This window comes from Massilibacillus massiliensis (genome assembly GCF_900086705.1).
Classification (GTDB): domain Bacteria; phylum Bacillota; class Negativicutes; order FLKF01; family FLKF01; genus Massilibacillus; species Massilibacillus massiliensis.
This window is the reverse complement of sequence record NZ_LT575483.1, coordinates 3,673,373-3,731,043: the sequence shown is the minus strand read 5'-3', so window position 1 is coordinate 3,731,043 and position 57,671 is coordinate 3,673,373. Positions and strand designations below refer to the sequence as shown.

General features: G+C 37.8%; 51 protein-coding genes (2 of these 51 running past the window's edge). 5 read left to right on the top strand and 46 right to left on the bottom strand.

The window, feature by feature from the left end; translation table 11 throughout:
• From hisZ to purE, 19 genes are all read right to left on the bottom strand, one after another.
• Positions 1 to 452 carry the 5' portion of an ATP phosphoribosyltransferase regulatory subunit gene (gene hisZ / locus BN6559_RS17890; RefSeq protein ID WP_110956001.1) on the bottom strand. It extends 733 nt beyond the left edge of the window, so 452 of the gene's 1,185 nt are visible here — the first part of the coding sequence; it begins with the start codon at positions 450 to 452; its stop codon lies beyond the left edge, outside the window.
• A gap of 10 nt (positions 453 to 462) precedes the next feature.
• Positions 463 to 768 carry a YerC/YecD family TrpR-related protein gene (locus tag BN6559_RS17885; RefSeq protein WP_110956000.1) on the bottom strand — a complete coding sequence of 102 codons (306 nt, stop codon included), beginning with the start codon at positions 766 to 768 and terminating at the stop codon, positions 463 to 465.
• A 144-nt stretch (positions 769 to 912) separates the two neighbouring features.
• On the bottom strand, positions 913 to 1,941 hold the full coding sequence (locus tag BN6559_RS17880) for an HlyD family secretion protein (RefSeq protein ID WP_110955999.1): 1,029 nt from the start codon (positions 1,939 to 1,941) through the stop codon (positions 913 to 915).
• A gap of 38 nt (positions 1,942 to 1,979) precedes the next feature.
• Positions 1,980 to 2,621: a TetR/AcrR family transcriptional regulator gene (locus BN6559_RS17875; protein WP_199884128.1), complete on the bottom strand. Its 642-nt coding sequence runs from the start codon at positions 2,619 to 2,621 to the stop codon at positions 1,980 to 1,982.
• 75 nt (positions 2,622 to 2,696) lie between these two features.
• Positions 2,697 to 3,632, bottom strand: a complete 936-nt coding sequence (locus tag BN6559_RS17870; protein ID WP_110955998.1) for a dipeptidase — start codon at positions 3,630 to 3,632, stop codon at positions 2,697 to 2,699.
• 252 nt (positions 3,633 to 3,884) lie between these two features.
• Positions 3,885 to 6,809, bottom strand: a complete 2,925-nt coding sequence (locus BN6559_RS17865; protein WP_110955997.1) for an insulinase family protein — start codon at positions 6,807 to 6,809, stop codon at positions 3,885 to 3,887.
• Positions 6,810 to 7,026: 217 nt separating this feature from the next.
• The gene (locus BN6559_RS17860; protein ID WP_199884127.1) at positions 7,027 to 7,977 is read right to left on the bottom strand and encodes a siderophore ABC transporter substrate-binding protein; all 951 of its coding nucleotides are present in this window, start codon (positions 7,975 to 7,977) and stop codon (positions 7,027 to 7,029) included.
• Between the two features lie 50 nt (positions 7,978 to 8,027).
• Entirely contained in the window at positions 8,028 to 8,786 is a 759-nt protein-coding gene (locus BN6559_RS17855) for an iron ABC transporter ATP-binding protein (protein WP_110955995.1), read from the bottom strand.
• The gene (locus BN6559_RS17850) at positions 8,779 to 9,789 is read right to left on the bottom strand and encodes an iron chelate uptake ABC transporter family permease subunit (protein WP_199884126.1); all 1,011 of its coding nucleotides are present in this window, start codon (positions 9,787 to 9,789) and stop codon (positions 8,779 to 8,781) included. Before BN6559_RS17850 ends, BN6559_RS17855 begins: the two co-directional genes overlap by 8 nt.
• Complete coding sequence (locus tag BN6559_RS17845; protein WP_324609425.1) at positions 9,776 to 10,756, bottom strand: ABC transporter permease; 981 nt, start codon at positions 10,754 to 10,756, stop codon at positions 9,776 to 9,778. Before BN6559_RS17845 ends, BN6559_RS17850 begins: the two co-directional genes overlap by 14 nt.
• Before the next feature lie 561 nt (positions 10,757 to 11,317).
• Positions 11,318 to 11,584, bottom strand: a complete 267-nt coding sequence (locus BN6559_RS17840) for a hypothetical protein (RefSeq protein ID WP_110955994.1) — start codon at positions 11,582 to 11,584, stop codon at positions 11,318 to 11,320.
• 345 nt (positions 11,585 to 11,929) lie between these two features.
• The gene (locus tag BN6559_RS17835; RefSeq protein WP_110955993.1) at positions 11,930 to 12,439 is read right to left on the bottom strand and encodes a DUF456 domain-containing protein; all 510 of its coding nucleotides are present in this window, start codon (positions 12,437 to 12,439) and stop codon (positions 11,930 to 11,932) included.
• 101 nt (positions 12,440 to 12,540) lie between these two features.
• Positions 12,541 to 13,818, bottom strand: a complete 1,278-nt coding sequence (gene purD, locus BN6559_RS17830) for a phosphoribosylamine--glycine ligase (RefSeq protein ID WP_110955992.1) — start codon at positions 13,816 to 13,818, stop codon at positions 12,541 to 12,543.
• A gap of 66 nt (positions 13,819 to 13,884) precedes the next feature.
• Positions 13,885 to 15,423, bottom strand: coding sequence for a bifunctional phosphoribosylaminoimidazolecarboxamide formyltransferase/IMP cyclohydrolase (gene purH, locus BN6559_RS17825; protein ID WP_110955991.1), 1,539 nt, complete (start codon positions 15,421 to 15,423; stop codon positions 13,885 to 13,887).
• Positions 15,424 to 15,445: 22 nt separating this feature from the next.
• Positions 15,446 to 16,060, bottom strand: coding sequence for a phosphoribosylglycinamide formyltransferase (gene purN / locus BN6559_RS17820; protein ID WP_110955990.1), 615 nt, complete (start codon positions 16,058 to 16,060; stop codon positions 15,446 to 15,448).
• Complete coding sequence (gene purM, locus BN6559_RS17815; RefSeq protein ID WP_110955989.1) at positions 16,053 to 17,123, bottom strand: phosphoribosylformylglycinamidine cyclo-ligase; 1,071 nt, start codon at positions 17,121 to 17,123, stop codon at positions 16,053 to 16,055. Before purM ends, purN begins: the two co-directional genes overlap by 8 nt.
• 92 nt (positions 17,124 to 17,215) lie before the next feature.
• On the bottom strand, positions 17,216 to 18,646 hold the full coding sequence (gene purF, locus BN6559_RS17810; protein WP_110955988.1) for an amidophosphoribosyltransferase: 1,431 nt from the start codon (positions 18,644 to 18,646) through the stop codon (positions 17,216 to 17,218).
• On the bottom strand, positions 18,643 to 19,353 hold the full coding sequence (gene purC / locus BN6559_RS17805; protein WP_110955987.1) for a phosphoribosylaminoimidazolesuccinocarboxamide synthase: 711 nt from the start codon (positions 19,351 to 19,353) through the stop codon (positions 18,643 to 18,645). The genes purF and purC overlap by 4 nt, the downstream gene beginning before the upstream one ends.
• Positions 19,354 to 19,413: 60 nt before the next feature.
• Positions 19,414 to 19,899 (bottom strand): 5-(carboxyamino)imidazole ribonucleotide mutase, encoded by a 486-nt coding sequence (gene purE / locus BN6559_RS17800; RefSeq protein WP_110955986.1) that lies wholly within the window; start codon positions 19,897 to 19,899, stop codon positions 19,414 to 19,416.
• A 470-nt stretch (positions 19,900 to 20,369) separates the two neighbouring features.
• Between purE and uvsE the strand changes: the two genes are divergently transcribed.
• Positions 20,370 to 21,323 (top strand): UV DNA damage repair endonuclease UvsE, encoded by a 954-nt coding sequence (gene uvsE / locus BN6559_RS17795; protein WP_110955985.1) that lies wholly within the window; start codon positions 20,370 to 20,372, stop codon positions 21,321 to 21,323.
• A 123-nt stretch (positions 21,324 to 21,446) separates the two neighbouring features.
• On the opposite strand, the gene BN6559_RS17790 is transcribed toward uvsE, so the two are convergent.
• The 11 genes from BN6559_RS17790 to fdrA all read right to left on the bottom strand — a co-directional run bounded on the left by BN6559_RS17790 (position 21,447) and on the right by fdrA (position 35,022).
• Positions 21,447 to 22,544 carry a M48 family metallopeptidase gene (locus BN6559_RS17790; RefSeq protein WP_110955984.1) on the bottom strand — a complete coding sequence of 366 codons (1,098 nt, stop codon included), beginning with the start codon at positions 22,542 to 22,544 and terminating at the stop codon, positions 21,447 to 21,449.
• A 255-nt stretch (positions 22,545 to 22,799) separates the two neighbouring features.
• Positions 22,800 to 23,036, bottom strand: coding sequence for a hypothetical protein (locus BN6559_RS17785; protein ID WP_110955983.1), 237 nt, complete (start codon positions 23,034 to 23,036; stop codon positions 22,800 to 22,802).
• A gap of 466 nt (positions 23,037 to 23,502) precedes the next feature.
• Positions 23,503 to 23,697, bottom strand: coding sequence for a 4-fold beta flower protein (locus tag BN6559_RS17780; protein WP_110955982.1), 195 nt, complete (start codon positions 23,695 to 23,697; stop codon positions 23,503 to 23,505).
• Between the two features lie 239 nt (positions 23,698 to 23,936).
• Positions 23,937 to 25,205, bottom strand: a complete 1,269-nt coding sequence (locus BN6559_RS17775; RefSeq protein ID WP_110955981.1) for an MFS transporter — start codon at positions 25,203 to 25,205, stop codon at positions 23,937 to 23,939.
• 67 nt (positions 25,206 to 25,272) lie between these two features.
• Positions 25,273 to 26,502, bottom strand: coding sequence for a pyridoxal-phosphate-dependent aminotransferase family protein (locus BN6559_RS17770; protein WP_110955980.1), 1,230 nt, complete (start codon positions 26,500 to 26,502; stop codon positions 25,273 to 25,275).
• A 390-nt stretch (positions 26,503 to 26,892) separates the two neighbouring features.
• A complete protein-coding gene (gene arcC, locus BN6559_RS17765; protein ID WP_110955979.1) occupies positions 26,893 to 27,831 on the bottom strand; it encodes a carbamate kinase in 939 nt (312 codons plus the stop codon).
• A 42-nt stretch (positions 27,832 to 27,873) separates the two neighbouring features.
• Entirely contained in the window at positions 27,874 to 28,656 is a 783-nt protein-coding gene (gene allE, locus BN6559_RS17760; RefSeq protein WP_110955978.1) for a (S)-ureidoglycine aminohydrolase, read from the bottom strand.
• Entirely contained in the window at positions 28,653 to 29,921 is a 1,269-nt protein-coding gene (locus BN6559_RS17755; protein ID WP_110955977.1) for an MFS transporter, read from the bottom strand. The genes allE and BN6559_RS17755 overlap by 4 nt, the downstream gene beginning before the upstream one ends.
• 24 nt (positions 29,922 to 29,945) lie before the next feature.
• The gene (allC, locus tag BN6559_RS17750) at positions 29,946 to 31,169 is read right to left on the bottom strand and encodes an allantoate deiminase (RefSeq protein WP_110955976.1); all 1,224 of its coding nucleotides are present in this window, start codon (positions 31,167 to 31,169) and stop codon (positions 29,946 to 29,948) included.
• A gap of 3 nt (positions 31,170 to 31,172) precedes the next feature.
• Positions 31,173 to 32,033 (bottom strand): DUF2877 domain-containing protein, encoded by an 861-nt coding sequence (locus BN6559_RS17745; protein ID WP_110955975.1) that lies wholly within the window; start codon positions 32,031 to 32,033, stop codon positions 31,173 to 31,175.
• Positions 32,017 to 35,022 (bottom strand): bifunctional FdrA/YlbE family protein, encoded by a 3,006-nt coding sequence (gene fdrA / locus BN6559_RS17740; protein WP_110955974.1) that lies wholly within the window; start codon positions 35,020 to 35,022, stop codon positions 32,017 to 32,019. Before fdrA ends, BN6559_RS17745 begins: the two co-directional genes overlap by 17 nt.
• 135 nt (positions 35,023 to 35,157) lie before the next feature.
• Between fdrA and BN6559_RS17735 the strand changes: the two genes are divergently transcribed.
• Together BN6559_RS17735 and BN6559_RS17730 are read left to right on the top strand one after the other, a co-directional pair.
• A complete protein-coding gene (locus BN6559_RS17735) occupies positions 35,158 to 36,792 on the top strand; it encodes a PucR family transcriptional regulator (RefSeq protein WP_199884125.1) in 1,635 nt (544 codons plus the stop codon).
• Positions 36,785 to 37,648: an alpha/beta hydrolase gene (locus BN6559_RS17730; RefSeq protein WP_110955972.1), complete on the top strand. Its 864-nt coding sequence runs from the start codon at positions 36,785 to 36,787 to the stop codon at positions 37,646 to 37,648. The genes BN6559_RS17735 and BN6559_RS17730 overlap by 8 nt, the downstream gene beginning before the upstream one ends.
• A 65-nt stretch (positions 37,649 to 37,713) precedes the next feature.
• On the opposite strand, the gene BN6559_RS17725 is transcribed toward BN6559_RS17730, so the two are convergent.
• The 3 genes from BN6559_RS17725 to BN6559_RS17715 form a co-directional block, all read right to left on the bottom strand.
• Positions 37,714 to 39,702 (bottom strand): methyl-accepting chemotaxis protein, encoded by a 1,989-nt coding sequence (locus tag BN6559_RS17725; protein ID WP_199884124.1) that lies wholly within the window; start codon positions 39,700 to 39,702, stop codon positions 37,714 to 37,716.
• 101 nt (positions 39,703 to 39,803) lie between these two features.
• The gene (gene allD, locus BN6559_RS17720; protein ID WP_110955970.1) at positions 39,804 to 40,877 is read right to left on the bottom strand and encodes an ureidoglycolate dehydrogenase; all 1,074 of its coding nucleotides are present in this window, start codon (positions 40,875 to 40,877) and stop codon (positions 39,804 to 39,806) included.
• Positions 40,878 to 41,221: 344 nt separating this feature from the next.
• A complete protein-coding gene (locus BN6559_RS17715) occupies positions 41,222 to 42,121 on the bottom strand; it encodes a DMT family transporter (protein WP_110955969.1) in 900 nt (299 codons plus the stop codon).
• Positions 42,122 to 42,636: 515 nt separating this feature from the next.
• Here BN6559_RS17715 and BN6559_RS17710 point away from each other — a divergent pair.
• The gene (locus tag BN6559_RS17710) at positions 42,637 to 43,029 is read left to right on the top strand and encodes a helix-turn-helix domain-containing protein (RefSeq protein ID WP_110955968.1); all 393 of its coding nucleotides are present in this window, start codon (positions 42,637 to 42,639) and stop codon (positions 43,027 to 43,029) included.
• 12 nt (positions 43,030 to 43,041) lie between these two features.
• On the opposite strand, the gene BN6559_RS17705 is transcribed toward BN6559_RS17710, so the two are convergent.
• From BN6559_RS17705 to BN6559_RS17650, 12 genes are all read right to left on the bottom strand, one after another.
• Positions 43,042 to 44,393, bottom strand: a protein-coding gene (locus tag BN6559_RS17705) for an IS3 family transposase (protein WP_110955967.1) whose coding sequence is annotated in 2 segments (ribosomal slippage) — positions 43,042 to 43,937 and positions 43,937 to 44,393 — 1,353 coding nt in all. Because the reading frame shifts where the segments join, the coding sequence is not laid out codon by codon here.
• Positions 44,394 to 44,636: 243 nt separating this feature from the next.
• Positions 44,637 to 44,789, bottom strand: a complete 153-nt coding sequence (locus tag BN6559_RS19430; protein WP_199884123.1) for a hypothetical protein — start codon at positions 44,787 to 44,789, stop codon at positions 44,637 to 44,639.
• Positions 44,790 to 44,836: 47 nt separating this feature from the next.
• Entirely contained in the window at positions 44,837 to 45,508 is a 672-nt protein-coding gene (locus tag BN6559_RS17700) for a DUF5710 domain-containing protein (RefSeq protein WP_110955966.1), read from the bottom strand.
• Between the two features lie 107 nt (positions 45,509 to 45,615).
• The gene (locus tag BN6559_RS17695; RefSeq protein WP_110955965.1) at positions 45,616 to 45,933 is read right to left on the bottom strand and encodes a hypothetical protein; all 318 of its coding nucleotides are present in this window, start codon (positions 45,931 to 45,933) and stop codon (positions 45,616 to 45,618) included.
• Between the two features lie 178 nt (positions 45,934 to 46,111).
• Positions 46,112 to 46,864 carry a hypothetical protein gene (locus BN6559_RS17690; protein WP_110955964.1) on the bottom strand — a complete coding sequence of 251 codons (753 nt, stop codon included), beginning with the start codon at positions 46,862 to 46,864 and terminating at the stop codon, positions 46,112 to 46,114.
• 762 nt (positions 46,865 to 47,626) lie between these two features.
• Positions 47,627 to 49,147, bottom strand: coding sequence for a glutamine-hydrolyzing GMP synthase (guaA, locus tag BN6559_RS17680; RefSeq protein ID WP_110956458.1), 1,521 nt, complete (start codon positions 49,145 to 49,147; stop codon positions 47,627 to 47,629).
• 71 nt (positions 49,148 to 49,218) lie between these two features.
• Positions 49,219 to 50,046 (bottom strand): phosphorylase family protein, encoded by an 828-nt coding sequence (locus BN6559_RS17675; protein WP_110955962.1) that lies wholly within the window; start codon positions 50,044 to 50,046, stop codon positions 49,219 to 49,221.
• Positions 50,047 to 50,060: 14 nt separating this feature from the next.
• Positions 50,061 to 51,086 (bottom strand): cyclic dehypoxanthinyl futalosine synthase, encoded by a 1,026-nt coding sequence (gene mqnC, locus BN6559_RS17670; RefSeq protein ID WP_110955961.1) that lies wholly within the window; start codon positions 51,084 to 51,086, stop codon positions 50,061 to 50,063.
• A complete protein-coding gene (locus BN6559_RS17665; RefSeq protein ID WP_110955960.1) occupies positions 51,083 to 51,922 on the bottom strand; it encodes a menaquinone biosynthetic enzyme MqnA/MqnD family protein in 840 nt (279 codons plus the stop codon). Before BN6559_RS17665 ends, mqnC begins: the two co-directional genes overlap by 4 nt.
• Before the next feature lies 1 nt (position 51,923).
• A complete protein-coding gene (gene mqnE, locus BN6559_RS17660) occupies positions 51,924 to 53,021 on the bottom strand; it encodes an aminofutalosine synthase MqnE (RefSeq protein ID WP_110955959.1) in 1,098 nt (365 codons plus the stop codon).
• Between the two features lie 178 nt (positions 53,022 to 53,199).
• Positions 53,200 to 53,940, bottom strand: coding sequence for a polysaccharide deacetylase family sporulation protein PdaB (gene pdaB / locus BN6559_RS17655; RefSeq protein WP_110955958.1), 741 nt, complete (start codon positions 53,938 to 53,940; stop codon positions 53,200 to 53,202).
• A 52-nt stretch (positions 53,941 to 53,992) separates the two neighbouring features.
• Entirely contained in the window at positions 53,993 to 54,877 is an 885-nt protein-coding gene (locus tag BN6559_RS17650) for a LysR family transcriptional regulator (RefSeq protein ID WP_110955957.1), read from the bottom strand.
• A gap of 107 nt (positions 54,878 to 54,984) precedes the next feature.
• Between BN6559_RS17650 and BN6559_RS17645 the strand changes: the two genes are divergently transcribed.
• Entirely contained in the window at positions 54,985 to 55,965 is a 981-nt protein-coding gene (locus tag BN6559_RS17645) for a YeiH family protein (RefSeq protein WP_110955956.1), read from the top strand.
• A 77-nt stretch (positions 55,966 to 56,042) separates the two neighbouring features.
• Here BN6559_RS17645 and groL read toward each other — a convergent pair whose 3' ends face one another.
• Positions 56,043 to 57,671 carry the 3' portion of a chaperonin GroEL gene (gene groL / locus BN6559_RS17640; protein WP_110955955.1) on the bottom strand. Its footprint extends 15 nt past the window's final position, so only the last 1,629 of its 1,644 coding nucleotides appear in the window; the start codon falls outside the window, past its right edge; the stop codon is at positions 56,043 to 56,045.

The window sequence follows — 57,671 nt, the reverse complement described above, 5'->3', positions numbered from 1 at the left end:
AGTTCAATAGACAATGCTATCACTTCAGCATCGGCACTTGCATTCTCTGCACCCATTAATTCGACACCAGCTTGATAGAACTCACATTGGCGTCCCGTTTGTGCTTGTTCATAACGGTAGACATTTGTAATATAGGATAATTTAAGTGGGAATTTTTCCTCGTGCAACCGACTTGCCGCGACTCTGGCAATCGGCGTAGTCATATCATGCCGAAGTGCCAATGTGCGATTATTTTTATCAAAAAATTTAAACATTTGTGGTTCCACATCTCGCCCATTGCCAATCGTAAGCACATCTAGATATTCAATCGTTGGGGTAACCACTTCATCATAACCCCATTTTACAAAAGTTTCTGCGATTTTCGCTTCAATTGCCCGCTTACAAGCTGCTTCATGCGGTAAAAAATCTCTTGTTCCATAGGGAATCTGCAATACAAATTCATTGCTGCTCATTTTAAAACTCCTATCCTTTTTCAGCTTCGCTTAACCGTTCTAATATGACTTTGTATCCATCCGCACCATAATGCAGGCAACGTTTTACACGGCTAATTGTTGCCGTACTCGCACCAGTACGTGCAACAATATCATCATAAGTGTGACCGTCACGCAGCATTTTTGCCACTTCCAGCCGTTGCGCTAACGATTTAATTTCACTAATTGTACATATATCTTCAAAAAATTGATAGCATTCTTCTGTATCTTTCAATAATAATACTGCCTGAAATAGTTGATCGGTTAATTCATCTTTTAATTTTGGATTTGAAGACAATTCAAACACTCCTAACAATTTGATTTATTATATAAGGTATTCTGCTTATTTCATTATTTTCCTTCTTTATTTCTTTTATTCTTTAACTTGTGAAAATACGAAAATAAAAATAATCTGCCTCTATAAAAAAGAGACAGATTATTTTTATTTTGTTCTAATTTTTATATTGACTTTCATCCCCGATTTAAAAGTATGATCCGTATCAGCCGGTAATGAAATTTTAACTGGCAGGCCTTGCATAGATTCTTCGTCTTGTGGCATTTCAGATGCAATTTCAAAAATTGTTCCTTTAAAACTTTCACCTGGATATGCTTCAATATCATAATCAACATATTGGCCAAGTTTTATTTTTTCTATTTGCTTCTCGTCCACTTGTACTTCAACCCATACATTATTTGTTTCCCCAATCGTAAAAATTGGCTGTCCTGCTTCTATGTCTTCTCCAGCGTTCACGTTGGTAAAATTCACCGTGCCAGCCACAGGTGCTAGGACAGGTGTAATTTGTTCGCCTTCTTTCGAAGCCTTTAATGCAGACTCTGCCTGCTCCAATTGGAACTGTGCCAATTTTAATAATTGTGCATGATCTTGACTTCTGTTGGTCTGCGCAAAATTTTCCTGTGGCATGCTCTGGGTCTGTTGCGCCGCATTGAGTGCCTCTTGGGCAGCTTGATAAGCACGGTCTGCATTATTTCGCTGCACTGCACTAATCGCACCAATCGCAAATAATTTATCCATTCGTTCTTTATTAGAAGCCGCCTTGTCTAAGGCAGCCTGTGCTGCATCTGTATCGCCTCGATTACTCGCGGCTGGTGCAGCTGAAGCTGTCGTTTGGCCTGGTCTGGTTAGCAGTTCATTATACCGCAGTTTTGCTGTTTCGACTGCAGTCTCCAATTGTTTTATTTGTTCTGGGGATGTCTTTATTTTTATCTTAGCTAAAGTTTGCCCCGCTTCTACCATATCGCCGTCGTTTACAACGATTTCCGTGACTTGTCCGGCTACTTTCACGCTTGCGTTCACACCGACGCCTTTAACAATGGCATTATGAATTAATAAATACCCATGACTCTGCTGCCACCACCAAACTGTTCCACTGCATACAATCGTAAGTAGCAATACAGTTAAAAATCCGTATCTAACCATCTTATTGACTTTATCGCTAATATCAATTTCCACTTAAAATTTTGCCCCCTGTAACTCTATACTATTACACCTTATGTTTTTTTTGGCGATTGTATAGCTATCCCAAATAAAAATGTATTCGCTATCTTTTGCGCTGTTACCTCCATATCATCCCCAACTAAATCTTGAAATACAATCGCAATAATAGCACTAAACAAACCATATGCAGCCAATTTCGTATTGCATTCATGAATTGAATTTTGTTCTATGCCCTGTGTTAGTACGACTTCCAGTAAATTTATCGTATCTTCAAAATTTTTCTTATATTTTTCATGCTGGTCTTTATCAAGTTCCGAACAGCCAGCTTCTCCAAAAGCACGCATTTCATGCAATAACACGCGCCATAGATCAGCATTTTTTGAATAGAATTCCAAAAATACTTTCGTCATAATCGCTATCTTTTCAATCGCCAACAGATCACTGGCAACAATCTCTTCAATTTTTTTATGAAATGGGTCACTATGTTCTTTAACCAGAGTATAAAAAAGCTGTTCTTTATTCACAAAATAATTATATACAGTTCCTTTTCCTGTATCAGCTAAAGCAATAATTTCATCAACAGTTGCCCGATGGAATCCCTTCCTAGAGAAAACGATATAGGCAGCATCTAAAATATGTTGTCTTTTATTACGTGGATCACTCATATGTCTCTTATTCGGATTCGACTTTTTCATTACTAAAACTCCTTGTATTATGTATCCTTTTCATTATAGGAATTCCCCTATATACTGTCAATCTTATTTCTGTTTTTAGCAAACCTCTCGAATGACCCGTTCACTATTTTTGTGCCAAATCTTATCTAATTCAGCTGCGGTAAAACCATTTTCTTGCAAAGCATCTCGTAATTTATCCATATGTCCAATATGTACGATATCAAAATTCGGTGCTGTTCCATCAAAATCCGTACCAATTGCCAAGACATCAATTCCGCCCACTTTATAGATTTGTTTTACATGCCGAATCATATCTTCGATGCGACTCGTCGGGCTTTCTCCTAGAAAGGCTGCTGCAAAGTTTAACCCTATGACACCACCATGTTCGGCAATCTTTCGTATCATATCATCTGTTAAATTACGCGGATGATTGGTGATCGCCCGACTATTAGAATGCGATGCAATAAAAGGTGCTTTTGAAAGGATTGCTACGTCATAGAAGCCTTGATCGGAAAGATGCGATACATCAATTAACATCCCCAAACGATTCATCTCTGCAACTACGCATTTACCGAATTCAGTCAAGCCTTGCTTTTGATACTGCCATTCAAAATTCGGATAACCAATTTCATTCGGATAATTCCAGGTTAACGTCATTAAGCGCACACCTAAACGATAGAAATTACGCAAATTCGCAAGCTCGCCTTTGATGACGCCACCTTCTTCGATGGTTAAAAAAGCTGAAATTTTCCCATTCGCTTTGTTGGTCATCATCTCATTGTAATTTTTGGCTACTGCGATATCTGCCGAATTTAAATCAAGCTCAGAATAAAATTTATCTAGCATACGCATTGCCGTTTCAAATGGATTCACCACTGCATTTTTATCAATATATAAAGCAAAAAATTGTGCCAAAGAGCCACTCTGCTTCAATTTTTCTATATCTACACATAAATGATTTCTCTTCAAGCTTTCAGTTTTGTCTTTATTTAGCAAAACTGAGATCGTATCACAATGTAAGTCAATGAGCATTACAATCCCTCCATCCAGATAAAATCATTATATCACTCTACCATGTAAATATAATACCTTATTTTATCATTATAAAATATTACCATTTTTATATTCAAAATGAAGTGCTTGCAATTTCCAACTTTACTACATTGTATCTATTTCGTTTCTTTACTGTCAAAATACACAACAAAAGAGGTTACGAAGTATTCTTATATAGATACTTCGTAACCTCTTTTAGAAAGAACAACGCTTTAATAAATGTCGAACCGTTTAAGCAAATACGCTTTTCAATTTGCCAAAGACTTCTTTATGGGCACCAATTTTTTCTTCACTACCCAACACACAAAGGTAATTTTCTTTCATACAGGCTTCAATTAGATCGGCTAAATTTACGATATCTTTTTGTCGTGTTGCCAAAATTTGATCCCGCTCTTTTTGAATATCTTCCTGTGTAATGCTTCGAATAAAGCATTCCGCAGCAATTTCACCTTTCATTTGCGCAGTCAATGGTGCATCTAAATTACTCATTGTTCCAATAATATACTTCGTCATTTCTCGTTCACTGACCTCAAAATTACGCAAATAATCAGCAGTTTTATTGTACACATCAATGGTTTCTACTAGGTTTGGATCACGATAGGAACCAAACACCATATTCCCATTGCGTCTAAATTGGGTGAAGGCTCCATAAGCCCCGCCCTGAACACGAATTTTATTCCACATATAGTCGTAACGCAGAATCGTCTCTAATACTTTTAAACTGCCAGTATATTTAAATCCAAGTTTACCAAAATTCGCGCCTTTCGCAACATATTGAATTTTACTGGAAGTCATCAATCCTTCATTTAGCTTATTTACTTCAAATTGATAGCTTTGCTTTGCTGCTTCGTTTACCGCCAACACATTTAAAAGCCCCGTGAAAGCAGATTCAAACGCTTGATAATTTTCCTCTTCCAAAGTAACACTTGTCAGTATCGTATTCTTATTGAAGATCAGCGTTGTCAATTGCGCAAATTTTTCTTTCATTTCTGCGAATTTTGTTTCATAGTTTTTATCTAAATCTACGATAAATTCATAGAAAGAAAGAAGTCCTTGTTCATTGTATTTTCCCGCTGGTGAAAAATAAGATAATATACGACTGGCTACCACTTGTTGGGCATTTCGGAGCAAATACATTTCAAGCGCTGATTTCGTTTGCTCAATCAATTCTTTTATCCGTTTTTTATCATCAAATTTACTCTTGCTGATAATTTCTGCAATTAAATTACACAGCTCTGGTAGCTTTTGTACTAAAGCTTTTGCTTTGATTTTAAATTTAGGATAATATGCATCCATATCATCACTCGTCGTATAAGCGATCACATCAAATCCAATTCCACCGGTGCTAATATTGATCTCGTTGGCAAGCTCGCCATACGTATATTTAGCAGTATCGACCTTGCCAAGTAATTCAGCAAATAGATAAGCATATGGTAATAGAGCCTGCGGCACAACTGCAGCATCAAAATACAAATTCAAATAAGCAATTTGATTTGTCACAATTGGATGCAATAAGACTTTACAATCTTGGATTGTTTTTTCCGTCAAAATCAATTGCTCTGATTTTTTTTCAATATCCTTTAACTCCAATAATGGAATAGATGCAAGTACCTCCGGAGAATCCGGTGTTTCTTGGCGTTTACGCAGTTTTCTTGTCATTTCTATCAGTTCTTCCATCTGCTTTTCTGATAAATCCGCTTTATACGCTGCGAGCCGTGTACGAACTTCTTTTGCTTTTTCTTCCCCTAGGCCTTGTTTCGGTTTTAAGGTCACCAAAGTCACGTGCTGATTCCCCAACAAACGCTCTTGAATCACTTTTTCAAAATAATTTGTAGTCAATGCCGCTTTAATATGATTTAAAGCTTCTTCATAGGCTAAATAAAGCAATGGACTTTCATCGTACAACCAGCTGTGCATCAATTTAATATTATAAATTAAACCTTTTGGACTTTGACCGAAATCAGCTTCCCGCAGTCTAAATTCCAATAAATTAATCGATGCTTCAATCAATTTTTTATCAATGCCATCTCGTACTAGATCTTCTAGCGTCTGACGGATGATCTGCTCAAATTTCTCTTTATTTTTTTCATCTGCGCCACTCGCTATAATACTGAATGTTGGCTGTAAAACACCATCGCCAAAAGAGCTTAATACATCTTTTCCAATACCGGCATCGACTAAAGCTTTCTTCAATGGCGCAGCCTGTGTACGCAGCAAAAAGTGCTCTAAAATTTGCATAGCAAGCATAATTTCACTTTCATTTGCCTTACCCACAATACAATTCCAACTTAAGAAAGTTTTATCGGCGGTCTGTTCATTTGGCGAAATCGGATAATACTCTGTTACATCTTTTTTATCCTGAAATAAAGCTTGTTCCTGAATGCTGGAATCTATAGAAATTTTATCAAAATCTTTTAAATACGCATCATTAAGGAATGCCAATTTTTCTAAAATATCAAGATCACCATATAAGTAAATATAACTATTGGATGGATGATAGTATTTTTTATGAAACGCTAAAAACATTTCCTGTGTGAGATCCGGAATTACTTCTGGATCTCCGCCAGATTCAAACCCATACGTTGTATCTGGAAACAACGAAGTAATGATCTCTTTATCTAAGATTGCCTCTGGGGAAGAAAACGCGCCTTTCATTTCATTATATACAACGCCTTTATACTTTAACTCAGCATCACGCTCTTCTGCTTCATAATGCCAGCCTTCCTGCATCAAGATTTCAGGACATTCATACATGCATGGATAAAAGACTGCATCCAAGTAAACATCCATTAGATTTTGAAAATCTTTGTCATTCCGGCTTGCAACAGGATACATGGTTTTATCGGAAAATGTCATTGCATTTAAATACGTATTTAACGATCCTTTTACGAGTTCGACAAACGGCTCGCGCATTGGAAACTTTCTCGAACCACATAATACGGAATGTTCAACTATATGTGCTACTCCTGTACTATCAGTAGGGGGTGTACGGAACGTAATTGAAAAAACTTTATTATCATCCTCATTTTTCATAAACAGTAGCCGCGCACCACTTTTCTCATGGTAAAACATATTGACTACTGCATTTATTTCTTTTACTTCTTTTGTTTCAAGTAACTTAAATCCATGATAAACATGACCAATTTCTAACGACATTGTGGTCCTCCTCTACGATATCCATCTTTTTTCTCTAAAGTTAATATATACGATACGATATATACTTATCCCAATTATACTATAATTTCATTGTGCTGACGAATTCTTCCTAAATTTTTTGTCTACAAGAAGTTGTTGCCTACACGAGCACTACTTCGAGCTACAAAGGAATTTGTTAAATTTCGAATCTAAATAGCCCCCTTTTTTCCACACAATCCTATTGGAGGGCTATAGAAACCTCGTCTAACATCATAGGAATAGATTCCAATCCATAACCGGATAAATACCATGTCCCTGGATCAAGATAAATGATTTTACCATTTTTGCCGGCCTTTGTTCCCTTCACTAGATCGTTATCAAGTGTTTTTGAAGCTAGATTCGTGCCACCAATTACAACCGTACGATCAACGACAAACAGACTATCTGGATTCTTTTCAGCAATATATTCAAATCCTATCTCCATACCATGTTTACTTACTGCAATCGCAGAATCGACAGGCTTTATTTCAAGCAAATCATGAATTAACCCAAAACGAGAACCGGGCCCGTAAGCGCTTAATCTGCCATCATTTGTCATAACAATCAAACTGTTGCTGTTTCCTTTTTCTGCGATCGACCTCACCTCAGAAACCTTTGTTTTAATTTCCGCTAATTTTTTCTCAACCTCTGCTTTCTTGCCAAACATTTCGCCAATCAACAGATTTTGTTTTTCAACCTCATCCCAATATTTCGTGTAATCTACATCCACATAAATTGTAGGTGCAATTGCGGAGAACTCTTTATATAAATCCGCTTGACGCCCACTGATGATGATAAGATCCGGCTTAAATTCATTTACAGCCTCGACATTTGGTTCCTTTACATCCCCTGCATCCTTATAAGAAGAAGCTTTATACTTCTTGAGATAAGGAGGAAGATCCTTTTGTGGTATCATAAGCTCAGGTTGTACCCCTAAAAAATCCAGCGAATCCAGTACACTATAATCCAATACAACTACGCGCTTTGGATTGAGCGGAACTTCTGCAGCACCCAATTTATGTGTCACAGATATCGTCGGACCTTTTTTAGCGACATTCGAAGACTCTGTTGCACTTGCACCTGTGCACCCCGTTAATAAAGCTCCCATCATGCAGATAGACAAAATAAATACAGCTACTTTTTTCATCATAACCTCCTCAGAATCTTTTATTTTTTTGCAAATTTGTTTTAAATAAAACATTAAGTATAGTAAACACAAATATCATTTCCCTTTACCTTGCTGATATCGATCTGCATATCATAAATCTCTGCCAGTACTTGAGAATTGATAATTTCATGCACACTCCCGTTTTTGATTAATTTTCCCTTACGCAAAGCTAGAATATCATCTGCATAGCAGGAAACAAAATTGATATCATGAATCACAATAATAATCGTCTTGCCAAGTTCATCTACTAATTTTCGCAAGATCTTCATCAATTGTACCGAGTGCTTCATATCCAAATTATTCAACGGTTCATCGAGAAAAATATACTTTGTATCCTGTGCAATTACCATTGAAATATAGGCCATCTGCCGCTGCCCGCCGCTTAGCTGGTCCAAATATCTGTCCTGCATATCCAAAATACCAGTATATTCCAGCGCTTCATCAATTTTTAAGCGATCTTGCGCATTAAGATTCCCCTTCGAGTAAGGATACCGACCAAAACTTACAAGTTCACGAATAGTAAGCCGCAAATTAATATGGTTCGTCTGCCGAAGGACAGAGATTTTTTTTGCCAATGCCTCTTGATCCCATTGTCGCAGTTCTATATCATCGATTTTAATCGTACCGTCATCCATCTTTAAAAGTCGGCTTATCATAGAAAGCAAGGTACTCTTTCCTGCACCATTACTTCCAATAAATGCGGTAAGGTGTCCCTCTTGCAATTTAGCAGAAACAGCATCTACCACCGCCTTACCACCATATAATTTCGTAGCCTCTTTTATCTCAATCATTTTTACTCTCCTTCAACAAAATAAAGACAAAATAGATGCCTCCGATAAAGTTAAGAATAACACTAAGCGTCGTCTTACCATTAAACACATGTTCTACCATAACCTGACCTACAGGAAGCGCAATAACTCCCATCAACACAGCCCCTAAAATGATATAGCAATGCCGATACGTCTTTAATAATTCTCGAGACAGACTCACGAGCAAAATGCCTAGAAAAGTAATCGGCCCAACAAGTACCGTGGACACAGACACCATTGCAGCAATAATCAACATCGTACGCCGCACAAAGCGATGATAATCAATACCAAGACTAATACCAGTCTCTCGTCCAAGACCAAGCACATCAAACGCTGAAATATCTTTTCTTGAAATGATAAAAAGCATAGCCACAATCACGAAAGAAATCACCAAAAGATTTTCATCTACATTTTTAAAATTAGCAAATAATTTTCCTTGGAGAATCGCAAACTCATTTGGATCAATCATTAACTGCAGAAAAGAAGCAATCCCCGAGAAAAACGTCCCCATAATCATTCCAACCAATACCAATGTATAAACATTGCGGCTCTCTTCCTTAAACACGATCTTGTAAATTATCAAAGAAGCAATCATCATCGCAACTACAGACAAAATAAATTGCAGAGAATTATCCAGCAACACAAGTTTTTTTGCTCCAAATAAAAAAACAATACAAGACTGAATAAACACATATAAAGAATCCAGCCCCATAACACTCGGTGTTAAAATTTTATTTTCTGTAATTGTTTGAAACACAACAGAAGAATATCCAACACATACACTGACCAATGCCATAGCTGCAATCTTTCGCAAACGACGTGGAAAATTAAAATCAAAATTACCTGCATTCAATCCTTGAAAAAGGAAAAAAGCCACTGCACACAAAGCAAAAATCGCCAGGACGATCAAAATTTTCATCGCCCGTTTATCTGTTTTCGTGACATCCAAATGACCTTCACTCATACGTCCTTTACAAAGCTCCATTTTTCTGCCCCCTCAGCACCATCCAAAGAAAAATCGCACTGCCAATGACACTGATCATCATACCAATTGAGATTTCGTAAGGATAAATGATAATCCTTCCCATAATATCGCATAAAAGCACAAAATTCGCGCCCAATAAAGCTGTATCCAACAAACTATTTTTTAAGTTATCGCCCCGAATCATACTTACAAGATTCGGTACAATTAAATCCAAAAATGGCAGCGCACCAACGGTAACGGTTACTACAGAAGTAATCATCGCGACCACAATAAGACCAAAATTGACAACTTTATCATGATTTAGACCAAGATTTTGTGAAAATGATTTTCCCATGCCTGCAATTGTAAATTGATCGGCAAACAGATATCCGAGAATTAAAAATGGAATACCGATATACAGAAGCTCATATCGCCCTTTAAGAATCAACGCAAAGTTTCCCTGCAGCCAAGAGGCCATATTTTGTACCAAATCATAACGATATGCAAAATAGGTGGCGATTGCATACACTACATTACCAAACATCAAACCAATCAATGGCGTTAAAATTTGATTTTTGACCTTAATTTTTTCCAATAGTTTTATGAATAAGAACGAACCAACTAAACAACATAAAAAAGCTACGATCATTTTTACCAAAGGGCTTGCATTACTAAAAAACAACATTGCAATTAAAATTCCCAGCCGCGCCCAATCAATCGTTCCCACAGTAGTCGGTGAAACAAACTTATTTTTCATGATCGTTTGCAGAATTAAACCAGTAATACTCACACTACACCCCACGACAATAATACTAACGAGCCTTGGCAATCTACTAATGAGCAGTACCTGTACATCCTCAAAATTTAGACGTAAAAAATCAATATTCTTAACACCAACAAATATAGACACTATAGAAAGAAAACATAAACTAACTAACAAACAATATTTCATATGTATAACATTTGGTCTAAATTGGTACAACAACATACACTTCCTCACCAGAATCCAAGATAATGCCAATGTATCATCAAATCAGAATTCCCCATAAAATCAATCGCTTAAGTGATTAAAGTAAAAAAGAGATCAACCAAGTTGATCTCTTATCCAATATACGTCTATAAGTATATCCTCCGAGACAGCACAAATCTAATTATCATTTAGAATGATAATCATTATTAATATACTGATATTATAACTTTTCCACATTATCTATGTCAACTGAATAGAATTTATCAATTAAAAGGCGAAGGGACAGTGTCCGAATTTTAGCTGCAGTGCACTTCGTCACTTTGTCCTGTGGACTCCAGTATAGGAAAAGAGGAATCCACTTTATAATTTGGTGAGATCCTATAAGAAAGCTTTCTCTAAATAACTACTTTGGAACAAAATTAGCTGTAAGAAGATTTAAGTATATTTTTCATAATATTTTTAAATTGTGCTCTTGTTTCCAGCATCTAATTTTCACCATAATGTCCACTATTCTTAGTTGTAATAAATTTTCCATTAAACTCGCGATTAAAAGTCTACGATTCGGCGTTTAAACCAAAATTATTTTTCCTCAATCAATATCCCTATATTTCTTAGTTGCTCTTTCATATTCCAATTTAATGGTCGTAATTCTTTACAAAACCACTTTCCCCCGGATTCTATCCATCGCTTTCTATAACAAAGCATATTTTTCTCATCTGTATCTTCATATCCAAATTCAACACCACAACAATCGCAAATATCAAATGATGGTATTTTCCCATTTTCTCCACGTGGTGGTTCAGCCAAGTCAGGATACCCGCATACATAGCATATATACTTAGTCATTTGATTTCACCTTGCCTTATGTATAAATTAATAGCTACAATTTACTCTATTTCAATAGTTTAAATTATTAGCTTGCCCATGTATATTAGCATTAAGCTAGTGATATATCCTAATAACATTGTCTTTCTTCAGATATTATTCTTTGCTAATACGACACGTACCGGCCTCATTTCGATAAAACAGTATAATTCCTGTGGTAAGTATATGTTATTTTGAGAATGATTGTCAATATCACAACGGAATAAAATATTAAATTGTTCAGCAGATAAAAAAATAAGCGAAGCATGTCAATCACGACATGCTTCGCTTATTTAGGAAGCTCATATTTATGGGAGCACTATTATTTTATGACCATGAGAATTGCAGAATTACATAAAGAATAATAGCAATCGCAATTGAAAATTTTATCACTACGCCTAAGATTTGACCTTTAATTACACTGATAGCCACTCGCCATGCTTGGTCCGCATTATTGGTTTTTCGATATTCAGCTAAATAGCTACCACCGAAACCACCACATAAAGCACCAATAAAAGAGCCAACTAAAGGTAAAATCATCGTGCCAATGATTCCACCCAGAATCGTACCTAAGACAGCTACGCCTAACGCCATTTTGGAGGCTTTTTCTCTTCTCGCCCAAAGGACACCTAAAAACGTTTCAAATAATTCACCAATTAAAATTACGACAAAAATAGTCGCTAATTCTCCTATTCCAATATGAACAAAATTATCATATAACGCATAGATGAGCGTTGTCACAAAAATAATCGTATTCCCTGGCAGACCGATCAGTATCATGCATAAACCAATGCCTAAGATAAGAATAATAGCAATATTGATTAGGATTAGCTCCATCTTAATACCACTCCTTACTTTAGTAAAAACGCTTTTACGTATACAAAAAAAGAATCACAATAGAAGCGTATCGCTCCTATTATTTGTGATTCTTTCATTTTTTATTTCAATCTTGCAATTGCACGATATGCAATATCTTTACGAAAATGTTTTTTGCTAAAATCTATTTTCTGAACTGCCTGATAAGCGCGATCTACTGCTTGTTCAATGTTTGCAGCAGTTGCCGTAACGCCAATTACCCGTCCGCCATTTGTGACAATGCCAGCATCTGTCTTTGCTGTACCGGCATGAAACACTACAGCACCATCGGCCTCAGCAGCATCCATCCCTGTAATCACGTCACCTTTTTTGTAATCGGCAGGATAGCCGCCAGCTGCCATAACCACACATACTGCAGCTTCTTTCTTCCAAGCGATGTCTGCTTCAGCAAGTTTACCATCAATGCAGGCAAGCATAATTTCAGCTAAATCGCCTTCAAGCAACGGCAAGACAACCTGCGTTTCAGGATCACCGAATCGTGCATTATATTCAATGACCTTCGGTCCGTCTGCAGTGATCATTAACCCCGCATATAAACAACCGACATACGTTCTGCCCTCTGCTGCCATGGCTTGAATCGTTGGTTCCAATATCTCTTTTTGCACTTTTTGTAATATTTCTTCTGTCACCACTGGTGCAGGTGCATAAGTTCCCATACCACCAGTATTCGGCCCTTGATCATTATCATAAGCACGTTTGTGATCCTGTGAAGAAATCATCGGTACAATTGTTTTACCATCTGTAAATGTAAGTAAAGATGCTTCCTCACCTACCAGACATTCTTCAATTACAACACGACTGCCTGCTTCGCCAAACGTTTGATCACACATAATACTGTCAACCGCGTCTAATGCTTCTGCCAATGTAGCGGCAACGATAACACCCTTACCGGCTGCAAGACCATCTGCCTTAATTACAATGGGTGCACCTTGCTCCTTCACATAGGCTCTCGCCGCTTCTGCTTCTGTAAATACTTCAAACTTAGCCGTTGGTATATGATATTTTTTCATTAACCATTTCGAAAATGCTTTAGACCCTTCGATTTCAGCCGCAATTTTCGTTGGACCAAATGCTTTTAATCCAGCTTCCTCAAATGCGTCAACAACACCATTCGCGAGCGGAAGCTCAGGTCCTACTACAGTTAAATCGATTTTATGTTCTTTGGCAAAGGCAACCAATGCCTCATTATCAGAAATAGAAATATCGGAATCACAGATTGCGATTTTTTCCATTCCAGGGTTTCCGGGAATCGCATACATTTTCTCAACATGTTTACTCTGCGAAAGTTTCCAAGCCAATGTATGTTCACGACCGCCGCCGCCAATCACTAGAATACGCACGCTAACATCACTCCTTCTACTCAAAATTAAGACGCACGAAAACTCCCAAAAGAAAGATGGAAAGACTTAATGTTTAAAATGTCTCATATCCGTAAACACCATTGTAATTCCGTGTTCATTCGCAGCATCAATCGATTCTTGATCACGAATCGAACCGCCCGGTTGAATGATTGCTGTAATGCCAGCTTTTACCGCAGTATCTACCGTATCCCGAAATGGCAAATACGCATCGGAAGAGAGCACAGCTCCTTTTGATTTATCCCCTGCCTGTTCAAGTGCAATTGCCGCTGAGCCAACACGATTCATCTGCCCTGCACCAACACCATAGGTTTGGTCATTGCCTGCGATCACGATTGCATTTGACTTCACATGCTTAACAACTTTCCAAGCAAACAGCATTTGTTTCCATTCTTCCTCCGTAGGCTGCCGTTTGGTTGCAACTTTCATATCCGCCCTTTTTGCATCCATAGTATCCGCATTTTGCAGAAGCATTCCACCCGATACTTTTTTTGTATCCATACGTACTTCTTCAAGATTTGGAACAGGCAAAGTCAATAATCTGATGTTTTTCTTGGCGCTTAAGATCGTAAACGCAGCTTCATCAAACGCTGGTGCAATAATAACTTCAAGGAACAACTGGCTCATTTGCTGCGCAGTTGCCTGATCTACGGTGCGATTCAATGCTACAATACCGCCAAAAGCAGAAACAGGATCTGCTTCATAAGCTTTTTGATAAGCTTCGGAAATTACTTTTCCGATTCCGGTTCCACATGGATTTGTATGTTTTATAATGGCAACTGCAGGTTGGTCAAATTCTGCAACAATATGATAAGCGGCTTCAATGTCCACGATATTATTAAAAGAAAGTTCCTTGCCATGCAATTGTTTTGCATTTGCAATTCCGGTTGTTGCATTTACTTCACGATAAAAAGCAGCATTTTGATGCGGATTTTCACCATATCGTAAATCTTGCACTTTTTCTAAGACGATATGCGCTTGATTCGGGAATTCACCTTCCCCTAATTGTTTTGCTAAATATTGATGAATACATGCATCATATTCTGCTGTGTGTCCAAAAGCTTCTTTTGCAAGCGCCATACGCAAAGTGCGGTCAATCCCGTCTTCACTTACGATTGCATCTGCAATTTCATCATAGCGTTTTGGATTAACAACAACAGTGACATATTGAAAGTTTTTCGCTGCGGCGCGAATCATTGCCGGACCGCCGATATCAATATTTTCAATTGCTTCTTCCTGGCTAACACCAGATTTTGAAATTGTTTGGCGGAATGGATATAAATTTACGACCACCATATCAATTCCAGTAATCTTATGTTTTTCCATAGCAGCAATATGTTCTTCATTATCACGAATTGCAAGAATTCCGCCATGTATGTATGGATTCAAAGTTTTTACACGCCCATCCATAATTTCTGGAAATCCTGTTACATCACTTACATACGTAACAGGAATACCAGCCGCACGCAAAGTTTTCATTGTACCGCCAGTCGAAATAATATCCACACCGGCAGCATGAAGCTTTTGGGCAAATTCTACAATTCCAGTTTTATCAGATACGCTGATCAGCGCACGTTTCATTTTCATTCTTACCATAACCACCTATACATTATTTTTTGATTATTACGTGACGCCCCTGCACCTCTAGTTTTCCATCTAAATAAAGCGCAATCGCTTTTGGGTATAACACATGTTCTATTTCTAGAACACGTGCCGCTAAAGAGTCTTCCGTATCATCATCCAATACAGGTACGGATTGTTGCAAAATAATCGGACCGCTATCCATCCCCTCATCGACAAAGTGAATGGTACACCCCGACACTTTCGCTCGATAAGCAAGTACATCACGATGTGCATGCGCACCAGGAAAAGCCGGCAATAGGGATGGATGAATGTTCATAATTTTATCTTTAAAAGCTTGTACAAAAAAGGGACTTAAAATACGCATAAAGCCAGCTAAAATAACCAAATCAATCTGATGTTTTTTTAATTCCGCCACTAATGCCTGTTCAAAACTTTCACGAGAAGCATAGGTCTTGCGATTTATGCATACGGCACAAATTCCAGCTTCACGCGCACGATCTAGAGCCTTGGCTTCAGGTTTATCCGTGATCACTACGCCAATTTCAGCTTTAATTTGTCCCGCTTGCATTGCATTTATAATAGATTGCAGGTTACTGCCACGTCCAGAGGCTACTACACCTAACCTTCGTGTATCAGCCATTGAATACTCCACCTTTTATGACAACTTCCTGACTGCCTTCTACCACTTTACCAATCATAAAATATGTTTCGTTATTTGCTTGTAAATGTGCCTGCATTTTTTGTGCTTCATCAGGACGAACAACAAGTACCATGCCGATTCCCATATTAAATGTACGATACATTTCTGGCCAAGCGACATTGCCCCACTCTTTCAGCAAATTGAAAATTTCTGGTCTATCCCATGCAGTTGAATCAATTTCAACGCCACAGTTTTTTGGCAAAACACGAGGAATATTATCATAAAATCCACCGCCAGTGATATGAACCATCCCGTTTATGTGAAACTTTTCGATCAAAGGCAGGCAAACTTTCGGATAAAGACGTGTTGGTGTCAAAAGTTCCTCACCAATCGTTTTACCTAATGCTTCAATATGTTCATCACCCTTAAAGTTTTTCACATCAAAACATATTTTGCGAACCAAGGAATACCCGTTTGAATGTACACCGCTTGAAGGCAGCCCAATTAAAACATCCCCAGGTTGAATCTCTTTACCCGTAATAATATTCGCTTTATCTACAACTCCGACAGCAAATCCAGCAATATCATATTCACCATCTGGGTAAAAGCCTGCCATTTCAGCCGTTTCACCGCCAATTAGCGCACAGCCTGATTCTTTACAAGCACCAGCAACGCCTTTCACTACAGCAGCTACTTTTTCTGGCTCTAATTTACCAACTGCTAAATAATCTAAAAAATACAAAGGTTCTGCCCCTTGCACCAAGATATCATTTACACACATTGCAACAGCGTCTTGCCCAATCGTATCATGTTTATCTAACATAAAGGCTAAACGAAGTTTTGTACCAACGCCATCTGTTCCAGATACCAAAACCGGTTCTTTATATTTGCCGCTGTTTAATGCAAATAAGCCGCCAAAACCACCTAAATCTCCTAAAACTTCTGGACGATAGGTAGATTTTACACTTTCCTTTATAAGTTCAACTGAATAGTTTCCGGCATCAATATCAACACCTGCATCACGATACGTAAGTTGTTGTTCGGACTTGTTTTTTATAGTCATCGAGAGCCTCCATTTTCGCAACTTTTCTAAGAGCCACATTATCCATAACAATTTTGTTATGGATAATGTGGACTATCATTTATTTTATTTATTTAGCATTTTTGCTCGAATACATATTTATCTGAACCATCAATATCTATGGATGGCGTATCACCAGGATAAGCACTATTAAAACATGCATAGCACATGTCTTCACAATTTACTTTAGATACACATTTTTTCAAGCCTTCAATCGACAAGAAATGTAGAGAGTCTGCGCCTATATATGCACGGATTTCATCCACCGTTTTAGATGCAGCAATTAATTCTTTACGAGCAGAAGTATCTATGCCATAGAAACAAGGATACCCGATCGGGGGAGAACTAATGCACATATGAACCGCAGTTGCGCCAGCAGATTTTAACATGCGAACAATTTTACCGCTTGTCGTTCCACGCACAATGGAATCATCGACCAAGATAACAGATTTACCATTCACCACGGACTTAATTGCATTCAATTTTAATCGAACACTCGTATCTCGTTTCTTTTGCGTTGGTTGAATAAACGTACGCCCAATATAACGATTTTTTAGCAGTCCCTCTTTAAAAGGAATGCCTGCTTCATAAGCAAAGCCCGTTGCCGCAGTTGTACCGGAATCCGGAACAGAGATTACGATATCTGCTTTAAATCCGCTTTCTCTCGCAAGTACTTTTCCCATTTCAAAACGAGCTTCATGAACACTTTGTCCATCAATTACGCTGTCCGGACGAGCAAAATAAATATATTCAAATACGCAAGAAGCACGTTTCGTTACTTCTGCAAATTGATAAGATTTTAACCCATGCTCATCAATTACAACCATTTCACCTGGTTCTATATCACGAATAAATTCCGCACCAACTGTATCAAGTGCACAAGATTCTGAGGAAAGCACCCAAGAGTCGCCCATTTTCCCAACGCAAAGCGGTCTAAAACCTTGCGGGTCACGCGCACCAATGAGTTTCGATTCTGTCATAATCGTCAGGCAATACGCCCCTTTAATTTGAACTAAACTTTCCATGATCTTCTCTTCTATCGTTGATTTTCGCGATCTTGCAATTAAATTGACAAAAACTTCACTGTCAATAGAAGTCTGAAAAACGGTTCCTTGTTCTTCTAAATCACGTCTGATTTCAGTCGCATTTGTAAGATTGCCATTATGCGCTAAACTGATTTTCCCACCAGAATAGTTTACTAATAATGGCTGCGTATTTGCTAATAAGCTAGAGCCTGTTGTTGAATAACGAACATGACCAATTGCGATATACTGATTATCCATATGTGGAATCTGATGGCGAAACACTTCATTTACAAGTCCCATGCCACGTGTTACGTCCATCCAAGAACCATCTGTAATTGCGATACCGGCACTTTCTTGTCCTCTATGCTGCAGCGCATAAAGCCCCAAATACGTATGCATCGCAACATCTTCTTCGCGAGAATAAATACCAAATACACCGCATTCTTCTTTCAACTTATCTTGTTCTAAGTCTATGATCATCTAACCTCTCCTGTTAATCTGTGTAATACTTCTTTATACGCATCTTCAACATTGCCTAAGTCACGACGGAATCTATCTTTATCTAATTTTTCATGCGTTACAGTATCCCAGAAACGACAATTATCTGGAGATATTTCATCACCTAAAATTACTTTTCCTTTATACATACCAAATTCTAATTTAAAATCGATTAATTCAATATTTTTTGTTGCAAGATATTTGGATAAGATTTCATTCACTTGAAGCCCCATCTGTTCTAACGCATCAATCTGTTCTTGTGTAGCAAGGCCTAATGCCTTAATGTGGAAATGATTGATCATCGGATCATTTAAATCATCACGTTTGTAATAAAGTTCGACAATTGGAGTTGACATTTTGGTGCCTTCTTCTAAACCAAGGCGAGTTGCCAAACTGCCAGCGGCAATATTTCTCATCACAACTTCTAATGGGATAATATCCAATTTCTTTACTAACATCTCACGGTCACTTGGCATACTAATGTAATGATTTTCAATACCGTTTTTTGTTAACAATTCAAAGAAAAATGCAGAAATTTTATTATTCATGATTCCTTTTTCAAGAATCTTGCCTTTTTTTGCACCATTACCTGCTGTTGCATCATCTTTATAATACACCAATAATTCATCTGGGTTTTCAGTTGCAAACATTTGTTTTGCTTTGCCTTCATATAATGGTTTCTTTTCCATGAGTAATAGCCTCCCCAATTTTCAATTAAAATTTTATAAAATATGAATGAACTCCACTACCTATAATTGCGCAGCTACCTTAGCCGCTTTTTGCTCAACCTCTTCTGCCATCTGCTTACGATGCGCCGCTAATTTAGCTTGAAGTTCAGGAGCATTGACAGCTAAGATCTGCGTTGCAAAAATTGCCGCATTTTTAGCACCATTTACTGCCATAGTAGCAACAGGAATGCCAGATGGCATTTGTACTGTACTTAAAAGTGCATCCAGGCCATTTAACGATGTAGCATTAATTGGTACACCAATGACAGGCAATGTCGTTAAACTTGCTATAACGCCCCCTAAGTGAGCGGCTGCACCGGCAGCTGATATAAAAACACCAATCCCACGTTCACTTGCAGAAGTTACATAATCATGTACTTTTGCCGGCGTGCGATGTGCGGAAGCAACTACGACTTCACTTTCTATGCCAAATTGTTTTAGAAGTTCTGCTGCCGGTTTTAAAATCGGCCAATCAGAATCACTTCCCATGATAATGGCTACTTTCATTTGTCAATCATCTCTCCTAACTTGCGCTGAATAAATATATTTCACTTGACATAAATCAAGTAAAGCAACAAATTTAAATTATGTAAATAATTTATAATTTATGGACTAAAATACCATTTGCTTCTGATAACTCATTCGACTCCGACATGATGCCGGAGTCGAATGAGACATATAGTTTTAACTTACAAAGTATTTGGGGAAATAATTTTACAGCCGAAATAAAAATTAGCCTATAAACACATCTTGTTTACGGCACTATTGATACTCGACTGCAATCGACAAGCTTGACTTTCTAAACAGTTCATATTTATCTTTTCAAACTATATAAAATTTATTCAATTACTCTATAATAATAGCAAATTTTTTAAAAGGCTGTCAACGAATTTTGCATTATTTTGTTTACATGTGTACAACATAATATTTAACTTGGATTTAAATTGAAAATTTTCTTATTAAAGGAGTAATATGGAATGATCATTCGTTTCGGTTATGTGGCAATGGCACTTAATATTTTAGATGGTTCACCAAATAAAACAATTACACATACAAATCTTATGAAACTGCATGAACAAAAAGATCGTTTGGCAAGATTAAGAAGAATTACAAAAACAAATTTGGAGTGTCTGCTACGCGTTCTAAAATATAACGCCTTTAGCAACATTCACGTTTTCCGAATTACTTCTAAATTAATACCTTTAGCAACACATCCTGTAACAGCAGATTGGGACTATATCGGAGAATTCAAAGATGAATTGACCAATATAGGGAAGTATATTCATCAAAACAATATGCGTGTAAGTGCGCATCCCGATCATTTTACATTACTGAATACGCCTAATGAAACAGTTTTTCAAACAAGCGTTGCAACACTTACTTACCACGCTAAATTATTTCAAACGATGGGATTAGATGATTCTGCAAAACTCGTGCTTCATATTGGCGGTCTATACGGGGACAAACCTTCCGCACTAAAACGCTTTCATATGAATTTCGAAAAACTTCCTGATTCTATAAAAAATAGAATCATCATCGAAAATGACGACAAAGTTTTTACAGCAGAAGATGCTTTACAAATGTCCACCCTAATAAATGCGCCTGTAGTATTTGACGTACATCATCACAACTGCTGCAATACCGGGGAATCTCTTGAGGCTTTATGGCCAAGACTAATAAAAACCTGGCGTGGCTCTACCCCCAAAGTTCACTTTTCCAGCCCTAGAAGTGAAAAAAGCTTTCGGGCACATGCAGACTTTATTGAAGCGCAAGAATTTTATGCATTTGTGCAGCAAGTAAAAATTTTCAACTGCGATTTTGATGTGATGATCGAGGCCAAGCAAAAAGATATCGCATTATTTAAATTAATGACCGACTTAAAAGATATTTTTAAAATTCGCATAATAGATGACGCTACAATTGAAATCTAACGATCTGTAACCAATCATTTTTATCCAACAACTTTTCCCCGAATCAACAAAATAAAGGATGCTGTAAATTAATACAACATCCCCATCTAAGATACGTAGCAGCTTTTGTTATGTATCTTATTTTTATTTAATTTTATTTAGAATATCCACTAACTCATCTGCATTTGGTTCATCTGCATTCGGAATAACAATTTCTTGTTCACCCATTTTTACGATACCATGTTCAACATAAGCCTCTGGAATTGTGTCATTGTTACGGTATACTGCTGCGAGATTTCCAGCAACTAAATAACTCCGCTCCATCCCACTCATCGAATCATTGGCTGTCGTCTGCATAAATACACTGTCTCTTATTTTAATGACGCTGTCTTCAACCAGAACATGGGATTTACTGTATTCGGTTAACTTCTTGGCATAATTATCGCGCCGAGCCTGATTTGTAGGATGATCAGACGGTGAAAATATTTCTCCAACAAAATTTGTTGAGGATTCGCCCATTTTTTCAATTACTTTTTGCCAAGTAGCTGCACCCGCACCAGGGTTATATCCAGCCTGTACAGCATAATCAAACGCGAGGTTGTCAGCTTCCCATTCTTGTGGCTTTGTAATTCCGTTTGCTGTCGCATAATTTCCTATTACATTGGTGAGTAGCTGCGAAGCATTATCTTGATTTTGTGCTTTATACAACTGCGTTAAAACATTCAATGGCACTGACTTTTGATAGCCCTTAATCGGGTGCCCTTTTTGCCCATGCGCCATCTCATGGGCTACAACAACAGCGACTTCATCTTCATTATGATTTAATAAGGTAAACAGACCTTTATTTACACTAAGGTTATGCCCAATCGTACAAAAAGCATTAAAGGTTGTTTGGGGATTAACAAAATAGTTATATGGTTTTTCAAGAACTGATGCATCCGTCTGCGCAATAGAGGAAGAAAGTCTCGTCACAACATCTTCCAGGATTTCATTTAATTCTGGATCGTCACTTACGCCTTCTTTTTCTTTGATCTGCTCGAAATATTTATCTCTACCATCATTATCATAATATTTTAGCTGCCGATTGAAATACTCATACTGAACAGCTGTACCAAGCAAAACTTCTGTTATACTCGCGGCTTCAACTTTGGGTGAAAGCCCTGCACTTAAAGGTACCAAAAGGCAACATGCCATGATCCCTATTCTTACAATAAATTGTTTGTAAGAAAACTCCTTCTTCATCCTTTTCCTGCACCCCTTTATGCGCTATACCTTCATAATAAACTCGTATTTATTTTATACACAATATTATTTCTCAAAAAAATTGCAAAATCCTGCTTTATTTGTAAAACTAATGTCAGATACCATAAATTACATTCTAACTATATCATAATCGCAAATATGATCGCATGCATTCATCCAATACATTCCTTTTGATAGACACGATATTTTCAAACTCTATTTATAATACCAGATAGAATACGTTAATGAGAAAAGTTACGCACTTTTTTCGCCGTGGTTTATTATGGTTTCATCGGCTTCATGATGAAAGTCTAAAATTTTATTCACAATATCTATATTTTCTTTTCCATAAATAATCATAAATTTGTTTTCACTGTTTTGACGTTTCCATGTGATCTCCATCCAATATTCTCCCGCAGCAATATCACTGGGCATCCATGCTTCTTTACACATGATTTCAACTTCTTGAATACAATTCATATAATGTAACATAATATCCTCCTAAAATTCATCATTTTCAGAATATTCATTTCTTTTTATATTATAACCACAAAAAATAAAACTATAATTTAGATTTTCAATTAACGATATATATCATACTATTATATATATTTATTATAAAATTCGTTAAAATCACGCAAAATCCTTCCATCCATTTTTTTAAATTATAAAGAAAATAGAGCATCCATTAGCGATGCTCTTCCAGACTGTAGACAAATCCTATATTTATATTGATAGCTTAGAAACCACCGAAATTTGTTCCACTTATAAACTAGTACAAAGATAGGTTGCCGGTTGGTGAAAAGTGCTTAGATGCTAGGCACAGTAAGGGGTTGTGAAGGAGTCGTACTTCTGTACGTCGACGAGCAGCAACTTGCTGTAACGACGCAGATGAGTGCTTTTCACCGACCCGCTGCCTATCTGTCCACAGTTTGTCTACACGCTGAAAGAGCATCCATCACAGATGCTCTTCAATATCCTCTCGCCAAATAAAGGCTTCACCATTTTCTATTTGACCAATATACTTTGCCGAATTTAGGGCATAAATTCCATCATCGCTTGTATAAGCAATTGCATTGCCACTTACATCGTATACATAATTGCCATTAATCCAAGCAACATGCTGCCCATTGGTACTAAAAACAGGTTGCATATCTTTCACCCCTATATATCTTATGTCATCATAGTGCAAACGGTTTATTTGACCTCGATAAATAGTAAAATTTCTTTTATATCCAGTTTCAAATGCTCACAAATGTGACAATCAGAAATAACTAAAACAAGCAGGGAAACTAGAAAATCTAGTCTCCCTGCTCCATACTGTAAACAAAATAAAATGTTTATCGACAAGCATCACATGGCAGCAACAACGCAGATGCGTGTTTCTCACCTCTAATTTTCAATTGCTTTATTACTTACAGTTAATGCAACTAAAACCGAAGCTACAGCTGCTGCAATCAAGAACATAAATGCCATATCAAATGCCCCCTGGTTTGCATCAATGAGATACCCCATTGCAAACGGTGATATAAAGCCGGCAACCTGACCACCAAAATTAACCGTTCCAGAACTAGCGCCCATAATTTCTGGGGGAATTGCATCGATAACCAATCCCCAAAAAGCTGCAAACGCTAAAAACATAAATAAAGAAGAAATGCACTGAAACACCACAGCCCAATCTGCAGAAGTTACACTATAGGTAAAATACAAAAAAACTGCTGCAATCAATGTATTAGGAATAAAGAGCCATTTTCGAGACCCTTTAAACCGATCGGATAAGTATCCTCCAATCAGCATACCCACTGTGCCAACAAAAAACGGTAATGATCCAAGAATACCCGTTTTTATGATAGAAAAGCCGCGAACTTTCATTAAATAAGATGGCAGCCATGAAACAAATCCCCAAAAAGTAATATCAAATAAGAACCAGATCAGCACCATCTGCCATAATATCCGCATCTTCAAAAATTCTTTAAACTGTATATTTACTTTTGGTTTATTTTCCTTTTCAGCAGGACTGTCATCCAACTCTCTTAATTCAGCCTCTGTGATATGCGGATGATGAAGTGGATTGTCTTTAATGTACCAAAAAATCAATAAGCTAATTAAAATACCTGGTATGCCCAAACCAATAAAAACCATTCTCCAACCGAAAGCGGCGATAATACTTGCTGCTACTAACGAGGCAATCGCTGGGCCTAATGTATTAACCGAGGCTTGGATCGCAGTTGCAGTAGCTCTTTCACGTGAAGGAAAATACGTAGCAATTGTTTTCCATGATGAACCAGGAAAGCATCCCTCTCCCACACCAAATACAAATCGACAAAGTAACAAAATGGGATAGGAAAAAACCATACCTGTAAGACTTGTAAAGATAGACCACCAAGCAATCGCAAAGGCCATGATTCTTTTAGGTCCAAATCTATCGGCCAACATTCCACCTGGTATTTGAAATAAAGCATAACCGGCAAAAAAGGCGCTTAAAATCATTCCTTGTGAAGCTGCATCTAATTGGAATTCTTCACCGATAAATGGTAAAGCTACACTGACTACCATTCGATCTAAAAAAGAAAATAACCATCCTAACCAGAGTATACTTAAAACAGAGTATCTTACCCTCCAACGAGATTGTTTCTTCTGTGAAATAGAGTGTGCGTCCATGTCAATTCCTCCTACTTAAAATTGTAGCAATCATAACTGTATAATGAACACGTATATTCTCTTTACATTAATCTCGCTCACCTTGATAAATATCAAGGGCAGCCTGGACGGCACAACCTACATGAAGGTTTGCTTTATGTCTTAATAACACGGCTTCTAATGCGCCAAGAACATGCAAAATATTTTTCTTTCTGCAACTATACCCCATCGTACCAATACGCCATATTTTTCCTTTCAATGGACCAAATGAACTTGCAATCTCAATTTCAAAATCTTGTAATAACATAGACCGAACAGATTCTCCGTCAATGCCTTCCGGAATTTCAACGGATGTAACTACAGGCAATTTATTCGCTCCATCACCATATAAGTTAAGTCCCATTGCTTTCAGCCCAGCGATAAGTGCTTTTTCATGGAATTTATGTCTGGTAAATCTGTTTTCAAGACCTTCTTCCAATACAATTCTTAGGCCTTCACGCAATGCATAGATCATAGAAGTGGCTTCTGTATGATGATTTAAGCGAACAGGGCTCCAATAATCCATCAATTGACTAAGATCAAAATAATTGCTACGGATTAAACGAGTTTGGACAACATTTCCTGCGGCTGGATCTACTAAACCTTGTTCCACTTTTTTACGCTGCAATAGGATTTTTTCCACTCTGTCATTAAACGTGATCGGTGCCATCCCCGAAGGTACAGATAAACATTTTTGTGTACCGCCAATCGCTGCATCAATGTTCCATTCATCTACTTTTACAGCAGTTCCGCCCAGCGTTGCAACAGCATCTACTACAAATAATATATCTAAAGCCCGACAAGCAGCTCCGATTTCTGCCAATGGCTGCATGCAGCCGGTTGAGGTTTCACCATGCACCATAGCAACAATTTTAGGCTTCACTTTTTTAATTTCTTCAATCACAACTTCTGGTGAAAAAACTTGTCCCCAAGTCGTTTCTATCGTCACAACCTCTGCACCATATCTTTGTGCGATTTCCACAAACAGATGCCCAAATCTACCATAAATCGGAACTAGCACTACATCACCAGGTTCAATTAAACTGGCAAGTACAGCTTCAAGTCCTGCCCGAGAAGTCCCGTCAATCGGAAAAGCCCATTTATTTTTCGTTTGAAAAACTTCTCTTAACATCTCCATTGTTTGATTCATAATATTCGTAAATTCTGGATCGAATTGTCCTACGATCGGCGTACACATGGCTCTAAGCACACGTGGGTCCGCCTCAACAGGTCCTGGTGTCATAATAGTACGCAATGTAACGTTAAGATCTTTATACATGTATCATATCCCTTTCTACTGCCGATTGGCTCTATTTTAATGCTTGCATAATGCAGCACAATTTTCTAATTGAAAACCATTCTCTATGAAATTCTTTATCAAAGTCAAAAATCCTCTATACCGCAGGATAACCACCCATGAAAGCGGGTGGCTCCAAACTGCAGACAAAATAAAATATTTTGTCGATGAATCGATAAAACTAACTCCGTTCCACTTATAAACTGGCACGAAGATAGGCCGCCGGTTGGTGAGAAGTGTTCAGATGCTAGGCACAGTAGGTGTTCCGAAGGAGTCGTACTTCATGTACGTCGACGAGCAGCACCTTACTGTAACGACGCAGATGAGCGCTTATCACCGACCCGCGATCTGTCTGTCCACGATTTTTTTATCTCAGCTTAAGCAGATAATTGTTCCATCACCCTCAGTGACTGCTTTATGGGCATTTTCTAAAGATGTAATAATGGCTTCTCTGCCTTTTCCCGCTCTAATAAATTTAATTGCCGCTTCGACTTTTGGCAACATAGAACCCGGCGCAAAATGTCCTTCTTTTATATATTGTTCAGCTTCATCTACAGTGATCCGCGACAACCATTTTTGATTCGGTTTGCCAAAATGAATCGCAACACGAGGTACTGCAGTCAAAACAATAAACGTATCCGCATCGATAACATCAGCAAGCTTCGCGGCCGCCTTATCTTTATCAATGACCGCATCTACACTGTGAAGCATACCATTTTCCTGATACACAGGAATTCCGCCGCCGCCGCAGGCAATCACAAGATCGCCATTTTCCATCAGGCAGCGAATCGTTCCTTTTTCTTTAATATCAATCGGTTCTGGTGATGGAACAACACGCCGAAATCCTCTTCCTGAATCCTCAACAAAGGTATAGCCGCGTTCTTTTTCTATCTCTTTTGCTGTTTCTTCTGAATAGAAAAGTCCAACTGGTTTCGTCGGATGCTCAAAAGCTGCATCGTGCGGATCGACAATCACTTGCGTAATTGCTGTTGAAACATGTGTCGTCATCCCTTGTTCAACGAACATATTTTGCAAAGCATTTTGTAAATGAAATCCAATATACCCTTGACTCATCGCCGCACATTCAGCAAATGGCATCGCGGAAACTTTTGAATTCTCTTTATATGCAAGTTCAAACGCCAAATTAATCATGCCAACTTGCGGTCCGTTCCCATGGACAATAACGATTTTATAGCCATCTTTAACGAGACTGACAATATGTTTTCCAGCAGCCATCACTGCTTCTTTTTGCTCAATCGGAGTGTTGCCCAGCGCATTTCCGCCTAAAGCAATTACGACTTGTTTGCCCATTTCGATTCTCCTCTTTATCTATCTTACCTGTCTTCGACAAATTTAAAGTATTGCATCACGATTACAATCTTTTGAATAGACATATGCAAAAGATTCATCGCGTCCCACAGCATAGCAAGCCTGTAAACAATACGCGCCCATAAAAATATAGTCACCTTTTTTCACTGGAATCCATTCATTATCCAGATTATACATGCCTTGTCCGCTCAGGCAATAAGCACCATGTTCTTGCACATGGGTTTCAATATAGCCATGTGATGCACCCGGTTTAAAACTAAGAATATGAAAATTACAGTCAAAAGCCAAATCTTTTGGTAAAAAGTCTTTGACTAAAACATCCTCCATACCCTCATAAATTGTCCATTCCATATCTTCTGTATTTCCTGTAACAACATACGGCTGAGTTCCTTCTAATCGTGTATAACGGCGTTTATACATAAACGCTTTTACTTCCTTACCGCTTTTGTTCTGAAAATAAAGTTTCGTACCTGGCGGGCAGTAAATAAAGCCCCCTTTAGCCAAGGAATAGGACGCTTCATCAGCTTTCACTTCCAAACTGCCTTCTATTAAATAGAATAAAGTTTCGATATCTGCCTCGCCAAAGCCTAATTCATTCTTTCCAACGGCGTGAATCGTAACAAGATAATCTACGAAACTAGCGCCCAGTTTTGGCGATCCGAGAATCGTAACATCACAATTTTCAAAACCGGGAATCACATTTTTCACTAAACCATCCGGCTCAAGCACTGCATAATTTTTCTTAACGATGGATCGATTGAGTAAAAGGTCTTTTCTATATCCGACAACATCATTCAGATAACTCACGCGGAAGCACCTTCTTTATCTAGACTCTTTGTTCTGGAGTTCGTCATATAGAATACAACTGCACCAATGAGTAATAAAATAGCCCCAAGATAAAAGCCCCACACGCCTGAACCAGTTTGATCCATGATATACCCCGTAAGAGCAGGAGCTACAACAGAAGATGACATTCCGAAGAAATTAAAAGTTCCCAATGTTGTTGCCATCGTTTTCTTATCAGCTTGGTCAGACACATAGGAAATCAAAACTGGATCTACGGCCATTTTTCCTAAGAAACCGTATAAAAGTAAAACAACAACGAGGCTTGTTGTATCCGGTACAAACATAGAAACTGCGATCAAGACAAAAGCAGCAATTTCAAGGAAAAGAATAATCGCCGCTTTCTTGCCACGTTTTTTATCTGACAAGTTGGCAAAATATAAAGCACCCGGTACAGCAGTCACAGCAATCATCGATACAGTAAGACCGATCATACCACCTGTAATACCACGTTCAGCTTCAAGAAATTTTGGCAGCCAAGTTACGATCATATAGTAGGCATAGCAAGTTGTGAAATACAAGAAATAGCAAGTGACCAAAGAAGGACGGAACATTGAACCTTTAGATTCTTCTACCACCTCAGCAGATGCTTCTGCTTTATTGCTCGCCGTTGCAGCTGAAGGTGCAACTTTACTTGGTTCAATGATAACAAAGAAGAACCATAAAACAAGGAAGATCAACAGACACCCAGAAATAATCACCATAGTCTGCCATGGCAATCCCATCGTTTTAACGAAATAACTTGATCCCGTCATACCAAGAATCATCCCAAGTGCAGAGCCACTGTTTACAATTGCAGTTTGTAAACCTTTCTTTTCCTGCGGTACATGTTGTGATGTCAAGGAAAAAGCAGATCCATAATACGTTCCGCAACCAACACCGGCTAATACCGCTCCGATATAAATCGGCATAATGGATGTTGCCGACGCAATACTGAAAACACCAGCAGCAAAAATGATAAAACCGGGAATCAAGACTTTCTTCTGCCCAAATTTATCAACTAAATAACCAGACGGAATCTGTAGTGCCGTGTAACCAAAAAAATAACATGATGCAATAATACCCATAGCAGCGTTTGTTTGTTGTCCTATTGTAGCTTGAATTTCCGGATAAATCGGCGAAAGCATCGCTCTGTAAATCCAGATAATTGTCCAGCCCATGCAGAACGTAAATACGAGTCGTTTCCAATAGTTTTCCGGATATGATTTTGTTAAGGCTTGTGTGTTCATAAAAAACATCCTTTCATACTTATATTAATAAGCAAGTTCGTGTAGCGTATAAGCCAGCGTTTTAATTCCTTCACGAAGATCTTCGACTTTCGTGTCCTCGGCTGGATTATGGCTAATCCCCTTGATACTTGGAACAAAGATCATGCCTGTAGGAACACGCGGTGCAAATATTTGTGAATCATGACCGGCACCACTATGCATTACTTTATAGTTCATTTTCTTCTCTTGGCAAACGCGTTCAACAATTGCAACAACTTCTTTGTCCATGGATACAGGTTTTTCATTCATCCAATTATCGATCTCAATTGCAATGCCGCTTTTTTCAGCGATTTCTTTCATATCAGCTTCAAGTGCCGTTGTGAAAGCTTGCAGAAGTGTTTCATCTGTATGCCGGCAATCCATCGTAAATAAAGTCTCACCGGGAACAACATTCACTGTATTCGGTTTTGGTACAACTTTACCAAAGGTCAAGACCAATGGATCCCCTACAGCTTTTGCCTTATCAATCGAATGCGTTATGATGCGTGCCATACATTCAACGGTGTCCTTGCGATATCGCATGAGTGTCGTACCCGCATGGTTAGCTTCACCTTTGAGCGTAATATTATAGCGTTTCTGCCCAACAATTGAGTTTACTACGCCAACTGTGTAATTTTCCTCTTCAAGGAAATTTCCTTGTTCGATATGCAGTTCAATAAAAGCTTCAATATCTGTACGTTCTTTATGACTCTCAATAAAATCAAAACCACATTTACGCATAGCTTCCACGAAACCGATACCATCCGCATCTTTGATCGACTCGACTTCTTCTTTTTTTGCCAGACCAAAAATGTTTTTACTGCCCCAGAAAACATACGGGAAGCGAGAGCCTTCTTCCTCTGCCATCGAAATAATTTGAATACTTTTTTTCGGTTTACCGAAATTTTCAAGCAAATGTTTTACTGCAAGATACCCACCGAAGATTCCAAGTTGCCCATCCAGCTTTCCACCTTTGACAACGGTATCCACATGAGAACCTGTAGCGATTGTCTTTTCAGGAAACTCCGTTCCTTTTAACGTAGCGTATAGATTGCCTACACCGTCAAAATGACATTCCATTCCTAATTTTTCAAAACGCGCTTTCAAATCGTTTTGTGCCTTTAACCAACTTGGAGAATACAAAAGCCGTGTCGTGCCTGGTCCTTGTTCGTCACTAATTGAAGATAACCATTCCATTGTCTCTTGAACTTCATTCAACATAATGTCCATGCATTATCCCTCCCATTGATGTATTAAAAAATTTAATCCTAGTAAAAATCCAAACAAGGTATCACTTCCTGATGTATGTCCGAATGACTTGACTTGTTCTACCTTTTTTTGTATTTGCTCTGTTTCTCCATGATCTAATAACTTTACAAGCTGTATACAAGATTCACTCACATACCCTTGCAATAACGCATTAAGATATGCCACACTTATCATCGTCGTCGATTCATTGGTAACCGCAAATGCAAGCATTTGTTTCCACTGAGGGAAGTCCCCAAATAAGTGAATGCATAGCGTAAATCCCAGGAGAATATCATCGCCACTAGGCGTCAATCCTTTACCTCTGCCAGTAAAAAATCTTATGATGTCCAAATTTAAATTTAAATCGGCTTTATCAGACGTTGATAACAAAACTACATATTTCTTCGTTTTCTCATTCAACTCAATGCCAATTGATTGTTCAAACTGTATATTGGTTAGGTATTTATATAATGCAGTATCAGAAATTTTTTCAGCCTTACATTTTATTTGAGGAATTTTCAAATCAATTTCTTCTGCTTCTTCACTAGAAATTTTTATAATTTCCGCAAAACTATAAAAAATGAAATGATCCTCTTTCCGGATTACCATATCATCAATTTTCACAGTTTTAAGTATATGCAGCAATTTTTCTTCTTCTATATTGAATCCAAATGCAGATAACGGCGTTCCGCTGCGGCCGATATAAATCAGACGATCCTCAAATTGCAAATTCAGCCCTTGATTAAATTTACTGTGCACTTTACCAACGCAGTAATCCTTTAAATAGAAAGGCAATAGATTACTCTTTGCCTTTCTATTTTGCTGTTGTTTAGTCTTCTTCAACATAAATTCCTAGTTTTTTAGCATAAGCAACAATTGCTTTCTCAAAACAAGCAAGCGGTGCACGTACAGTTCCTGCTCCAATCTGACCTACGCCAGCATTTTTATGCGCAATTCCTGTGTTAATCAATGGCTCGATGCCAGTTTCCACTACTTTTCTTGCATCAATGCCTAAGCAAGCACCTTTGAAATCCCAAGTAGGAATACTCCAATTGGAGTTATTTGCAATACAAATCTTATCCATATCATTCGAAACTTTTAATGCATCATCAAAACCGCCTGCGCCGACAAACCTGGTAACGCCGGGCGCAGCTACCATTGCCATACCACCGACACCAACTGTTTCTGTGATTGCGCTGTCGCCGATATCCGGATTCGCATCCGTCTCTGCATACCCTGTAAAATATAAACCATTTGGTGTATTAACCGGTGCAGTAAACCATTCATCCCCCATACCGCTGATGCGTACACCAAAATTTTCTCCATTTCTCGACATGGTCGTAACGACCGTACCACGCGTAACCTTTCTTGCACAATCGACGATGGATTTACCTGCTGCCATCATAATATTTAAGAAGAATTGATCTGTATCTGCCAAGAATTTTATTACGCTGTACTTCTCTTTCTCGTCTATATCAAGTTCTACGATGAATGGGGTGATTTCTTTCAAGAAGATCAACGAAGCTGCTATATTTCTTTGATGGAACTCGTCACCCATTGTAATTGCTTTTGCAATGAGAACGTTGATGTTTAATCCACCTTCTTTTCGTTGTAACGCTTTAGACAATACCGGCGCCAAAGAATCTCTCATCCATTTTAATCTGGTAATTACTTCTTCGGAATAAGCACCGAATCTAAGCACTTTGCCGATTCCCTCATTCATGATGCAATAAGCAACTGAACCATCCAGCTTGTTATTCACAACGAATACCGGCATATTCCCTGAAGTGATGCCGCCCATAGGACCTACTGCATTTACATGGTGGCATGGCGTAAATTTGACTGCTCCACTTTCTAGTAAAGCCTTCGCACTCGCTTCATCTTCGGCCCAGCCTTCAAACAACACTGCACCAATACAAGATCCTTTCATCGGACCCGTCATATTTTTATATTCAATTGGCGGACCTGCGTGAAGCAACACTTTATCATTTAAAGCTTCAATCACTGATTTTGCCGGAACTACGTCAACCAAGAAAGGCTGTGAGCTCTTCATTTTGTCAATGACTTCTTGATTGCTTTGTTCTATTTCTTCCATCTTAGAAAGTTGATTCAAAATTTTAATCAGTTTTTTATTTCCACCTGCCGCTGGTTTCCAATCGTACTGTACGGTACTTCCACCATATGCCAAAATAGATTCTGTAAAACTGCTAAGTCCGATATTTACAATACGAGGTTTAGAGTTTAAAAGATCCATGATGCTTTCGCTGGCTTTTGGTAAGGCTTTCTTTTCTACTTTTCTTTCTACTACGTATTTGTCAGCTTCTTTAACTTCTATTCCCTTTAATTTGAGGGCAAGTCTAACTGCTTTTGCATTACTTTGGGCCACCAATACACCGGCTTCTTGCAATGTTTTTATTGATTTTTGATAACTTTGTGGATCATATTCCGTTCCGCAGACCGTTGCAACAAAATGAAGCTCTCTTCCATCATTTTTTGCAGTTTCTATAGCTCCTTTAATAGCTTCTGATAACACACCGGCCATATCAGGATGCGAACCATACCCTAATACGCAATCAAAGAGGATAACACCCGTATTGGCATCTTTTGCATATTCTTTGATTTTATTGATTCTAACTTCTGGATCAATCATCGGATGTGGCTTTCCTTGCGTATAGATATCATCGCCTAAATCCATGACTTCATATCCATTTGTGTTCAGTATATAGCCTTCTTTTTTTGATAATTTTCCAAGTTCGAGTGCCTCGGCGATCAACATGCCTGCTTCAGCAGCAAGCGTACCGCCTGAATACAAGCCTTTTACCGTTTTTTCTGTAGGCAACGGATTTTTCACTTCATATTCGATTGCTTCCATATAATTCGGTTTTACCGGTAAGTTTTGCGCAAGATCCACCGCAATCATCGCAGCTTCTTCCAAGGTATGTGCTAAATACACATTGCCTTCATGCTGCTCCGGTTTCTCACCCAAGAATATCGCGACTACAGGCTTGCTGACATTTTGTAATAACTCTACAATTTCATTTCTAACTGCCGGTGCCGGAGGTTTGGAAATAACAACGATTACATCCGTAGGATCATGTTGTTCAAGACCTAAAATTACATCACGAACGGTCGTCGCATTAACTGCTTCACTTAAATCACGTCCACCTGTTCCGATCGCATGAACAACGCCACCCCCAAGTCGGTCAATGATTGTAGTTACTTCCTGAATTCCCGTACCGGAAGCGCCAACAATACCAATATTGCCTGGTCTTACTACATTGGTAAACGCGATCGGAATACTGGAGATGATGCCTGTTCCACAGTCAGGCCCCATCAATAAAAGTCCTTTTTCATGTGCTTTTTTCTTAAGTCTGACTTCATCTTCTATAGAAATATTATCGGTAAAGGAAAATACATGTAAACCTTGGTCAAGCGCTTTTTCAATCTCATCGGCTGCATATTCGCCTGGAATAGAAAATAATGCTACATTGGCATCCGGCAATTCTTCAATCGCCGCTTCGATGCTTGTTACACTTTCAACGCTGTTTTTCTTTTTCTTAACCGCTAGGTCATTTAAAAATTTATCTGTCTCAGCCAAAACATTCTCAACATTTTTTTCATCCGCTGTTTCTAAGACAATGATCATATCACTTGGTGCTGCGCTTTCAGCCTCAACGGTAAGAAGTCCACTATTTTTAAGAATATCCTTATTGGCATCAGTTCCCATCATAATTGAACATTTTGTGATACCATGCAGGGTATTAATTGAATTTGTAAGTAACATAAGATTGATCGAATCTTGATAATTATTTTTCTTAATTACCGTATATAGCATTTCCAAGTCTCCTTTATTATGTTAATATTGTGTTAAATCTAAAATCATCGTCATTATATCATGATTTTTTTTCATTATCATTGGTATAAAACTTATAAAAAATACGTTTTTTTTATACATAATGGAGAAAGGAGTATGGCTTTGAACATCAAAGATTTATTAAAAATGAATTCCTTTCAAAAAGCAAAATTGCTAGCTGGTAAAAATCAACTTTTAAATGAAATAACAGGTGTCAACATACTTGAGGCAACGGATATAACAAATTGGGGACGCTCTGGTGAAGTGATTATTACCAGTTTTTTTGCCTTGCAAAATTTGAATGATCATGAATTAGGTGCATTCTTCGAAAAGCTCCATAATTTAGAAATCAGTGCAATTATAATGAAAATTGACCGGTTGGTTTCTCAGATACCAAACATCATCATTGATCTTTGTAACAAGCACTTGATTCCATTAATCCAGATAAATAAAGATGTTAAGTATGAATCCATCATTCTTGAGATTTTAGGACCTATCATCAACAATAATGTAAACCTTCTAAATAAGTATTATGAAGTGCACAGTGAATTAACCAGCCTGGCATTAAAAATGCCTTCTATGGACAAAATTTTAGCTGAATTTAAAAAAATGATCTTGCGTGATGTAAGCCTGATCAATGCAACAAAAGGAACGGAAATTACGACAAACGCGCAGCTTTCAACGATAACAATACTCAGTACAAGTGAAGTTGCTACAAAAGATTACATGCATTTTGAATATGAACGTAAAAAAGTCATGTATCATCATACCAATCCTAAAATTACTGGCAATCAACTCCGCGTCCGTATCCCGCATTTAGGCTATTACGATTATGAATTAGTTATTCATGAACTATTAGAACAAATTAGTCCGGAAGATTTTATGGTCATAGAAAATGCCGTTAAATTTTTACAACTAGAATTATTGAGGAATTATGTAATCTCGCAAAATTTATTTCATCAAAAAAATAATATTATCAATGATCTTCTGAATGGACGTTTGTATGAAAAAAAAGATGTCGACGAAGTTTTAGAATCCCTGAATTTACATCGTTATGCTATGTATCAAATCACATTGGTAAGTTTGCAGCAGCGTGATGAGAGTAAAATTCTAAGTGCGAATTTTATTTCTAAAACACTAAGACAAATTAGAATAAAGTTCAAATCCTGCTTCCGCGATATTGTGTTTCTCGAAAAATTAGATCGCGTCGTATTTATTCTCAACCTAAATCATAGCCAATCCGGCTTTACTACAGACGTGATTGAAAAAATAATGAATGACTTAACGGAGCACAACTTATTTAAAGAATTCTATTATTATGTAAGCATTAGCTCCAAGGTAGAAAAAGCAAGCATTTTTAACGCGAACCGCGAAGTTTTAGATACCCAAAAAGTTCTGCGATTATTTCATAACACCAATAAAATACTGCCTTATGAAGAACTGGGAATCTACAAGCTTTTCCTAGATCCAAAAAGTCTGGACAATCTCAAAAGTTTTATATCACCAAAAACAATTCGTTTTAGAAATGAATATCCATTATTATTTGAAACACTAAAAACATTTCTAGATACCAATCAAAGCTATAATCTGACATCTGAGAAACTTTTTCTTCATCCAAAAACAGTAAGATACAGAATTGAAAAAATAAAGAACTTATTAAATATAGATTTTTTAAATCCGGAAGAACTACTCCAAATTCAAATATCTTCAAGAATATTTAAATTAATTGACGGGAGAAAACTTAGTGAATAAACCCGAAACTTTTAGTTTTACAACGAAAGAGAATATAAACTTAAACATGGATTTATATAAGGCAGAAAAGAACCGTAAAAATATAACTGTTCTCTATTTCCATGGTGGTGGATTGCTTTATGGAACGAGAGATGATCTGCCGGAAGTTTATATCCATATGTATTTGGAAGCAGGTTATGATCTGCTGGCTTTAGATTATCCATTCGCCCCGGAAGCCAATTTAAAACTAATTTTAGATTCTTCTTTTGCTGCACTTGCTTATTACCTGGAAAACAAAACTATACGGCTTGGACTCACCAATCAGCATTACATTTTATTTGGCAGATCAGCAGGCGCTTATCTCTGTTTTATGCTCTATACTTTATTACTACAAAACAAAGCCGTTTTACCGTTGGCAATCATAAGTTTATATGGTTATACACGACTTGACGAAATTGAATTTTCTACACCGAGTAAGCACTATAACAAACTAGGCACCATTTCGGATGCCGCCATAGAAAAAATCATTGCGGATTCCCCCATTACTTACGGGCCAATGCATCTACGTTTTTCACTTTATATTAAAGCGCGTCAAGATGGGACATGGATAAACCTGCTTTGTGGCAAAGAAAGTTCTGCAGCCTATTCATTGGATGAAGAACAATTGAAACTTCTGCCCCCCACCCTATTAGCTGCGGCAACATTAGATCCTGATGTTCCTTTCAGAATAAGCAAAGCACTTAGCAAACGTATCCCAAACGCACACCTTATCACAGTTTATAAAGATGTGCATGACTTCGACCGAAATCTAGAAGATCCCGAAGGAAAATCAACCTATGCAAAAATCATACAGTGGCTAGAAAATTTCCAAGCTTAAAAACGAAAAAAAGGGAATGGCAGCATCGTTACATGCACCATTCCCTTTTTCACGTTCATTTTATACTACACTTTAAATTTATATACTTCATTTTGAAGCGCTTGCGCAGCTTGCAATAAAACCTGACTGGCAGCAGCAATTTCTTGCATAGATGCGGATTGTTCTTCTGTTGCAGCAGATACCATTTCAGCCTCCGTTGTAACCTTTTTGCTCATCTCGTCAATTCTGCTCATTGCATCCACGATCTGTTGACTGCCGTTCGATAATTGATCCGTAGCTGCAGAAAAACCTTTTACTTTCTCTGAAACCTGTGAAATCAACAGTACAATTTCCTGGAATGCTTTTCCGGCACTATCAACTACATCAGCACCTTTTTTAACTTCTCTGGTACCATCATTCATCGTAATAACGGCTTGATCCGTATCGTTTTGAATTTCATTAATTAAGCTTGCAATTTGTTTAGCCGCGGCTTGTGACTGTTCAGCAAGTTTTCTTACCTCATCGGCTACTACAGCAAAGCCTCTTCCTTGCTCCCCAGCACGTGCAGCTTCAATCGCTGCATTCAAGGCTAAAAGATTTGTCTGTCCTGCAATACCCGAAATTGTATCGACGATTTGACCAATTTCTTTTGAACGGTCACCTAACTTTTCGACCACTTGCGCCGAAGTAATGACCGTTTGCTCAATTTGTGCCATCTGCTGGATAGCCTCTTCAATTGTTTTTCCACCAGCAGCAGCTTTTTCGGTCGCGTTTGTGGACTCCTTGAATACCAATTTTGTTGTAACAGCTGCTTGCTCAATATTTTGGGACATATCTTTTATTGTACTAGAAGTATCATTGATTGCATTCAATTGCAATTCTACACTATGTGCAACATCTGTAATGGAACCAGCCACTTGCGTAGACGCCTGCGCCGATTCATTAGAGCTCGCAGAAAGCTGTTCACTTGATGCCGACAATTGCTCACCAGTCTGTTGCATCTGTTTAAGGAAAGCACGCAGAGAATCACTCATTTTATTAAAACTTATGCTCAACTTACCAAATTCATCTTGAGATACAATTGGAATATTGACGCGCAAATCGCCATTGCTAATCTGTTCTGAAGCATTGACCAATATTTGCAATGGTCTTGTAATAGATCTCGTAACAAAATATGTAATCACGCTGCCAATCACAACAAAGAGCAATACAACACTCAAAGTTCCTATTAAAATCGGTCTTGCAGCGGCAATAATTTCAGACTCAGCCATCGTGCTACCAATCAACCATCCCGTTTGTTCATTGGTTGTAAGAAATGCCAATCTTTTTTGACCGTCTGCTTCATAATGCATAATCCCTTTTTTCTGCTTCATCATTTCTTCAAAAATAGCGCCTTCTGCTTTCGTTCCCGGTTTCAGCGTCGGATGTACCAATACATTGCCGTTTTTATCTAAAATATATGCATAGCCTTCTTTACCAACCTTAATTCCATTTGTAATTCTGGCTAACTCTTGCAGAGAAAGGCTGATAGAAACGACACCATGCTGATCACTTACCGTTTGTGATATTGTAACTACAACTTGTCCGCTATTGCTAGAAATATAAGGATTAATCACGGTTGGTTTATTTCTATTCTCAGATGCCATTGTATACCATGGGCGTTTTCTTGGATCATAACCCGCTGGATTTACAGCACTCGCCGGAGAATTCATATACACGCCCTTATCCGTACCAACAGAAGCAAGCTCTACGTCTGCATGTGTCTTTTTATAAGCATCCAACATCGTTCTAATCATTGGATCCTCATCGCCTTGTGTAGCACCTACGCCACCAAGTGCAATCCTTGAAGCCATAAAATCCACATTTTTTTGCGTATCAACGATCACTTGATTTAATATATGATCCAACATAACTACACTTTCGTTTGCATTCCCCAGCATCGTTTCTTCAACTCTATCGTATGCAGTTTTATAGGCAAACCACCCAATACATAAACTAGGGATCAATAAAATTACGGCAAAAGCTAAAATTAATTTCGTTTTAATACCAAAACCATTCTTTTGTAAAGTAAGCATATTCCTCATCCTTTTCCTTAAGTTTGACTATCATACTTGCTTAAGACAAAAGTAAAGGATCTCACAATCTATTGAGACCCTTTACACGCTACCTCTTTATCTCATTTCTCTGAAGCAAATGCACTTTTCCCATCGTAACGGTTATAATGCACATCGTCGCTTACAAGATAATCATATATTTCTTTTACAATTGGAATTCCGTTCTTCTCATACGCTTCTGCTTTATCTTCAGAAGATTCGCCCGGTACCATAACTTTATCAAAGCCAGCTGCAGGACGAAGACCATGAAGTTCGTCTACCATCTTGCGTACATTATTTTTTAATGCCTCAGCCGAGGAGAAATAATCTGGATTGATCACTAAATGAATCTGTCCCAGACCGCGTCCAGCTGAAAGATCCGCATACATCGAACTAACATGTTGTCCAAATGGAACACCAAGTAAAGATCCGCATAAAATATCTACCATCATCATAAGTCCATAACCTTTTGGACCTGCAATCGCTAAAAGGCCGCCAACTGCAAATGGATCTGTCGTAGGATGCCCCTCTTTATCAACAGCCCAAGTTTCAGGAATTGCTTTGTTTTTTGCCCTAGAATCTAAAATTTTCCCCCAAGCACCAACCGTAGTGGCCATATCAAATACAATTGGAGCATGTCCAGCACAAGGTACGGCAAATCCAATCGGATTTGTTCCAAAATATGGATCTGCAGATCCATATGGCACGACCATAGGATCAGATTGACACATTGACATCGCAATCATATTTTCTTCTGTAGCCATTCTAAGAAAATAGGAAAGTGTTCCGCAATGACCTAGATTACGCATACCAACAAGGCCAATTCCATTTTCTTTGGCCATTTGAATCGCCTCAAGCATCCCATTTTTCGCTACAACCATGCCGATTGCATTATCACCTTCATAAATCCCTGTGCACGGTCCTGTCTTTTTAAAAGAAAAATCAGGTTTTACATTACTACCGCCCTTAGAAATCCGCTCTGAATAATATTCCACACGTACTGCTCCATGTGAGTGTACGCCTCTACTATCTGCATAGGTAAGGTGATTTGCAAGTTCTTGTGCATGATCTTCTGGTAAACCAGCTTTCATCACCTTACGCTTAATCAACTTATGCAAATCTTCTTTGTCTACTAATACAATCTCTTGCTCACTCATAATAACTAACACTCCTTTTGACCTATTACCATACAAAATTTTCTAAGACTTTACTTTTATCGCATTTCTTCTTTTATTTTACTTCTCTTTGTTTCTTTTTTCATCATCCCTATAGGATAATTTGCATGCTTCGATTTATCTATTTTAAATAAATATGGCTAATACTATGCAAAATATAAGATAAACAAAATTCGAATCTTCCTCTTTTAAGCATCTAAATTATTCTATAAAACGTAGTTTAGTAAAAATTTAGATACGGAAAATTAAAAGGAGGATGCTGCAATCTTATTACAACATCCCCATGGTAAAAACCTTTTATAAAATTCTTAAACAAATATATTGTTTTAACATCTTGCCTGCCCCAAACTTTCACTATGCGTCATCAAATAGACACCAGCGAAAATTGCCAATGCTCCACCGATTTCCACCATACTGATCATTTCTCCCAAAAACGCAACGCCGCCGATCATACCTACAAGCGGCATAATATTTGTAAAAATAGAAGTCAGACTAGGGCCAGCATTTTTTACGCCACCATTCCAAAATATCTGCGCTAAAACGCCGCCAAACACAACAGTGTAGAGAAAAGAAGCCAATGAAACTGGTGCAAATACCGGAACACTTACTTGGTGTGTCAACAGTCCATAACATAATGTAAGTACCGATGCACTCAAACCAGACCAGGCAGTGACCGCCATAACAGATATATGTTTCATCACCCGAACTCCCAGTAAAGAATAAATCGTCCAGGAAAATTGGCTGATAAAAAACAATATATCTCCATAAGCAAAATCCAGTCCTAAAATAATATTTAAAGAGCCATGACTTATAATCGTTATGACACCAGCAAAAGAAATAACGATACCCAGCCATGCGAAAACATTGAGCCGTTCCCGCAAAAATACAGCTGCCATCAACGCTGTAACTACAGGTGTAGTAGCTGCTATCAACGTACAATTTATAACCGTTGAATATTGCAGTCCAGTGAACTGCGCTACATTATTAATAAACAAGCTGAATCCCATGAAAATAAATGGCAGCCAGCACTCTTGCGGCGGTATCAATCCCGGATCGTGCCGTAAGTAAAGCACTGCGAACACGATAATACTAAACAAGAAAAATCGGCCACAAGTAATCATAACCGGCGACCAGTCATGAACTAAAAATTTTATGAAGATCGGTTGAATTCCCCAAATCAAAACCGCCGTCAGCAACAATGCATATGTCTTATTATTCCCATCCATTTATACGTCCCCTTGTACTATGTTATGTAATGATTCAACTAAAAGATACCGCTCATCCTATACCCTATGTTATTTTACTGGAACTTCACGCCCCAACCATTCTTTTTATAATTTACCGTGTTATTTTGATACACTATATTTAAAATTTATTGAATTTAAGTTCCATTTGATATTTTATAAAATTATGGTTATAATAAATGTATAAATAAGGTGCTACCGATAAGCGGTCAGCCCCAACATAAGTAGGTAAAAAGTAAGCCGCCTTAGTTTGGTCACTGGGGGCGGCTTACTTTTTTTGTAAAATTACCACAAGAATGATAAAAAGTACCAAGGTCACATTCGTCTCATTCATGGGCATACCCCCTTTCGGGGGCAAGTTTAACCGCCTACCGTTTTATGGCAACACCTATAAACATATTATAGCAAAATACGCCAATAAGTAAAGGACTGGGATTTTTTGAACAGACCCCCATAAGTTAGACCTAAAAATCTAATTTAAGGGGGTCTGTTTTTTCATGGCAAAGTATAGTTTTGAACTTAAGCAAAAGGTTGTCCAGGCATACTTATCTGGCGAAGGTGGATACAAATATTTGGCAAAAAAATATTCGATAGTGAATGAGGTTATGGTAAGGAAATGGGTAAATGCTTATCAAAAAATGGGTTCTGATGGATTAATGAGATCTCGAAAAAATAAAACTTATTCTTTTGATTTTAAACTTCATATGGTAGAGTCATATTTAACAACAGAAGTTTCATATCAGGAGTTAGCTTTGAGTGTCGGAATGAATAATCCTACACTGCTTGCCAGATGGGTAAATGATTTTAGAATTGCTGGTCCTGATGCTTTGAAACTTAAAACGAAGGAGCGTCGTTCAAAAGTGGAAAATGATCTGACCCCAAAAAGTTAGACAAAAAATAAATTATGCAACTAATGAGGATTGAAGCCTGTATTGAACAGGACTCAGTCCTTTTAATTTACTCTTAATTCGTTTAGTATTATAGTAATCTATATATTTTTCTAATTCAACTTTAAATTCCTCTATAGAACTAAATTTTCTCAAATATAAAAGCTCTGACTTAAGTAACCCAAAGAAATTTTCCATAATTGAATTGTCCAAGCAGTTTCCTTTTCGAGACATACTTTGGATTATCCCTTTCTCTCTAAGCCTTTTTTGATAATGTTTGTGTTGATATTGCCATCCTTGATCAGAATGAAATATAAGATTTGTATTATTTGGAATCTTTGCAAAAGCTTTATCTAGCATATCCATCACTTGTCCTAATACAGGCCTTTGACTAATGTTATAACTTATGACTTCGCTATTATACATATCCAAAATCGGTGACAGATATAATTTAGTGCCAAATAACGAAAATTCCGTTACATCTGTTGTCCACTTCTGATTTGGTGCATCAGTTTTAAAATTTCTCTGGATAAGGTTGGGGGCAATTCTCCCAGTTTCACCCTTATAAGAACGATATTTCTTGAGTCTTACCATACATTTAATTTTCAACACTTTCATTAAACGTTGCACTGTTTTATGATTGATTTTATGCCCTCTATTTATTAATTCGGTTGTGATTCTAAGATATCCATATCTACCTTGATTTTCATGATAAATAGCTATGATTTGATCTTTTATTATTTTATATTTATCAGGTTCATTTGATTTTTTCAAATAATAATAGTATGTGCTGCGTGGAATCTTAACTAGTTCTAATAATGCTGTCAGCTTATATTTGTGCCTTAATTCCGTTATGACAGCTACTTTATCGGTTTCTCCGATTTTTCCCGCTTTTGAATTAAGGCATTCAATTTTTTTAGGTATTCATTCTCCATGCGAAGTCTCTGGACTTCTAATAAAAGATCTTCATTCTTTTCAATGTTTTTACTTTGTTTTTTTATTCCCATTTTACTTGATCTTCCTCTGCGTTCTTCATACAGAGCATCTTTGCCTTTCTCATAGTAAATACGCTCCCATGTGCTTATGGATGGATGAGATGGAATATTAAAATGTGCAGCAGTTTGGCGAATTGATGTACCTGTATTATGCATATATTCTACGACAGAAACCTTAAAATCACCAGTATAAGTTCTATGAGTTGTACAAAGACCATCAATGCCATGTTCTTTATACGCTGCTACCCATTTTTGAATATCTCCTCTATTCACATGATACTCATTAGAAAGTGATTTGAGTCCAATATCACCTTTTAGATAACGTTGCACTATTTTCATCTTTAATTCTGTAGTATATATTCTCTTTGGCATAAAAATACCCCTTTCATTAGACTTTTTTGTCTAACAAAAGGGGTTCACTTCAGTTGGTAGCTAGGGGCGGTTACTTTTTTTTGTATAAGTACCACAAGAACAATAAAAAGCAACAATGTTACATTCGTCTCATTCATGGGCATACCCCCTTTCGGGGGCAATATTAACCGCCTACCGTTTTATGGTAACACCTATAGACATATTATAACAAAATACATCAATAAGTAAAGGACTAAGACATCTTTAATCATTAATAGGTAATTCTACAAGACCAAATTCCCAAGGAACTTTTATTCCTTGTTTTTCAGCTTCTTCATTCAATTTGATATGTTCATTAATCATTTCATCCGTATAGCCAAGCTCTTTTGCTTTACTTATGAATTCTTCTTTTTCCACTCGTCATACTCCCTGTACATACATTTAAATACTTATGTATTCTAAATTTACTCTCCTGTTAAAAGAGCCCAACGATCGGCAGCGCTGTATGAATCGGAGTTTTCACCTAACAAATATAACCCCTCCGCATGATCCAAAATAGTTTGTTTCGTTTCCTCAGACAAATCTATAAAATCTAGTAACCACCTTGCATCCAATACCCAGTCAATTTCATTCCGTTGTAACCATTCTTCTCCACACTTATCAAAATGCCAATTTCCAGTATCCTCATTCCAATTATTCACCTTCATTAAATGCGCCATAGCAACCTTAAATCTGCCTTTAATATTAGCTCGTCCAAAATGTTTGACCTCATGACAAGCTGGACACAATGCAATCGTCCTAATTAGAGTTTGTACCCCAGTCTCAATATCGTATTTCCACACCTCATGACACTCAACTGGATGATTAGGACCTTTTCCACCGCAAATTTCACAAGTGTAATTTGCTGCCATAAAAGTTTTTCGTTTAACGTTTTCCCATTCTTCCTTTGTTAATTCTGATCGTAAATTTTTATACCAAGCAGTTTCAGGTACAAGCTCAATTAACAACAACCACTTGCCAAATTTTTCAATATTCAATTCATCTGGTATATACCACTTTCTAGCTTGAGCATTCCACTTAGCTCCAAGCGCTTTTGCTTCATCTTTTTGATGAAAAGGTACATTTAAAAACAACATATGCATTCCACCTCTACATGTTTTTCGACTTTATTTCACATAAAAAATTGTAATTTAAACTACTATAAATACTATTTTTTAGATACACTATATACCTTTATGATAAATTAACAATAATGTATAGAATCACCCCGTCGTAATTTATCCACATGAAAATTAATTTTAACTATATCATCGTCACTAACATTCCAATGTTTCCCCAATGAATCAACTACATATATTTCAAGAAGTAATTCATTCCTTTTAGCCATTTCAGCAATTGTTGTTTTATGAATTTCTCTATGAGTTTTTGATTCATCTAACATCACTGGCAAATTAACTGGACAAATAGAAATTTCAGACTTCGTTGTTTTCCCACCAATATTTTCTATATTTATAGGCTTCTTGCCCGCATTAACCATTTTTACAACAAGAATATTTTCCACCCTTAATTGACCTTGGATTAAGGTACTTAACTGAAGCCGATATTTTTAACCTTGCCTTACTTTGTCGCCACTGATAAATATTTCAACAAATTGAACTAACCCCTGAAAAAGCACCAATAATTGCTAAAACATCCGTAATTGACATTTAAGTATCACCCCCTCTTTCTTTGACAAATAATCACTTGACATCATGGATTGATGCCTCTGCGAACTTAATAGCATTTTTGTAACTGTTCTCTGCAGCTTTTTCCCCTGAAATCAACAAATTTATTTCTTCCAATATCTTATATTCAATCAAATTAATTGCAATCGTCAATGAACCAAGCGGACTATACTTTTTCACATAAATCAATTCATCTTTTTTTAAAACATTACTTAAGTGTTCAATAGATCCTTTATCGTCACGCCAATCTTGAATATTACTTTTTTTAGAAGCTTCAATAAAACGGTATGTTACACGACCTTGAAACGCTCTATAGGTCCAAAATAAAAACCATAATTTTTCACCTATAAACGGTCTATGTACTTCCAAATTATTTTTAGATAATTCTCTAAGAACAATTTCGATTTCATCTAAATCTACTATTGGGTGATTCTTGAGTTCCTTATTATATTCATCTGGAAACAAAATCGAGTAAAAGAATGTAACAGCTGAATGCTTTTGCCGAATATCAATTACTTCTTTCCAAATAGCATCAACACCCATAATCCTTCGTTCTTGCGAAGCCTGCCTTTCAGAAGCAAAAGAGTTAATAGTCGAATTCAAGATTGCTTGATTTTGCACAAGCTGTGACTTCAGAAATTCAACATCTTTATTAAAATCATGCTGTTTATTAAATTTGTGTCTTGCCCATACTCCAATGATGATAGTTACGATTAACGTTCCATATTTAAGCATCAAATCTAAGATATATGTAATTGAAATTTCCATGTAAACACCTCTATCTTCAGTATATCATAAATCAAAATGACCGTCCCAAAAATCAGGAACGGTCATTTTTTCTTAGTTATGTATCCATTCTGCCCTCATCCACATGAACCTTAACATTTCTTAACAAACTCCATCTTCACAAATGCAAGTCTATCTTTATTAATAGGATTAGTTTCGGCTGTCTTGATCATACAGTAATCACATATCCTACATATTTCATTGCACTTGACAATGACACGTTTTTCACAACGACCTTTAAAATTTTTCTTCCTCACCTTTGCAAAACCTCCATATTAGGAACGCTCTGCTGCTTGACTCCATTTTCCCAAAAACTCGCCCCCAAAATGAAAATGGGCGGTTTTGGGGAAATTGGAGATTCGTTTTTTGGGAAACAGGACATCATGAATATATTTTCTCGCCCCGTATTACGGGCGTTTCAAGCCAACACTCATGAAAATCACAGCAATATGCTTTTTCCCCAAAAGCATAAAAGAAAATATCACCATGTCCTGGGGCACTGCAATTTATTCTCCAAAGGGCATTTTCCTGTATTCTCCCTGGCTTTGCTAGCTATGCCCGCCACTCCATGGTCACCGCTCTTTTTAGCAAGCAGAAATCCCTGTATTTACGCAGGTTGAGGATAAAAAAAGGACCTTGCACAAGCTTCGAAAAGCTTTAATGCAAGGTCGTTTTTTCTATGTCGGCAGGCTAAGCACTTTAGCCCTTTGTCGGATAAATTGCAGTGCCCCACGACAATTCCATTTATTCCCATTCAATTGTAGATGGTGGCTTTGAAGTCACATCATAAACAATACGATTAACGCCTTTTACTTCATTGACAATACGGCGAGAAACTTTATCTAATACCTCGTAAGGGATATGCGCCCAATCAGAAGTCATTCCATCCGAGCTGGTAACCGCGCGAAGTGCTACTGTGTGGCAATATGTTCTTTCATCGCCCATTACACCAACGGAACGAATATTCGGCAGGCAAGCAAAGTATTGCCATATCTTACCCTCTAAGCCGGCACTGGCGATTTCTTCTCTAAAAATTGCATCGGCTTCACGCGTAATCGATAATTTCTCTTCTGTAATTTCACCAAGTACACGAATCGCAAGACCTGGCCCTGGGAACGGTTGACGCCATACCAAATGATGTGGAATCCCCAATTTCTCACCGACAGCACGTACTTCATCTTTAAATAATTCACGCAATGGTTCAATAAGTTGTAAATCCATATCTTCCGGTAAACCGCCCACATTATGATGACTCTTAATTGTCGCTGAAGTCTTTGTCCCACTTTCAACAACATCTGGATAGATCGTCCCTTGTACGAGAAAATCAATTTTCCCTAACTTATTAGACTCTTCTTCAAAAACACGAATAAATTCTTCCCCGATAATTTTACGTTTTCTTTCCGGATCAGAAACACCCGCAAGTTTTCCAAGGAAACGATCTTTTGCATTAACACGAATCAAGTTCATATCAAATTGTTTTCTAAAGATTGCTTCTACTTGATCCCCTTCATCTTTCCTTAATAATCCATGATCGACGAAGACACAAGTTAATTGTTTTCCTACTGCTTTATGCACAAGTACAGCAGCTACAGAAGAATCTACACCGCCAGACAACGCGCAAAGCACCTTTTTATCGCCAACAAATTCTTTAATCTCAGCGATTTTTTCTTGTGCAAAAGACGACATATTCCAATCACCCTGTAAATCACAAATCTTAAACAAGAAATTCATCAGCATTGTTTTTCCAAATGGTGTGTGCTCTACTTCCGGATGGAATTGTACACCATATAAATTTTTCGACTCATTTACCATGCCTGCGACTGGACATTCTTTTGTCGTAGAAGCCACAGCAAAACCTTCTGGTGCAACGGAAACGAAATCCATATGGCTCATCCAGCATTGATTTTTTCCATCGATGCCAGCAAAAAGTTTATGCTCAGGAAATAATTCAACTGCCGTTTTACCGTATTCCCCAACTTCTGCATTTTCAACTTTACCACCAAAAGTGTACGCCATAAATTGATGTCCGTAACAAATACCAAGTACAGGTACTCCTAGTTCAAATACTTCTACATCCGCTTTCGGCGAATCATCCGCATACACATTATTAGGGCCACCTGTAAGGATGATCCCTTTCGGGTTTTTTGCCCGAATTTTTTCGATACTGTAATCATAAGGCACTATTTCACAATACACGCCGCACTCTCTTACCCGTCTGGCGATTAATTGATTATATTGACCACCAAAATCTAAAATTAACACCATTTCATTTTTCTCACTACTCAATGCTCTAAATCCCCCTCAAAAGACTGTTTAAGCCAATATATCACAATGTTTTACTTATTGTAAATACCCTTTAACAATGTTTCTTTGCGAAGGTCTTTACATTCACATGCTCCAACGGATGGTAAAGAGCGAATTGTGTCTAAAATAATCCGACTAATCATAGGCGCATCATCAAAAAAGATATCCTTAAGCTCTTGATGTGACCAAGATTTTACCAATCCCTCGCCATAATTTACGATAAAATAAAGACCTGCATAACATGCCCCGATTTCGCGTGCCAGATACACTTCCGGACATATGCTTTGTCCAACAATATCCGCGTGCCCTTTCATCATCGCAATTTCTGCGGGACTTTCAAAATGACGCCCTTCCGTCACCGCATAAGTGCCTCGAGTAAATACACGTCCGTCAAACTGCTCTTTCGTTTTTTCAATTAATTGTTTGCGCATCTGAGGACAAAGCGCATCACGCATAATCAATAAATATTTTCCCTCTAATCCAACGCCTTTTCGTTCTGACATATCAAGATAATCATCAGGAATTACAAAATCTCTAGGGTCAAGCAATGGATTAATTGATCCTACGCCGCCTTCAGAAATAACACGCTGCACACCCGCTTCGCGAAACACCCAAAATACTTGTCTTGATGCATCTCCGCGACTAACTTCTGCACGCCAACCATGCATTTTACAAGTCAAAACTTTCTTATCGCCTACACGAAATAATCGAAAAGCAGGACTTGTCCCATAAGGGGTTTCATAAACTAAATCCTCTGCTAATACTTCCACGTCATCTGCCTTTGCACCCAATGGGAAGTTGCTTGATAACGTACCAGAACCGCCAATCACGGCAAATTCTACTGCTGGAATACTCTTCATTTTCTATCGCTCCATTAAAATTTTTTTATGATATGATATGCAGTATCACGCTGTGCAGCAACTCTGCCAGTTGCTTCAATCATACCTACCATTTTATCAATTGACATCTGATACGATGTACCAGCGGCTTTCACTACATTTTCTTCTAACATAATACTGCCTAAGTCATTGGCGCCAAAGGCCAAGGTAAGTTGTCCAATATTTTGACCTTGCGTCACCCAAGATCCTTGTATGTGCTTTATATTATCTAAATAAAGTCTTGTCGTCGCCAAGGTTTTTAAATACTCCCAAGCAGAAATTTTTTCACCGCCAAGTACTGTATTTCCGGGCTGGAACGTCCACGTAATAAACGCGCGGAAACCACCCGTTTTTTCTTGTAAAGCGCGAACTTTTTCCATATGCGCAATACGCTGCGCAAGCGTTTCACCCATACCAATTACCATAGTTGCTGTACTCTGCATCCCAATGCTATGCGCACACTCCATTACATTGAGCCATTCACCTGCGCTGATTTTCTTCGGACTCACACGTTGTCTGACCTCATCAACTAAAATTTCAGCACCACCGCCTGGAAGTGAATCCAGTCCCGCAGCTTTTAGTTCCTTCAATGTATCAATTACAGAAAGATTTGCCTGCTTTGCCATATGCACAATCTCAGCGGGCGAAAAAGAGTGAATTGTTATATCGTAATTTTGTTTAATCGTATACAATAAATCCAAATAAAATTTCAAATCCAGTTCAGGGTGCAAACCGCCTTGGATCATAACTTGTGTACCACCCGCTGCAATGGTTTCTTTAATTTTTTCTAGCATTGTTTCGGTCGATAAAATATAAGCATCTTTATGATCTTTAGGACGAAAAAATGCACAGAACTTACATTCACTCACGCAAACATTACTATAATTAATATTGCGATCAATAACGAAGGTTACTGTTTTTCCCGGATGAAGCTTTTGCCTCATCTCATCTGCCATTTTTCCCAATGCCAAGATATCTGTATGCTGTAATAATTCTAAACCTGCTGCTTGCGTTAAGCTCATTTAAAAACCTCCGCAATTTCAATTTCCGGTACATGGTCAATCAGATTCATGTCATGTGCCATTCGATAAAAAGTAAGTAACGCTTGTTCATGCTCTTTTGCAAAATCCCATTTGATCACTTCTAAATAATCATCTAATTGTTCAAACGTAAATGGTTTATCATATACAATTGTATGAATCGCCTTGGCTTTTTTCTTATAGCCATTCTTAAAACCACGTGTGACACGATCATAGACAAGCTGCAATAATTCTGGCTTGTTCTTTGCAAACTCTTGATTTACAACCCATACGGCATACACCATGCGAAGGCCCGTGAGTTTCTTCCATTCGATGCCAATATCATAATAGTACAATCCCGCTTGCTGATTATGATAAGCATAAAGTGCATCATCACCAATCAGAAGTGTTGCAGTCGCATCGTCAGGAATAATCTTCTGCATATCAATAATACGAATATAATAATTCGGCTTTGCATGATATGCATTGTGCAGCACGATTTTCAATAAACAATGCGAAGTTGCAGATTTTGCCGTTAGAATAATTTTATCTGCCATTAGTTTTTCAATTGGCTTTCTAGAAACCAGAATAATACTTTGTACTGGACCATCCGCCGTAATAGAAACATCTGGCAAAATAAAAAACTTTTCACTATTTCGTGCATAAACAATGGACGATACCGGACTTACATCAAGCCGCCCATTCACAATATCATTATTGAGAACAGCCGGCACTGCAGCATGAATGTCAAGACCTTGATGAAATCCCTCTTCATTCAAACTATACGTTAAAGGTAAACAATTGATAAAATTAATATGTCCTACCTTTGGTTTTGCCATTTTACTCAACTCCATTACTTTCTTGTTTTACTGGATGATAGAAAGTATCCCGCTCGATTGGAATATATCCAGTCTCCGCAATGATTTTCATCATATCATGTTTCGTAATTCCCCTTTTTGTCTTAGCCCCGGCTGCATGGATGATTTTTTCCTCTTCTACGGTTCCATCCAAATCATCTACTCCGAAAGCCAAAGAAAGTTGTGCAACTGGCATCGTAAGCATCATCCAAAAGGCCTTGATATGATCAAAATTGTCCAATATTAATCTTGAAAGTGCAATGAATTTTAAATCTTCCCATGATGTACCACGTTGAATTTCAGAGAATCCAGTATTCGCAGGATGAAACGGAAAGGCAACAAACGCCTGAAATCCACCCGTTTCATCTTGAATATCACGAAGTGTAATTAAATGCTGCAAACGCTGCTTAACAGACTCTATATGCCCGTATAAAATCGTCGCATTCGTCGGAATTCCAAGTTTATGTGCTGTCTTTATCGTCTCAATCCATTCGGCAGTCGTTGCTTTATTTGGGCAGATCACTTTCCGCACTTCATCATCTAAGATTTCTGCTCCACCGCCTGGCAATGAATCTAATCCAGCCTCTTTTAAAAGCGTTAATACTTCTAGAATTGATCGATTAGATATCCTAGAAAAATGCACAATCTCCACTGGGGTAAACGCTTTTAAATGAATATATGGCAACGTTTTTTTTACGGCCTTTACGATATGCAAATAATATTCAAAATCTTTGTCTGGATGTAAGGCACTGACCATGTGCACTTCGCTGAGTCCCGGTGTTTTCTCTGCCGTATGTTTGACAAGCTCGATCACTTTTTCTTCTGTCATAACATAAGCTTGTGGCTGATCACTTTTACAAGCAAATGCACACAATGGACATCCAGATACACAAACATTCGTTAAGTTTATATGACGATTTACATTATAGTAAACCTCTTTACCACTCTTACGTTCCTTGGCTGCTCTCGCCCATGCCGCTAAATTTAACAAATCATCAGAGTGATATAATTCAAGCGCATCTTCTAACGTCAGCCTTTTCCCCTCTGCTGCTTTTTGCGCTGCTGTCAATGTACTCGTCATGTATTTTCACCTCTTGCATAATATAACACTACATTTTGCTCAATAACCTTTTATACTTCGTTCTATTATATTTAAATTCCTGCTAAATTGATAAACCTAGTCAATGTTTGCAAAAACAAGTATAAAAAAACGGATGTATACAATGCCGGATACACATTCCATACCTCCGCTATTACAATTAATGTCGCACAACGCCGCCTTCAGCATAATTAGAAAGTAATTCTCCAACTGTTACAATTTTATATCCTTCCGCTTTTATTTTTTCTAAAATAATCGGTAACGCTGCTGCTGTTTCTAAAGGCGTATCAGACGCATGCATCAAAATAATCCCACCAGGTTTTAGTCTTTTCATTACGCGATCAATAATCACATCACGTCCCGGGTTCTTCCAATCCAGTGAATCAATATTCCAGATAATCGTTTTATAGCCCAATTCATCTACCGTTTTTAAGGATTCTTTACTATAACTTCCATTGGGCGGACGAACTAAGGAACAATCCATGCCCGTAGCTTCTTTGATTTCCGCATGTGCTTTTTGTATATCATTTTTTACCCATTCTGTCGTCCGATCTCCGTAATTCTCATGCTTATGCCCATGACTTGCAATTTCATGTCCGTCTGCAACCATTTGTTTTGCAACTTCAGGGTATTTTAAGGCCCAAGGCCCCATAATAAAAAAGGTAACTTTCTGATCATTTTGTTTTAACACATCTAAAATCGCTGGTGTGAATTTATTGCCCCACGAATGATCAAACGTTAATGCTACGACTTTTTGTTCTGTCTTAGTCCCAGCAATTGCAATCGGTCCGCTTGCTAAAATTTCTGAAAGCTGTAAATAAGTTGCACTTAAAACGAACAAGCCAAATATACCGCACATCACATTGCGATTCTTTAGCAATCCCCGTAAATTAATTACCATAAAAAAGCCTCCTCACTTCCCCTTATAGAAACTCTATGCAAAAAGGTCAGTTTTATTCCACTCTTGTCATGGCATGACAAAAATGCAGGATGGTTTTCATCTCTTCTGAAATATATTTATTTTTATGATAAACAACATGAAATTTCCGCTTGAAGATAAGTTGCTCTATTTTCAATTGACACAGTTGTCCCTTGGCTAATTCATTACGTACTGCAAGTTTTGATATTACACTAATCCCCAGTCCTGCGCTTACGGCCTTTTTTATGGTCTCCGCATTATTATAAGTTCCAATTACATGGCAATGTATATTATAGTTTGCCATCACCTGCTCAAACAGATTGCGTGTACCGCTTCCTTCTTCGCGAACAATAAATCCTACACTCTCTAAATCAGAAAAATTGATCTTTTTTTTCTGTGCCAAAGGATGTGCAGTACTGGAAATGAAAATTAACTCATCATCCATAAAAGGTGTCTTAAGCAAATATTCCGATTGAATTCGTCCTTCAATTAATGCAATATCAAGTTCATCTGCGAGCAACATTTTTTCTAGTACTGCTGTATTATGAATTGCAGATGTAATCTGATGTTCCTGATACCGTTTGTACATCAATTGAATCAAATCTATCAATATGCTTTCCCCGATCGTAACACTTGCACCTAAACGCACATGATATACGTTGCCGAAACGACGCATAGCTTCCTCAGTCTGGTTTTGCAAATTTACAATATGTCTCGCATAAGTTAATAATTTAATTCCCGCAGCTGTCAAAAACAACTGCCGTCCCAATCGCTCAAAAAGGCGCACATCATAATGTTTTTCCAGCTCACAAATAAATTGGCTGACAGAAGGTTGTGTCATATGCATCTTTTCTGCGGCTCTCGTCATACTATTTAAATCACACACGGCAATAAACACCGTTAAATGCCTTAATGTCATAGCTGCTCCATTCATAGGTAAATACCTATCTTTTTTATTTAATTATATTATTTTACATATATATATGTAAATGCTAAACTTAGTTTCAGTAAAAGGAGTTGATTTTTATGAGTTTTAAATTGTTAAAAGGCATTGCTTTTTCTTTGCTCTTTTCTGTACCCGCCTGGTTTTTAGGCAGGCAATTTCCTATCATAGGAGGTCCTGTATTTGGAATTTTATTAGGTATGCTGGCTGCTGGCATAAAAAGACCTGAAAGCCTGGAAGCAGGAATCAAATTTACCGGAAAAAAAATTTTACAATACTCCATTATTCTGCTCGGTTTTGAAATGAACTTATTGATTGTACTTCAAGTCGGGACCCAATCCTTATCTGTTATGTTTTTCACCTTGACCACGGCATTTTTAACCGCATTTTTTATCGGAAAGTTACTTAAACTTGATACTGAAACCACACTATTGATTGGCGGCGGCACTGCGATTTGCGGTGGCTCTGCAATTGCTGCAATCGCACCTGTAATCGGTGCTAAGGATAAGACTGTAGCATTCTCCATCTCGACGATTTTTCTGTTTAATGTTTTGGCTGTATTTATCTTTCCGGCAATTGGACACTTTTTCAATTTTTCCGACACAGGCTTTGGGATGTGGGCCGGAACCGCCATCAACGACACCTCTTCTGTCGTAGCTGCTGGTTATTCTTACAGTTTAGCTGCTGGCGATTACGCAACAATCGTAAAGTTAACTCGTGCCCTGATGATTGTTCCAATTTGCCTTATTCTAGCCATCATAACCTCCAAAAAAAGAGCTGATAACGGTAGCTTTCATATCGCAAAAATTTTCCCTTATTTTATTCTTTGGTTTGTTGTTGCATCTATTATAAACTCTATTGGGATTCTTCCAACCGAGCTTTCGAAACTATTGGGAAACCTAGGTAAGTTTTGCATTATTCTGGCGATGAGTGCGATCGGGCTGAATACAAATTTGAAGCAGCTTATCCAAAATGGTATTCGCCCCATTCTGTTGGGACTCGCTTGCTGGATAGCCGTTGCAGTCGTCTCACTTATCGTTCAATTTTCTATTGGGCTCATCTAACACAAAAACACCGTATTTACATTTTGTAAATACGGTGTTTTTATTAGACTCCACAAATTTCAATTTTGCAGAAACTATTACATCATGCCCGGCATACCCATGCCGCCGCCCATGCCAGCCATAGCGGCTGCAGCGCCTGCACCATTATCTTTTTCTGGTTTATCAGCAACTAATGTTTCAGTTGTAAGAACCATAGCAGCAATACTTGCTGCATTTTGAAGAGCAGAACGAGTTACTTTTGCTGGATCAACGATACCAGCAGCAATCATGTCGATATATTCTTCAGTTAAAGCATTGAAACCAATACCCTTACCTGTCTTCTTAACATTTTCAACAACAACGGAACCTTCAAGGCCTGCATTGTTTGCAATTTGGCGAACAGGTTCTTCAATCGCACGTTTTACAATCGAAATACCAGTTTTTACATCGCCAGTTGCTTCAAGCGTATCAAGGACTGGAAGGATATCAATAAATGTTGTACCACCGCCAGCTACGATACCTTCTTCAACAGCAGCACGTGTTGCATTCAACGCATCTTCGATACGAAGTTTCTTTTCTTTCAATTCAACTTCAGTTGCCGCTCCAATCTCAATTACAGCAACACCACCAGCTAATTTAGCAAGACGTTCTTGAAGTTTTTCTTTATCGAAATCAGAAGTAGTTTCTTGAATTTGTCTTTTAATTTGTTCTACACGTGCACTGATTTGTGCTTGATCTCCAGCACCATCGACAACTGTAGTTTCTTCTTTCGATACACGGATTTGACGAGCACGTCCTAAATCTTCAAGCTCAACGCTATCTAATTTACGTCCGAGTTCTTCTGTAATTACATTACCACCAGTTAAGATTGCAATATCTTCAAGCATTGCTTTACGACGATCGCCAAAGCCAGGTGCTTTTATTGCAACTGCTTTAAATGTACCACGAAGTTTATTTACAACTAAAGTTGCAAGTGCTTCTCCATCAACATCTTCTGCAATAATTACAAGCTCTTTTCCTTGTTGTACCACTTTTTCAAGGACAGGTAACATATCCGCTACAGCAGAGATCTTTCTGTCTGTGATTAAGATATATGGATCATTTAAAACAGCTTCCATTTTATCTGTATCCGTCACCATGTAAGGAGAAATGTATCCACGATCAAATTGCATACCTTCTACTACGGAAAGGCTTGTTTCCATACCTTTGGATTCTTCTACAGTAATAACGCCGTCTTTTCCGACTTTTTCCATAGCTTCAGCAATCAAAGTACCAGTTTCTTCATCTGCAGCAGAGATAGAAGCAACTTGTGCAATTGCTGCTTTTCCTTCAACTTTTTTTGCGTTATTTTTAATTTCGCCCACAAGTGCTTTGACTGCTTGTTCAATCCCTTTTCTGATGATCATTGGGTTTGCTCCAGCAGCAACATTACGCATACCTTCATGAATCATAGCTTGCGCTAGTAAAGTAGCTGTAGTTGTACCATCACCAGCTACATCATTTGTTTTTGTCGCTACTTCTTTTACAAGCTGCGCACCCATATTTTCAAATGGATCTTCTAAATCAATATCACGAGCAATTGTTACACCATCATTTGTAATTGTAGGTGCACCAAATTTTTTATCAAGTACAACATTACGACCTTTTGGCCCTAAAGTAATTTTCACAGCGTTTGCTAATGCATCGACGCCTTTTTCTAGAGCACGACGTGCTTCTTCATTAAACAA

Excerpts from the sequence above, each read along its gene's own strand:
- BN6559_RS17875 (WP_199884128.1), bottom strand. The coding sequence starts at position 2,621 with ATGAAAAAGTCGAATCCGAATAAGAGACATATGAGTGATCCACGTAAT.
- BN6559_RS17870 (WP_110955998.1), bottom strand. The coding sequence starts at position 3,632 with ATGCTCATTGACTTACATTGTGATACGATCTCAGTTTTGCTAAATAAA.
- BN6559_RS17865 (WP_110955997.1), bottom strand. The coding sequence starts at position 6,809 with ATGTCGTTAGAAATTGGTCATGTTTATCATGGATTTAAGTTACTTGAA.
- BN6559_RS17860 (WP_199884127.1), bottom strand. The coding sequence starts at position 7,977 with ATGATGAAAAAAGTAGCTGTATTTATTTTGTCTATCTGCATGATGGGA.
- BN6559_RS17855 (WP_110955995.1), bottom strand. The coding sequence starts at position 8,786 with ATGATTGAGATAAAAGAGGCTACGAAATTATATGGTGGTAAGGCGGTG.
- BN6559_RS17850 (WP_199884126.1), bottom strand. The coding sequence starts at position 9,789 with ATGGAGCTTTGTAAAGGACGTATGAGTGAAGGTCATTTGGATGTCACG.
- BN6559_RS17845 (WP_324609425.1), bottom strand. The coding sequence starts at position 10,756 with ATGTTGTTGTACCAATTTAGACCAAATGTTATACATATGAAATATTGT.
- BN6559_RS17840 (WP_110955994.1), bottom strand. The coding sequence starts at position 11,584 with ATGACTAAGTATATATGCTATGTATGCGGGTATCCTGACTTGGCTGAA.
- BN6559_RS17835 (WP_110955993.1), bottom strand. The coding sequence starts at position 12,439 with ATGGAGCTAATCCTAATCAATATTGCTATTATTCTTATCTTAGGCATT.
- purH (WP_110955991.1), bottom strand. The coding sequence starts at position 15,423 with ATGAAAATGAAACGTGCGCTGATCAGCGTATCTGATAAAACTGGAATT.
- purN (WP_110955990.1), bottom strand. The coding sequence starts at position 16,060 with ATGGCTGATACACGAAGGTTAGGTGTAGTAGCCTCTGGACGTGGCAGT.
- purM (WP_110955989.1), bottom strand. The coding sequence starts at position 17,123 with ATGACTATAAAAAACAAGTCCGAACAACAACTTACGTATCGTGATGCA.
- purF (WP_110955988.1), bottom strand. The coding sequence starts at position 18,646 with ATGATCATAGACTTAGAACAAGATAAGTTGAAAGAAGAATGCGGTGTA.
- purC (WP_110955987.1), bottom strand. The coding sequence starts at position 19,353 with ATGGAAAAGAAACCATTATATGAAGGCAAAGCAAAACAAATGTTTGCA.
- purE (WP_110955986.1), bottom strand. The coding sequence starts at position 19,899 with ATGAAAGTAGCCATTATCATGGGAAGTGATTCTGATTGGCCGATTTTA.
- uvsE (WP_110955985.1), top strand. The coding sequence starts at position 20,370 with ATGATCATTCGTTTCGGTTATGTGGCAATGGCACTTAATATTTTAGAT.
- BN6559_RS17790 (WP_110955984.1), bottom strand. The coding sequence starts at position 22,544 with ATGAAGAAGGAGTTTTCTTACAAACAATTTATTGTAAGAATAGGGATC.
- BN6559_RS17785 (WP_110955983.1), bottom strand. The coding sequence starts at position 23,036 with ATGTTACATTATATGAATTGTATTCAAGAAGTTGAAATCATGTGTAAA.
- BN6559_RS17780 (WP_110955982.1), bottom strand. The coding sequence starts at position 23,697 with ATGCAACCTGTTTTTAGTACCAATGGGCAGCATGTTGCTTGGATTAAT.
- BN6559_RS17775 (WP_110955981.1), bottom strand. The coding sequence starts at position 25,205 with ATGGACGCACACTCTATTTCACAGAAGAAACAATCTCGTTGGAGGGTA.
- BN6559_RS17770 (WP_110955980.1), bottom strand. The coding sequence starts at position 26,502 with ATGTATAAAGATCTTAACGTTACATTGCGTACTATTATGACACCAGGA.
- arcC (WP_110955979.1), bottom strand. The coding sequence starts at position 27,831 with ATGGGCAAACAAGTCGTAATTGCTTTAGGCGGAAATGCGCTGGGCAAC.
- BN6559_RS17755 (WP_110955977.1), bottom strand. The coding sequence starts at position 29,921 with ATGAACACACAAGCCTTAACAAAATCATATCCGGAAAACTATTGGAAA.
- allC (WP_110955976.1), bottom strand. The coding sequence starts at position 31,169 with ATGGACATTATGTTGAATGAAGTTCAAGAGACAATGGAATGGTTATCT.
- BN6559_RS17745 (WP_110955975.1), bottom strand. The coding sequence starts at position 32,033 with ATGTTGAAGAAGACTAAACAACAGCAAAATAGAAAGGCAAAGAGTAAT.
- fdrA (WP_110955974.1), bottom strand. The coding sequence starts at position 35,022 with ATGCTATATACGGTAATTAAGAAAAATAATTATCAAGATTCGATCAAT.
- BN6559_RS17735 (WP_199884125.1), top strand. The coding sequence starts at position 35,158 with ATGGCTTTGAACATCAAAGATTTATTAAAAATGAATTCCTTTCAAAAA.
- BN6559_RS17725 (WP_199884124.1), bottom strand. The coding sequence starts at position 39,702 with ATGCTTACTTTACAAAAGAATGGTTTTGGTATTAAAACGAAATTAATT.
- allD (WP_110955970.1), bottom strand. The coding sequence starts at position 40,877 with ATGAGTGAGCAAGAGATTGTATTAGTAGACAAAGAAGATTTGCATAAG.
- BN6559_RS17715 (WP_110955969.1), bottom strand. The coding sequence starts at position 42,121 with ATGGATGGGAATAATAAGACATATGCATTGTTGCTGACGGCGGTTTTG.
- BN6559_RS17710 (WP_110955968.1), top strand. The coding sequence starts at position 42,637 with ATGGCAAAGTATAGTTTTGAACTTAAGCAAAAGGTTGTCCAGGCATAC.
- BN6559_RS17700 (WP_110955966.1), bottom strand. The coding sequence starts at position 45,508 with ATGTTGTTTTTAAATGTACCTTTTCATCAAAAAGATGAAGCAAAAGCG.
- BN6559_RS17690 (WP_110955964.1), bottom strand. The coding sequence starts at position 46,864 with ATGGAAATTTCAATTACATATATCTTAGATTTGATGCTTAAATATGGA.
- guaA (WP_110956458.1), bottom strand. The coding sequence starts at position 49,147 with ATGGTGTTAATTTTAGATTTTGGTGGTCAATATAATCAATTAATCGCC.
- BN6559_RS17675 (WP_110955962.1), bottom strand. The coding sequence starts at position 50,046 with ATGAAGAGTATTCCAGCAGTAGAATTTGCCGTGATTGGCGGTTCTGGT.
- mqnC (WP_110955961.1), bottom strand. The coding sequence starts at position 51,086 with ATGAGCTTAACGCAAGCAGCAGGTTTAGAATTATTACAGCATACAGAT.
- BN6559_RS17665 (WP_110955960.1), bottom strand. The coding sequence starts at position 51,922 with ATGGCAAAACCAAAGGTAGGACATATTAATTTTATCAATTGTTTACCT.
- mqnE (WP_110955959.1), bottom strand. The coding sequence starts at position 53,021 with ATGACGAGTACATTGACAGCAGCGCAAAAAGCAGCAGAGGGGAAAAGG.
- pdaB (WP_110955958.1), bottom strand. The coding sequence starts at position 53,940 with ATGGTAATTAATTTACGGGGATTGCTAAAGAATCGCAATGTGATGTGC.
- BN6559_RS17650 (WP_110955957.1), bottom strand. The coding sequence starts at position 54,877 with ATGACATTAAGGCATTTAACGGTGTTTATTGCCGTGTGTGATTTAAAT.
- BN6559_RS17645 (WP_110955956.1), top strand. The coding sequence starts at position 54,985 with ATGAGTTTTAAATTGTTAAAAGGCATTGCTTTTTCTTTGCTCTTTTCT.